Source organism: Actinoplanes rectilineatus, from assembly GCF_000962825.1.
GTDB classification, from domain to species: domain Bacteria; phylum Actinomycetota; class Actinomycetes; order Mycobacteriales; family Micromonosporaceae; genus Actinoplanes; species Actinoplanes rectilineatus.
Map to the genome: position 1 here is coordinate 1 of NZ_JZKF01000058.1, position 57,671 is coordinate 57,671.

At 71.2% G+C, this 57,671-nt stretch carries 47 protein-coding genes; 23 read left to right on the forward strand and 24 right to left on the reverse strand.

What is annotated here, in order from left to right; all coding sequences use genetic code 11:
- Positions 1-190: 190 nt before the first annotated feature.
- On the reverse strand, positions 191-826 hold the full coding sequence (locus WH85_RS32225; protein ID WP_045745844.1) for a hypothetical protein: 636 nt from the start codon (positions 824-826) through the stop codon (positions 191-193).
- Between the two features lie 275 nt (positions 827-1,101).
- On the opposite strand from WH85_RS32225, the gene WH85_RS32230 reads away from it, so the two are divergent.
- Positions 1,102-3,495: a hypothetical protein gene (locus WH85_RS32230; RefSeq protein WP_045745845.1), complete on the forward strand. Its 2,394-nt coding sequence runs from the start codon at positions 1,102-1,104 to the stop codon at positions 3,493-3,495.
- A gap of 1,056 nt (positions 3,496-4,551) precedes the next feature.
- Here the strand turns inward: WH85_RS32230 and WH85_RS32235 are convergent.
- Positions 4,552-5,409, reverse strand: coding sequence for an oxidoreductase (locus tag WH85_RS32235; RefSeq protein ID WP_045745846.1), 858 nt, complete (start codon positions 5,407-5,409; stop codon positions 4,552-4,554).
- A 103-nt stretch (positions 5,410-5,512) separates the two neighbouring features.
- Between WH85_RS32235 and WH85_RS32240 the strand changes: the two genes are divergently transcribed.
- Positions 5,513-6,355, forward strand: coding sequence for a helix-turn-helix domain-containing protein (locus WH85_RS32240; protein ID WP_045745884.1), 843 nt, complete (start codon positions 5,513-5,515; stop codon positions 6,353-6,355).
- Positions 6,356-6,457: 102 nt separating this feature from the next.
- Here WH85_RS32240 and WH85_RS32245 read toward each other — a convergent pair whose 3' ends face one another.
- Positions 6,458-7,351 carry a class I SAM-dependent methyltransferase gene (locus WH85_RS32245; protein ID WP_045745847.1) on the reverse strand — a complete coding sequence of 298 codons (894 nt, stop codon included), beginning with the start codon at positions 7,349-7,351 and terminating at the stop codon, positions 6,458-6,460.
- 47 nt (positions 7,352-7,398) lie between these two features.
- Here WH85_RS32245 and WH85_RS32250 point away from each other — a divergent pair, with 47 nt between their 5' ends.
- On the forward strand, positions 7,399-7,956 hold the full coding sequence (locus WH85_RS32250; RefSeq protein WP_045745848.1) for a helix-turn-helix domain-containing protein: 558 nt from the start codon (positions 7,399-7,401) through the stop codon (positions 7,954-7,956).
- A gap of 123 nt (positions 7,957-8,079) precedes the next feature.
- Here WH85_RS32250 and WH85_RS32255 read toward each other — a convergent pair whose 3' ends face one another.
- From WH85_RS32255 to WH85_RS32270, 4 genes are read right to left on the reverse strand one after another with little or no spacing between them, the layout of a single operon-like run.
- On the reverse strand, positions 8,080-9,096 hold the full coding sequence (locus WH85_RS32255) for a LacI family DNA-binding transcriptional regulator (protein ID WP_045745849.1): 1,017 nt from the start codon (positions 9,094-9,096) through the stop codon (positions 8,080-8,082).
- A 16-nt stretch (positions 9,097-9,112) separates the two neighbouring features.
- Complete coding sequence (gap, locus tag WH85_RS32260) at positions 9,113-10,096, reverse strand: type I glyceraldehyde-3-phosphate dehydrogenase (RefSeq protein WP_045745850.1); 984 nt, start codon at positions 10,094-10,096, stop codon at positions 9,113-9,115.
- A gap of 4 nt (positions 10,097-10,100) precedes the next feature.
- Complete coding sequence (locus WH85_RS32265) at positions 10,101-11,096, reverse strand: GlxA family transcriptional regulator (protein ID WP_157411347.1); 996 nt, start codon at positions 11,094-11,096, stop codon at positions 10,101-10,103.
- A 4-nt stretch (positions 11,097-11,100) separates the two neighbouring features.
- A complete protein-coding gene (locus WH85_RS32270) occupies positions 11,101-11,838 on the reverse strand; it encodes a TetR/AcrR family transcriptional regulator (RefSeq protein ID WP_045745851.1) in 738 nt (245 codons plus the stop codon).
- A 77-nt stretch (positions 11,839-11,915) separates the two neighbouring features.
- Between WH85_RS32270 and WH85_RS32275 the strand changes: the two genes are divergently transcribed.
- Positions 11,916-13,103: a saccharopine dehydrogenase family protein gene (locus WH85_RS32275; protein ID WP_045745886.1), complete on the forward strand. Its 1,188-nt coding sequence runs from the start codon at positions 11,916-11,918 to the stop codon at positions 13,101-13,103.
- A gap of 111 nt (positions 13,104-13,214) precedes the next feature.
- Positions 13,215-14,225: a LacI family DNA-binding transcriptional regulator gene (locus tag WH85_RS32280; protein WP_045745852.1), complete on the forward strand. Its 1,011-nt coding sequence runs from the start codon at positions 13,215-13,217 to the stop codon at positions 14,223-14,225.
- 45 nt (positions 14,226-14,270) lie between these two features.
- Here the strand turns inward: WH85_RS32280 and WH85_RS32285 are convergent, their stop codons facing one another.
- Entirely contained in the window at positions 14,271-15,710 is a 1,440-nt protein-coding gene (locus WH85_RS32285; protein ID WP_083449414.1) for a protein kinase domain-containing protein, read from the reverse strand.
- 277 nt (positions 15,711-15,987) lie between these two features.
- Here WH85_RS32285 and WH85_RS32290 point away from each other — a divergent pair, with 277 nt between their 5' ends.
- On the forward strand, positions 15,988-17,028 hold the full coding sequence (locus tag WH85_RS32290; RefSeq protein WP_045745854.1) for a hypothetical protein: 1,041 nt from the start codon (positions 15,988-15,990) through the stop codon (positions 17,026-17,028).
- A gap of 76 nt (positions 17,029-17,104) precedes the next feature.
- Here WH85_RS32290 and WH85_RS32295 read toward each other — a convergent pair whose 3' ends face one another.
- Positions 17,105-18,130 (reverse strand): hypothetical protein, encoded by a 1,026-nt coding sequence (locus tag WH85_RS32295; protein WP_045745855.1) that lies wholly within the window; start codon positions 18,128-18,130, stop codon positions 17,105-17,107.
- Between the two features lie 106 nt (positions 18,131-18,236).
- Between WH85_RS32295 and WH85_RS32300 the strand changes: the two genes are divergently transcribed.
- Genes WH85_RS32300 through WH85_RS32310 form a run of 3 tightly spaced genes read left to right on the forward strand, consistent with a single transcriptional unit; the run spans position 18,237 to position 21,902 of the window.
- Positions 18,237-20,522, forward strand: coding sequence for a putative bifunctional diguanylate cyclase/phosphodiesterase (locus tag WH85_RS32300; protein WP_045745856.1), 2,286 nt, complete (start codon positions 18,237-18,239; stop codon positions 20,520-20,522).
- A 42-nt stretch (positions 20,523-20,564) separates the two neighbouring features.
- Positions 20,565-21,071 (forward strand): hypothetical protein, encoded by a 507-nt coding sequence (locus WH85_RS32305; protein WP_045745857.1) that lies wholly within the window; start codon positions 20,565-20,567, stop codon positions 21,069-21,071.
- 54 nt (positions 21,072-21,125) lie between these two features.
- Complete coding sequence (locus tag WH85_RS32310) at positions 21,126-21,902, forward strand: hypothetical protein (protein ID WP_045745887.1); 777 nt, start codon at positions 21,126-21,128, stop codon at positions 21,900-21,902.
- 116 nt (positions 21,903-22,018) lie between these two features.
- On the opposite strand, the gene WH85_RS32315 is transcribed toward WH85_RS32310, so the two are convergent.
- Genes WH85_RS32315 through WH85_RS32345 form a run of 7 tightly spaced genes read right to left on the reverse strand, consistent with a single transcriptional unit; the run spans position 22,019 to position 28,782 of the window.
- A complete protein-coding gene (locus WH85_RS32315) occupies positions 22,019-23,152 on the reverse strand; it encodes an ABC transporter substrate-binding protein (RefSeq protein ID WP_045745858.1) in 1,134 nt (377 codons plus the stop codon).
- A gap of 32 nt (positions 23,153-23,184) precedes the next feature.
- Positions 23,185-23,940 carry an ABC transporter permease gene (locus tag WH85_RS32320; RefSeq protein WP_045745859.1) on the reverse strand — a complete coding sequence of 252 codons (756 nt, stop codon included), beginning with the start codon at positions 23,938-23,940 and terminating at the stop codon, positions 23,185-23,187.
- Complete coding sequence (locus WH85_RS32325; protein ID WP_045745860.1) at positions 23,937-24,695, reverse strand: ABC transporter ATP-binding protein; 759 nt, start codon at positions 24,693-24,695, stop codon at positions 23,937-23,939. Before WH85_RS32325 ends, WH85_RS32320 begins: the two co-directional genes overlap by 4 nt.
- Positions 24,692-25,534, reverse strand: a complete 843-nt coding sequence (locus WH85_RS32330; RefSeq protein WP_045745861.1) for an ABC transporter permease — start codon at positions 25,532-25,534, stop codon at positions 24,692-24,694. The genes WH85_RS32325 and WH85_RS32330 overlap by 4 nt, the downstream gene beginning before the upstream one ends.
- Positions 25,531-26,526 (reverse strand): TIGR03842 family LLM class F420-dependent oxidoreductase, encoded by a 996-nt coding sequence (locus WH85_RS32335; RefSeq protein WP_045745862.1) that lies wholly within the window; start codon positions 26,524-26,526, stop codon positions 25,531-25,533. The genes WH85_RS32330 and WH85_RS32335 overlap by 4 nt, the downstream gene beginning before the upstream one ends.
- Positions 26,527-26,539: 13 nt before the next feature.
- On the reverse strand, positions 26,540-27,943 hold the full coding sequence (hydA, locus tag WH85_RS32340; protein WP_045745863.1) for a dihydropyrimidinase: 1,404 nt from the start codon (positions 27,941-27,943) through the stop codon (positions 26,540-26,542).
- Complete coding sequence (locus tag WH85_RS32345; RefSeq protein WP_045745864.1) at positions 27,940-28,782, reverse strand: nitrilase-related carbon-nitrogen hydrolase; 843 nt, start codon at positions 28,780-28,782, stop codon at positions 27,940-27,942. Before WH85_RS32345 ends, hydA begins: the two co-directional genes overlap by 4 nt.
- Before the next feature lie 180 nt (positions 28,783-28,962).
- On the opposite strand from WH85_RS32345, the gene WH85_RS32350 reads away from it, so the two are divergent.
- The 4 genes from WH85_RS32350 (at position 28,963) to WH85_RS32365 (ending at position 33,445) form a co-directional block, all read left to right on the forward strand.
- Positions 28,963-30,339: an aminotransferase class I/II-fold pyridoxal phosphate-dependent enzyme gene (locus tag WH85_RS32350; protein ID WP_045745865.1), complete on the forward strand. Its 1,377-nt coding sequence runs from the start codon at positions 28,963-28,965 to the stop codon at positions 30,337-30,339.
- A 40-nt stretch (positions 30,340-30,379) separates the two neighbouring features.
- Positions 30,380-31,663, forward strand: a complete 1,284-nt coding sequence (locus WH85_RS32355; protein ID WP_045745866.1) for an aspartate aminotransferase family protein — start codon at positions 30,380-30,382, stop codon at positions 31,661-31,663.
- A gap of 226 nt (positions 31,664-31,889) precedes the next feature.
- Positions 31,890-33,125, forward strand: a complete 1,236-nt coding sequence (locus tag WH85_RS32360) for an inorganic phosphate transporter (RefSeq protein ID WP_045745867.1) — start codon at positions 31,890-31,892, stop codon at positions 33,123-33,125.
- A gap of 11 nt (positions 33,126-33,136) precedes the next feature.
- A complete protein-coding gene (locus WH85_RS32365) occupies positions 33,137-33,445 on the forward strand; it encodes a hypothetical protein (RefSeq protein ID WP_045745868.1) in 309 nt (102 codons plus the stop codon).
- A gap of 147 nt (positions 33,446-33,592) precedes the next feature.
- Here the strand turns inward: WH85_RS32365 and WH85_RS32370 are convergent, their stop codons facing one another.
- Both WH85_RS32370 and WH85_RS32375 read right to left on the reverse strand, forming a co-directional pair.
- Entirely contained in the window at positions 33,593-34,762 is a 1,170-nt protein-coding gene (locus tag WH85_RS32370; RefSeq protein ID WP_045745869.1) for a glycerophosphodiester phosphodiesterase, read from the reverse strand.
- Between the two features lie 314 nt (positions 34,763-35,076).
- Positions 35,077-38,037 (reverse strand): glycine--tRNA ligase, encoded by a 2,961-nt coding sequence (locus WH85_RS32375; RefSeq protein ID WP_045745870.1) that lies wholly within the window; start codon positions 38,035-38,037, stop codon positions 35,077-35,079.
- A 341-nt stretch (positions 38,038-38,378) separates the two neighbouring features.
- Here WH85_RS32375 and WH85_RS32380 point away from each other — a divergent pair, with 341 nt between their 5' ends.
- From WH85_RS32380 to WH85_RS32390, 3 genes are all read left to right on the forward strand, one after another.
- Entirely contained in the window at positions 38,379-39,878 is a 1,500-nt protein-coding gene (locus WH85_RS32380; protein ID WP_245674186.1) for a sensor domain-containing diguanylate cyclase, read from the forward strand.
- Positions 39,879-40,001: 123 nt separating this feature from the next.
- Positions 40,002-40,793, forward strand: a complete 792-nt coding sequence (locus WH85_RS32385) for a hypothetical protein (RefSeq protein ID WP_045745872.1) — start codon at positions 40,002-40,004, stop codon at positions 40,791-40,793.
- Positions 40,794-41,046: 253 nt separating this feature from the next.
- The gene (locus WH85_RS32390; protein ID WP_045745873.1) at positions 41,047-42,822 is read left to right on the forward strand and encodes a glycoside hydrolase family 6 protein; all 1,776 of its coding nucleotides are present in this window, start codon (positions 41,047-41,049) and stop codon (positions 42,820-42,822) included.
- A 135-nt stretch (positions 42,823-42,957) separates the two neighbouring features.
- Here WH85_RS32390 and WH85_RS47610 read toward each other — a convergent pair whose 3' ends face one another.
- Entirely contained in the window at positions 42,958-43,722 is a 765-nt protein-coding gene (locus WH85_RS47610; RefSeq protein ID WP_157411348.1) for a DUF3455 domain-containing protein, read from the reverse strand.
- 314 nt (positions 43,723-44,036) lie between these two features.
- Complete coding sequence (locus WH85_RS47615) at positions 44,037-44,858, reverse strand: hypothetical protein (protein WP_052720973.1); 822 nt, start codon at positions 44,856-44,858, stop codon at positions 44,037-44,039.
- 470 nt (positions 44,859-45,328) lie between these two features.
- Between WH85_RS47615 and WH85_RS32405 the strand changes: the two genes are divergently transcribed.
- The 3 genes from WH85_RS32405 to WH85_RS32415 all read left to right on the forward strand — a co-directional run bounded on the left by WH85_RS32405 (position 45,329) and on the right by WH85_RS32415 (position 49,192).
- Positions 45,329-46,972, forward strand: coding sequence for a translation initiation factor III (locus tag WH85_RS32405; RefSeq protein WP_157411349.1), 1,644 nt, complete (start codon positions 45,329-45,331; stop codon positions 46,970-46,972).
- Entirely contained in the window at positions 46,969-48,447 is a 1,479-nt protein-coding gene (locus WH85_RS32410; protein WP_045745875.1) for an NADH-quinone oxidoreductase subunit NuoF family protein, read from the forward strand. Before WH85_RS32405 ends, WH85_RS32410 begins: the two co-directional genes overlap by 4 nt.
- Positions 48,448-48,682: 235 nt before the next feature.
- The gene (locus WH85_RS32415) at positions 48,683-49,192 is read left to right on the forward strand and encodes a TlpA family protein disulfide reductase (RefSeq protein WP_169792512.1); all 510 of its coding nucleotides are present in this window, start codon (positions 48,683-48,685) and stop codon (positions 49,190-49,192) included.
- Here the strand turns inward: WH85_RS32415 and WH85_RS32420 are convergent.
- Positions 49,186-49,434: a PspC domain-containing protein gene (locus tag WH85_RS32420; RefSeq protein ID WP_045745877.1), complete on the reverse strand. Its 249-nt coding sequence runs from the start codon at positions 49,432-49,434 to the stop codon at positions 49,186-49,188. The genes WH85_RS32415 and WH85_RS32420 overlap by 7 nt on opposite strands.
- Positions 49,435-49,644: 210 nt before the next feature.
- On the opposite strand from WH85_RS32420, the gene WH85_RS32425 reads away from it, so the two are divergent.
- Positions 49,645-51,552 (forward strand): serine/threonine protein kinase, encoded by a 1,908-nt coding sequence (locus WH85_RS32425; protein ID WP_045745878.1) that lies wholly within the window; start codon positions 49,645-49,647, stop codon positions 51,550-51,552.
- Positions 51,553-51,738: 186 nt separating this feature from the next.
- Here WH85_RS32425 and WH85_RS32430 read toward each other — a convergent pair whose 3' ends face one another.
- Both WH85_RS32430 and WH85_RS32435 read right to left on the reverse strand, forming a co-directional pair.
- On the reverse strand, positions 51,739-54,201 hold the full coding sequence (locus tag WH85_RS32430; protein ID WP_045745879.1) for a Tex family protein: 2,463 nt from the start codon (positions 54,199-54,201) through the stop codon (positions 51,739-51,741).
- A gap of 101 nt (positions 54,202-54,302) precedes the next feature.
- Positions 54,303-55,256, reverse strand: coding sequence for a LuxR family transcriptional regulator (locus WH85_RS32435; protein ID WP_045745890.1), 954 nt, complete (start codon positions 55,254-55,256; stop codon positions 54,303-54,305).
- Positions 55,257-55,317: 61 nt separating this feature from the next.
- Between WH85_RS32435 and WH85_RS32440 the strand changes: the two genes are divergently transcribed.
- Complete coding sequence (locus WH85_RS32440; protein WP_045745880.1) at positions 55,318-56,037, forward strand: PP2C family protein-serine/threonine phosphatase; 720 nt, start codon at positions 55,318-55,320, stop codon at positions 56,035-56,037.
- Here the strand turns inward: WH85_RS32440 and WH85_RS32445 are convergent.
- The gene (locus WH85_RS32445; RefSeq protein ID WP_045745881.1) at positions 56,009-56,392 is read right to left on the reverse strand and encodes an MmcQ/YjbR family DNA-binding protein; all 384 of its coding nucleotides are present in this window, start codon (positions 56,390-56,392) and stop codon (positions 56,009-56,011) included. The two genes, WH85_RS32440 and WH85_RS32445, sit on opposite strands and share 29 nt — an antisense overlap.
- A gap of 30 nt (positions 56,393-56,422) precedes the next feature.
- On the opposite strand from WH85_RS32445, the gene WH85_RS32450 reads away from it, so the two are divergent.
- Positions 56,423-56,980 (forward strand): GNAT family N-acetyltransferase, encoded by a 558-nt coding sequence (locus WH85_RS32450; protein WP_045745882.1) that lies wholly within the window; start codon positions 56,423-56,425, stop codon positions 56,978-56,980.
- Positions 56,981-57,023: 43 nt separating this feature from the next.
- Positions 57,024-57,611: a DinB family protein gene (locus WH85_RS32455; protein ID WP_045745883.1), complete on the forward strand. Its 588-nt coding sequence runs from the start codon at positions 57,024-57,026 to the stop codon at positions 57,609-57,611.
- Positions 57,612-57,671: the final 60 nt, after the last annotated feature.

Sequence of the window (57,671 nt, forward strand, 5' to 3'; positions counted from 1 at the left end):
CAGAACGCGATCCTCGGCCCGCTGGAGGACAAGCGGTTCGCGACGATCAACCGGATCGAGACGGCGATCGGCCGCAACGCCGACAAGCCCGACCTGAACGCCGAGGGTCTCGCCCCCTGCTCGCTCAACGAGTGATCTCTTCCTACTCCGAAGCGGCCCGGTTGCCTGTGCAGCCGGGCCGCTTCGTTCCCTACTGCTTGTCGCCGAACAGGTCGTCCAGGTCGGACCGTGCCGCGGCCGCCTCCCGCGCGGCGAGGGCGTCCTGCTCCACGATCCGCGCCTCCTCGGCCAGCACCTCGGCCGCGACCGCCGCCACGTGCGCCTCCCGGCGGACGTCCGCGGTCCGGCGTACCGCCTCGTCGTAATCGGCACGAGCCGCCCGCACCGGCTCGTCGTCCACCGCCACGGGGGCCGACGGAGCCCCGGTGTGCTGCCAGATGCCGTTCAACTGCGACACCGAGAGATCACCCCGGCGGTACGCCTCGAGCGCCGCCCGCTGCACCAGACGCTGGGCCTCGTCGCCGGACGCGACGGCCGCCTCCTGACGGGCTCGCAGGTATCGCTGCTCGGCGTCGTCGTGGGTGCTCACGGCGTACTCCGCACGGGTTCTCGCCTCATCGGCGGCGGAAGCCGCCCGCTCCGCCGCGGCACGCACGGCCCGCGCCTCCTCCTCGAGCGGGACCTCTTCGCCGGTGTTCTCCGTGCCGGGGATCTCCGTGCCGGGAGGCGCGGTGTCCACCCGTTGCCGTGCCGCCACGAACGCCAGCCCTCCGAGCACGACGGTGACGATCGCCACCGTCGCCAGGGCCATCCACGTCCAGAGCATGCTGCCGATGCCTCCCGTTTTACCGCGATCGCTGTCATCGATGACCGTAAAGTGACCAATTGATACGCGCTACTCGGGGTGGATCACCGACGGCCCGGACTGTCCGATAGCGTTCGCCCGCGCGTTCGCCTCGACCGGTTCGTAATAACGGCGTGGTAGAAATGCCAACCGCGCCGTCTTGGCTGGCAGCACGACTTGACCCCCACAAGCGTGCCGCGTCGACCGCGACGGCTTCTCGACGAGTTCCTGCCGGCCGCGACGAAAGGCATCCCCGCGTGACCCAGCTCAACGATTTGATCGCGCAGTTCTGGCGCGACTACGCGGCGCTGGTGCTGCTCGGCCTCGGACTCCTCGGCCTGATCCTGCTGATAACCCTCGGCATCTGGGCCAAGCGGACCTCGAAACCGCTGCGCCCGCTCGCCCTGTCCTTCAGCATGAACCTGGCGCTGCTGCTCAACGCCGAGGGCATGTGGGTCATCGCTGTCGACCAGCTGAACCTGCCCAAGGTGTTCGCGGTCCTGGTCTTCGCGGTCTTCGAGATCTGCTTCCTGACCGCCACCTCGCTGGCCGCCGAGCAGTACCGGCGGACCACGGTCTACGCCGAGGACGGCACGGTCGTCACGCCCGGCCACCCCGGGCCGATGCTGTGGATCGCCGCGTTCATCGCCGGGATCTCCGGCGTCATCGTGGCCAGCAACGCGGTCACCGGCACCGAGAAACTGCTGCGCCTCGCGGTCCCGTGCGTCATCTTCCTGATGTGGTGGGCCGCCCTCACCGCGGCCGGCCAGCGGGTCCGTCGTGGCCGGTTCGCCTACAGCCCGCGCCGCCTCGCCGAACGGTGGGGCCTGCTCATCCCGGACAGCGACCCGGACCTGATCAAGATGGCCTCCGAGCGTCAGGTCCGCAGGATGGTGGTCAACTACCACCGGGTGAGTTCGGAGCGCTGGCCGCAGTCGTGGTGGCGCTCCCGCCTGCTGAAGGACGCGCGGACCGCCGGTGAGCCGGTCGTCGCCGACGTGGTGGAGCAGCTCGCGCGGATCCAGCGGGTGATGGACCTGCTGGCTCCCGGGGCGACGCGCTTCGTGGCGCCGGTGGTCGCGCCCGCCGCGACGTCCCCGGTGCTGCCGTCGGCGCCCGCGGATCCGCCGGGTGGGGCCGGGGCTCCGGTCGCTGCCTCGCTGACGGCTCCGGTGGCTGCTTCGGTGCTGCCGTCCCAGCCGCTCAACGGGCACGCGGTCAACGGTTCGGCGAACGGTCGTGCGACTAACGGTGTGTCCGTTAACGGTCATGCCGCTGCCGCGGCTGCCCCGGCTGCCGCGGCTGCCCCGGCTCCTGTCGCCGAGGGCGGTCGTCCGCTCGGATTCATGCCGGGTGCGACCTCTCCCGGCGCTCCTGCCGGTCCCGCCGCCGGTGGGCCCGGTTCGGCGCCGGTCGCCGCTCTGAAACCGGTGCAGTTCGTCCCGCCGGCCGGTGTGGACACCGAGGAACGTCCCGCCGAGGACCGCGCCCCGGCCGTCGTCGTGCCGGCCCAGCGCCGCCCTCTCGAAGACGGTGTCCTCGAGGCCCTGACGAACGTGATGACCGCCCCCAGCCTCGGTGAACGCCTCGCCGCCACCGAGACCTTCGACGAGAACCGGGCGCCGTCCGACGACGCCCAGCCGGCGGCTGTCACTCCCGCCGCTGCCCCGGCCGCCTCCCCGCCGGCGTTCGCTGCCGCCCCGGCGACCGTCTCCGCCGGCTCGCCGGTGACGGCCCCGGTCGCGGCCACCCCGGTCTCCGCCGGAGCCACCTCACCGGTCGGTGCCCTGCCGCCGGCCGCCGGTTCGGTGTTCGCCGGCACGGCCCCGTCGCCGGAGACCCCGGACGCCGGTGCCGCACCGGACGCGGGTCCCGCACCGGACGCCACCCGCCCCGCCTGGGCCGCGACCGGCACCGGCGCGGTGCCCGCCTGGGCCTCCACCGGCACCGGCGCCCGCCCCGCGGTCAGCATCGTCGGCTCCCCGTGGTGGCGCCTCTCGGTCGAACGACTCAACCGCCTGGTCTCCTCCGAGATCAACGCCGAGAACCTGAACGAGATGACGTACACCGCCGTCAACGAGATGGTCCGCAGCATCGCCCCGCGGGTCTCCGAGCTGAGCGAAGGCGTCGTCCGCGCATTCATCAACGACTACATCCGCGAACTGAACGGCGAGCCGGGCGAGGCCGCGTACCCGTGGCGTGACCTGCTCCCCGCCGCCGCCGTGGCGTCCACCGGCTCGTCCGCGTGGATGTCCGCCCTGGAGGAACTGCGCACCGCCCTGGAGGAGGAGCTGGCCGAAGGCGAGCCCCGCGAGGCCCGCGAACTGGCCGAGCTGCTCGCCCCGAGCGTCCCCCGCCTCGACGACGTGACCGTCCAGGCGTTCATCAGCGACTACCTGCTCGCGCTCGGCGGCCAGTCCGCCCCCGGTAGCGCCCAGCCGTGGCACCACCTGCTGCCCCGCCCGCAGAACGGCCGCAACGCCACCGACGACGAGCTGCTCGAGGTGTACGGCGAACAACTCGACGACCACCTGCGGACCACCGGCCGGCTGAGCCGTTACAAGGTGCAGGCCGTGACCGGCATCAAGAGCCGCCTCCAGGCCGACCGCATCAAGGCCGCCGTCGAACAGCGAGCCGCTTCGACCCACTGATCCGTTCGTCCCGCCGGTGAGCGCCGCCCTCCTGGGCCGGCGCTCACTGCCGTCTCCGGGGTCGGCCGAAGTGCCTTGATCGACTCTGTGGCGTTCTCAGCGGGAATGCGGCACGTCCCAGCCAGACACCTTCGACAGTCAAGGTCTGCGTGGTGACTTCGGGCGCGCTGACCAGCGCTGACCACCCGAAAAACACCACACCCCACCACGGGTGTGGTGACAGTGCAGCCCGCCCGTACTCAACACACACCCACGGGTGTGGTGACTTCGGGCGTCCAGCGCGCCCGAAATCACCACGCGGATGGGCTTCGCATCCTGACCACGAAACGTGTCTAGCCCAGCCGGGTCCCGCCCAGCCCAGCCCGGTCTGGCCTGGTCCCGCTCGGGCCTGTTGGGTCCCGATTCATCCTGTCCTGCACCGACCAGCCCGTCCTGATCCGGCCCGGCTTGCCCAAAGGTCACTCGGCTTAGGGTGACCATGATTCGGGCCAGGAGCTCTGTGCCGGCTGCCATCGCACTTGCCGAGCAGCTTCTCCGGTCGCTTCGTGTGTCGCGTAGGTCAGTTCCTTCACTCACGGCCTTCGCGGGGAGTCGCCGTGATCAGAACGAGTTGAGTGGCATGGCGGCCAATTCGGCCGTTGCTCACGGTCCGTCCATGAGATCGAATGCGGCCCTGACCTACGGCCGAGTGACCCGAGCCGTAGCCGGCGGTTGAATTTCGCCCTCCGGACAGCCGTGGTCGACGGCTCAGCCGACGCAGCCGTTGCCCACGGTCAGCCTGCGAGCCGAAAACGACCGTGGTCGACGGTCGGCGGTTCCGAGCCGTCGTTGGCGGGTTCGGGCCGTTGTTGGTGGTTGGTCGGTGTTGTGCCGAGAGCTGTGGGCGACGGTCGTTTGCGGTTCGACTCCGGGTGGCAGCGATGAACGTCGGCGGACCGGCCTGCGGGGTGGTTCCGGGGACGGTTCGGCGGCTGCGGTGCGGTGTGTTGATCAATCGCCCGCTGGGTTCTGCGGTCTCGGGTGCCGGGAAACAGCGAAATGTCGGCGGGCGATTGATCATCTTTGCGGGATTCGCAGGGGGAACGTGGTGTGGGTCAGCTGCTCGGAGAGGGTCCAGAGGCGGCGGGCTAGTTCGGGGTCGCGGGCCGCCGCGGAGCGGCCGGTGATCCGGGGGCGGCCGCGGGCCTGCAGGAAACCGCTCGGCGAGATGTAGCTGTCGCCCGGGATGTCGGCGGTGGCGGCGTGCAGCGTGGTCCGCGCGCCGCCGTCGTCGTTCTGGGACAGCGGGCGCAGCAGGGCGTTCATGATCCGGGTCGCCGCGCTGCCGCCGTGACCGAGCAGGTTCGTGGCGGCCAGGCCGGGGTTGGCGGCGGTCGCGATGACGGTCGAGCCGGCCGCGGTGAGGCGGCGCTGGAGCTCCGCGGTGAAGAGCATGTTGGCGAGCTTCGACTGGGCGTAGCCGGGGAACGGACGGTACGGCCGGCGCTCCCAGTTGGGGTCGTCCAGGTCCAGGGTGCCGGCCTGGTGGCCACCGGCGGCGACGGTGACGACCCGGCCGGTGATCTGCGGCAGCAGCAGGTTGGTGAGGGCGAAGTGCCCCAGGTGGTTGATGCCGAACTGGAGCTCGAAGCCGTCCACGGTCCGGCCCGGCGGCGGCATCATGACACCCGCGTTGTTGATCAGCAGGTCGACGGGGCCGGTGAGGGACGCGGCGAAGTCCCGTACCGAGGCCAGATCGGCGAGGTCGAGCCGGCGGACCTCGGTCCGGCCGGTCATCTGCGCGGCCGCGGCGTGGCCCCGGTCGAGGTCGCGGACCGCGAGGACGACGCGAACGCCCCGCGCGGCGAGGGCCCGGGCGGTGGCCCGGCCGATTCCGCTGTTGGATCCGGTGATGATGGCGGTGCGATTCGTCATGCGTCGACAGTCGGCTGAGCGGCGCCGGACAGCCAGTGCCCGCCGCTACGGTAGGAACGGCGTTACCAGGCTGAACCCGGCTCGCCCGGCGATCATGGTGGGCATGCCGATCACGGAGAACGACCTGGGTGCTCTCCTGCGGGCCTGGCGCGACCGGTGTTCACCCGCGGACGTCGGCCTGGCGGCGTACGGGCGGCGCCGGGCCCGCGGACTGCGGCGCGAGGAACTGGCGGGCCTGGCCGGAGTGAGCGTCGACTACCTGGTGCGCCTCGAACAGGGCCGCTCCCGGCGCCCCAGTGCGCCGATCGTGGCCGCGCTGTCCCGGGCCCTGCAACTCGACGAACAGGAGAACGCCGTCCTGCACCAGGCCGCCGGGCTGCAGGCGCCGTCCGGTCGGGTCGTGCCGGTGCACGTTCCGCCCGGGGTTCAGCGCCTCGTCGCCCGGATGGCCGACTATCCGGTGGCGGTCTACGCGGCAGACTGGACCCTCATCACCTGGAACGCGATGTGGAGCGCCCTGAGCGGCGACCCGGCAGGCCGGCCGGTGTCCGACCGCAACGTGATCCGGGCGACGTTCTGCCCGGCCCCGGAGTGGGCGGCCACGCACGCCCCCGACGAGGGGATCGAACGCGCCCTGGTCGCGGACCTGCGCCAGGCGGTGACGGCCTATCCGGAGGACGACAACCTGCGCACCCTGATCGCGGAGGTGGCCGAGTCCAGCCCGCGGTTCCGGGAGTTGTGGGCCTCGGGCGCGGCGGGACGGCACGTCAGTTCCCGCAAGACGGTACGCCATCGCCTGGTCGGCGAGCTCACGCTGGACTGCGACGTGTTGACCGTCCCCGGCTCCGACCTGCGGATCACCGTGTACACCGCAGCGGCGGGCGGTGCCGACGCCGAGCGCCTGGAGTTCCTGCGGGTCGGCGCCGTCCACGCGGTCACGGACTGAACGATCACGGGTTGAGCTGCCGACCGTGTCTCCCGCGGTCAAGGGGTGAGCGGCCGGCCGTCGTGCGGGACTGTCGGGTGAACGGCCGGCCGTCGTGCAGGGCTAACGGGTGAGCAGCCAGACGTCGCGGGAGCTGGTCAGGGAGAGGTCGGCGCGGTGGCGCAGGGAGAGCGGCTCGTCGCCGTCCAGCAGGGTGTCCAGGGTGGCCCGGTCCTCGGGGGCGAGGGTGTCCACCAGGCCGTGGCGGAACCGGCCCAGGGTGGCGGCGGCGTACCTGCGGGCGGCCGGCGGCAGCGGCGCCGGGATCGACACGTCCAGGGTGCGGTGGGAGTCGACGGTGAAACCGGCCGCGGTCAGGCGGGACGTCCAGTCGGATCTGATGTGCGGTACGTGCTCGGCGCGGGTCTTCTCCATCGCGGCGTGGCAGCGCTCCTCCAGACCGGGCGTGCCGAAGCCCAGATCCTCCGGAAGGAACCGGGGCATGTCGGCCATCTCGACGACGGCCAGGACGCCGCCGGGGCGCAGGGTGGCGTGGATGTCCCGCAGGACACGGTCGGGGTCGGCCATGTGGTGCAGGGACGACGAGGCCCAGATCAGGTCGGCGCTGTCCGGGGCGGCCGGCCAGGCGGCGTCCAGGTCGGCGCGCAGCGGGCGGATGCGGGCGTCCAGGCCGTGCCCGCGGGCGGTGGTGGTCAGATGGCTCAGCATGTCGTCGGAGGTGTCGACGACGGTGGAGACGGCGTCGGGGAAACGGCGGAGAAGGGCGAATGTGCCGGTCCCGGTGCCGCTGCCGATGTCGATGATGTCGCGGACCGGGTGGTCACCGGCCAGGTCGGCGATCCGGGCGGTGAGGGCGGCCAGCTCGTCGCGGGTGATCTCGGCGTCCAGGTCCAGGAGCTCACGGAGGCCCTCGTCGGCGCCATGATCGTGATCCCCGTGGCCGTGGCCGTGGCCGTGGGAACCGTGGGAGTGGGCGGAAGCGGCGTGGTCGTTCATGAGACGACTGTAGGCAGGCTTTGCGCTGAACGCATACAGTATTGCGTATGACGCAAGACGCTGAGGTTGATGCACTGGTCCGGGCCCGGATCCGTGGACTCCGGCTGGCCAAGGGCTGGTCACTGGAGGATCTGGCGTCACGGTGCTATCTGAGCCCGTCGACGCTGAGCCGGATCGAGACCGGGCACCGGCGGATCGGGCTGGACCAGCTGACCGCCATCGCCCGCGCGCTCGGGGCCAGCCTCGACCAGCTCGTCGAGACGGCCGACGACGCCGTGGTGATTCCGGCGCATCACCATCCGGAGCGGGGGATCACCACCTGGGTGCTCAGTCAGGAGCAGGGGCTGACCGTGTCGCGGGTGCGGGTCAGCCGTCCGGCGGCGCGCGGGCCGGAGGCGATGCGGGTGCACCCGGGGCGGGACTGGTTCACCGTGCTGTCCGGGACGATCGAGCTGATCCTCGGCGACCGGTCGATCATCGTGGCGGAGGGGCAGGCCGCCACGTTCTCGACGATGGTGCCGCACTCGTTCGGTTGTGTGGGCGGCCCGGCCGAGGTGATCGCCGTCCTGGACCACGACGGCGAACGGATCCACCTGGACGACTGAAGACCGAAGACGACTGAAGACCGAAGACGACTGAAGACCGAAGACGACTGAAGACAGAGAAAGGGCCGTCGAATGCCTTTTCAGCGCATTGAGGGAGGAGTAGCGCGTACCCCCAAGAAAGGTTTAAAGAGCGGGAGGGGCGCAGCTGGCGCGCCACACCACCGAGGCCTCCGCCGGCTCGGCCCGGTGGCCGGGGTCGTCGCCCAGCGCGAGTGCCATCGCCCGCTCGCCCATCTCGACCAGCGGCAGCCGGACGGTGGTCAGGGCGGGTGTCACGTCCCGCGCGATCGGCATGTCGTCGAAACCGGTCACCGAGACCTGATCGGGAACGCTGATGCCGCGTTCCCGCAGGGTGGCCAGCGCACCCACCGCGAGCGAGTCGTTGAGGGCGACCAGCAGCGTGAGCGTCGGGTCGGCGTCGATGAGCTCGGACGCTGCCCGGGCGCCGCCGTCGCGGGTGAAGTCGGTGTACGCGATGCGCTCCGGCGGCAGCGGCACCCCGAGTTCTTCGGCGGCACGGCAGAAACCGGTCAGGCGGTCCGTCGTCGTGGTGAGTTTGCGGGGCCCGGCGATGACCGCGATCCGGCGGTGGCCCTGCTCGAGGATGCGCCGGCCGAGTTCCTGCATGCCGGCGCCGTTGGCGGGCAGGACGGCGCTGCCCACCAGGCGGTGCCGGCCGATCACCGCGACCCGGCCGCCGGCCTGTTGATAGGCCCCCAACTCGGCGTTGAGGCGTTCGGTGAACGCGTCGTCGTGATATCCGGAGCCGGCCAGGATGAGCGCGTGCACCTGCTGGGCGCGCAGCAGGCCGACGTAGGCGAGTTCCCGTTCCGGCTCCCGGTAGCTGTTGCAGATGACCAGGAGCCGGTCGTGCGCGCCGGCCTGGCGTTGCAGACCTCGGGTGATCTCCGCGAAGTAGGGGTCGGAGACGTCGTGCACGATCACGCCGACCGCTGATTTGCGGGGCCGGGCGACGTTCTGCGCGTGTGCGTTGGGCACGTAGTGCAGTTGGGCGACGGCGGCGAGCACCCGTTCGCGGAGATCCTCGTTGACGCGTTTCGCACTGTCGTTGATCACGCGGGAGACGGTCGCCGGCGACACCCCGGCGAGCCGGGCTACGTCCGCCAAGGTGACCGCCATGCGAGCAGTCTAGATGTCAGTCCCGGCCGATCAACGCCAGCGTGTCGGCGACCCGGTTGGCGAAGCCCCACTCGTTGTCGTACCAGGCCACCACCTTGACCAGACGGTCGTGGGACGCGGTGAGCAGCGAGTCGTAGACCGACGACGCCGGGTTGCCGGTGATGTCCGAGGAGACCAGCGGGTCGGCGGAGAACTCCAGCACGCCGCGTAGCGGTCCGGACGCCGCCGCCTCGAACGCGCTGTTGATCTCCTCGACGGTGACCGGGCGTGTGACGACCGCGTTCAGTTCGACCAGCGAGCCGACCGGGACCGGCACCCGCACCGAGTATCCGCGCAGGCGCCCGTCCAGGCGGGGCAGCACCGCGCCGATCGCCTTGGCCGCGCCGGTCGTGGTGGGCGCGATGTTGACGCCGGCGGCGCGGGCCCGGCGCAGGTCGCGGTGCGGGCCGTCCTGCAGGTTCTGTTCCTGGGTGTACGCGTGGATCGTCGTCATCGAGCCGACCTCGATGCCGGCCAGGTCGTCCAGCACCGATGCCAGGGGCGCGAATGCGTTGGTGGTGCAGGACGCGTTGGAGACGACGTGGTGCGCGGCGGGGTCGTAGTCGCCGTGGTTGACCCCGTACGCGATGGTCACGTCCGCCCCGGTGGCGGGTGCGCTGACCAGCACCTTGCGGGCGCCCGCGGTCAGGTGGACGGCAGCGTTGGCGGTGAACCGGCCGGTCGCCTCGACGGCCACGTCGACGCCGAGGTCCTTCCACGGCAGGCGGGCCGGGTCGGGTTCGGCGGTCACCTCGATCCGCCTGCCGTCGACGATCAGGTGACCGTCGTGGGCCTCGACGGGTTTGCCGAAGCGTCCGAGGGTGCTGTCGTAGCGGAGCAGATGGGCGAGGGTCGGCACGTCGCCCAGGTCGTTGATCGCGACGATGTCGATGTCCCGGCCGTCGAGGGCGCGGAGCAGGTTGCGTCCGATGCGGCCGAATCCGTTGATGGCGATTCTCATGCCCTCAGCCTGCGGCGTGGAACTCCTCCGTGGCAGAGGGCGGAGAGCCAGCCGGCACAAGGTTTCCGCCAAAGGTCCGGCGGTATTCGCTGGGCGAGGTGCCGAGGATCCGCTGGAAGTGCAGGCGCAGGTTGGCGCCGGTGCCGAGGCCGACCCGGGAGGCCACCTGCTCGACCCCGAGATCGGTGCGTTCCAGCAGTTCACGGGCGAGGTCGACGCGGGCCCGCAGGATCCACTGCATCGGGGTGTACCCGGTGTCCTCGACGAACCGGCGTCCGAACGTTCGTGCGGAGACCTTGGCGTGCCGGGCCAGTATCGGGACGCTCAGCGGTTCGTCCAGGTGCCGCAGCGCCCACTCCCGGGTCGCCGCGAACACCTCACCCAGCGGTTCCGGCAGGGTACGCGGCACGAACTGCGACTGCCCGCCGCTGCGGTACGGGGCCGCCACCAGGATCCGGGCGATCGCGTTCGACACCTGCACCCCGTGGTCGCGCCGGATGAGGTGCAGGCACAGGTCGATCCCGGCGGCCATCCCGGCGGAGGTCAGCACCTGCCCCTCGTCGACGAAGAGCACCCCACCGTCCACGGTGACCTTGGGGTATTCGCGGGCCAGGACCGGCGCCATCCGCCAGTGTGTGGTGGCCCGCAGGCCGTCCAGCACGCCGGCCGCGGCCAGCGCGAACGCGCCTTCACAGATGGAGACCATCCGGGCGCCCCGGAACGCGGCGTCCCGGAGCGCGTCGACGATGCGCGGGTCGATCGACCGGTTCCGGAAACGGAACCCGGGGACGATGACGGTGTCCGCGTCCTCCATCGCCTCCAGGCCCCGGTCGACGATGAAGTTCAGCCCGTTGCGGCCCAGCACCGGGCCGGCCCGCACCGCGCAGGGCCGTACCTCGTAGCCGAACGCCTCGGGCGGGCTGAAGCACTGCGCGGTGATACCGACGTCGAGAGGGGATGCGCCGTCCATCACCAGCACGGCGATCTTGTGAACTGTCACCCTCTCACTGTCGCTCGCCGGTGGCACCGGCGGAACTGGCTGTCGCGCCAAGGGCCGCAAGGAAAGCGCCGTCCAGGAGCATGTCCAGTGCGCTCGGGTACGCACTGCGCACCATCTCGTGGGCCAGCCGGGGCGCGGCCTCGGCGATCCGCGGATAGTCCCCGGCCGGCAGGCGGGCGTAGGTCGACTCCCAGATGTCCTCGTCGGCCCGCCGGGCGGACCGGGGCAGGGCCAGCGCGCCGGCGTCCAGGGCCGCGAACGCCAGCGTCTGGTCGATGAAGGCGTGGTAGATCCGGACCGTCGCGGTGAGCGGGAACCCGCCCGCCCGCAGCACCCCGATGATCGCCTCGTCGGCGGCCAGCTCGTGGGCGCGCCCGGTGACCCGGCTGGCGGTCAGCAGCGCGGCCTGCGGATGGGCCACGTAGGCGGCGTGGATGCGCAGCCCGATCGCCCGCAGGTCGGCCCGGCCGTCGCCGGTCGCCGACCAGCCGTCGAGGGCCTGCCCGATCAGGGCGTCGCCGATCGCCAGGGTCAGCTCGTCCATGCCGTGGAAGTAGCGGTAGAGGGCGCTGGGGTCGCAGTCCAGGGCGAGGCCGAGGCGACGGGCCGACAGCCCGGTGCTGCCGTGCTCGCGGAGCAGGCGCAGCGCGGTGTCGATGATCAGCTGTTCGGAGAGGACGGTGCCGCCGCGGGTGGGCCGGCGGCGACGGCGCCGCTGTTCGGGAACGACGGTCTTGGCCATGGGCGCTCCTTATGCCAACACCATTGACCTTAGAACCGGACGGTTGCGATCTTCAAGCGATGACCCCCCGAAAAGGCCTGCGTGTGCTGCTGGTCGGCGCCGGTGGCGTCGGCACCGCGATCAGCCGGATCATGGCCCGGCGGTCGTTCGTCGAGGAGCTGGTGATCGCCGACTACGACGCGTCCCGCGCCCAGGTCCACCTGGACGCCCGGGACGAGGACGCGGTGGCGGAGGCGCTCCGGGTGCACCGGTGCGACGTGCTGCTCAACGCCACCGACCCGCGGTTCGTGATGCCGCTTTTCCATGCCGCGTACCGAGAAAACGCTACATATGTCGACATGGCGATGTCACTCTCCCGCCCCGACCCCGACCACCCGTACACCCGGTGCGGCGTCAAACTCGGCGACGCCCAGTTCGCCCAGGCCGCCGACTGGGCCGCCACCGGACGGCTGGCCCTGGTCGGGATGGGCGTCGAGCCGGGACTCTCCGACGTGTTCGCCCGGCACGCCGCCGACGAACTGTTCGACACCATCGACGAGATCGGCATCCGCGACGGCGGCAACCTGACCGTCGACGGCCTGGCCTTCGCACCGTCCTTCAACATCTGGACCACCATCGAGGAGTGCCTCAACCCGCCGGTGGTCTGGGAGTCCGGCCGCGGCTGGTTCACCACCGCACCGTTCAGCGAACCGGAGGTCTTCGAATTCCCCGAGGGCATCGGGCCGGTCGAGTGCGTCAACGTCGAGCACGAGGAGGTGCTGCTCATCCCGCGCTGGATCGACGCCGGCCGGGTCACCTTCAAGTACGGCCTGGGCGAGACCTTCATCGGCGCGCTGCGCACCCTGCACGACCTCGGCCTGGACCGGACCGGGCTGGTCACCGTGCCCGGCGGCGCCGGCCCGGTGGCGGTCTCCCCGCGGGACGTGGTCGCCGCCTGCCTGCCCGACCCGGCCGGCCTCGGCGCCCGGATGCGGGGCAAGACCTGCGCCGGGACATGGGTACGCGGAACGAAGGACGGCCGCCCCCGGGAGGTGTATCTGTACCACGTGGTGGACAACGAGTGGTCGATGGCCGAATACGGCTGTCAGGCGGTGGTCTGGCAGACCGCGGTGAACCCGGTCGTGGCCCTCGAACTGCTGGCCACCGGGGCTTGGCGGGGTGCCGGGGTGCTGGGTCCGGAGGCCTTCCCGGCACGCCCGTTCCTGGACCTGCTGACGGCGTATGGAACGCCGTGGGGGATGCGCGACAGGGTCGGGGCTCTCTAACTCCGAAGTCGGGGACTACCCTCTTCAGCGGTACCCGATATCGTCCCACACCTTCCGGCCGCCCGCGCGCGGCGGTGGACGCCTGTGGCGACGCGGAAAGGACGGCCAGCGATGCGTGACGAACGGAGCCGATCGGCGGGTCGGCCGACGCTGGAGGAGGTCGCTGCCCGGGCCGGGGTCGGTCGTGGCACGGTGTCCCGCGTCGTCAACGGTTCCGCCCAGGTCAGCCCGAAGGCGCGGACCGCGGTGCAGGATGCGATCGCGGCTCTCGGCTATGTGCCGAACCGGGCCGCCCGTGCCCTGGTGACCCAGCGGACCGACTCGATCGCGCTGGTGGTCTTCGAGTCCGGTGAGCGGTTCTTCGCCGAGCCGTTCTTCGGCCGGCTCGTGCAGTCCGTCTCGTCGGTGCTGGTCGCCCGCAACCTGCAGATGATCCTGATGATCGCGCAGGCCCCCGAGGAGCGCCGCCACCTGGAGGGCTACCTCACCCGCCAGCACGTCGACGGCGCGCTGCTGCTCTCCCTGCACGGTGACGACCCGCTGCCCGCGGTGCTGGAGGAGCGGGGCGTGCCGACGGTGCGGGTGGGCCGTCCGGTGCATCCGGAGCCGGTCAGTTACGTCGACGCGGACAACCGGGGCGGCGCCCGCGCCGCCGTCACCTACCTGCGGGACCAGGGCCGCCGGTGCATCGCGACGATCACCGGCCCGCTGGACATGGCGGCCGGCATCGCCCGCTACGACGGTTACCGCGACGTGGTCGGCGAGGGCCCGGCGGCGCGCGGCGACTTCGGCGAGCTCTCCGGCGCGACCGCGATGGAGTGGCTGCTCACGCACTACCCGCAGATCGACGCGGTGTTCGCCGCCTCGGACCCGATGGCCTCGGGCGCGATGCGCGTGCTGCGCCGGGCCGGCCGCCGGGTGCCGGAGGACGTCGCGGTCATCGGGTTCGACGACTCGGCCATCGCCCGGCACACCGACCCGCCGCTGACCAGCGTCTACCAGCCGGTCGAGCAGATGGGCCAGGAGATGGTCCGGCTGCTGCTCAACAAGCTCGACGGCGACGAGCCCACCGAGCGCGAGACGGTCCTGCCGACCAGGCTCATCCTGCGAGGCTCGGCCTGATTCCCGGGTACGCGGTGAGCCGGTGTCCCGGGTCCGGCCGCGGGGTCAGGTGCCGGACGCCCCGCGCAGGTCGGCGAGCCGGGCCTGCAGGATCGCCGCCTGCTCCTCGGTGATCGCCTCCTCGCCCAGACGCTGGCGCACCTTGCGGCTGAGCACGTCGGCCTGCTCCTGCACGTCGACGTCCTCGCCGACGCTGAGCTGACGCAGCAGGTTCATGAAGTCCAGGGCGACGTCCGGCCGGATCTCGCCGATCTCCTCGCCGCGTTCGACCGCGGCCCGGACCCGGCTCAGCGCCACGTCCACGGTCAGCGGCGTCGCCTGCGTCGCCGGGGCGGTGGGGCTCGATGTGGCGCTGCTGGCGGGCGGCGACGGCGGCTCCGGTGAACTGGTCAGCGGCGCGGCGACGGCCGGCTCGCCGGTCGTCGGGGTGGCGGCCGGGGTCTGCGCGTACCGGTCGTCGCTGCGGGAGTCGCCGATCGCGTTCACCACCGCGGCGAACGCCAGCAGCACCGCGGCCAGCCCGACGCCGAGGCCGATCCGGCGGCGCAGCGCCGAACCGGTGCGGGGCGGCACCGGAAGGACCGGGGCCTGCCCGGTCGGTGGTGGCAGTGGCAGCGCGATGGTCTTGCGGGCCGGGGTGGACGGGATGAGCCGGGACAGTGCCTTGCGCGCCTCGGCGGCGGACGGCCGGCGGTGCGGCTCGTCCTCCAGGCAGTGGTCGATCAGGTGGCGCAGCCGGTCCGGCAGGGTCCCGGGCAGCCGGCTCGGGCCGGTGGCCTGCGCGGCCGCCAGCTCCTCCCAGGTGTCCACGTTGTACGGCGGCTGCCCGGTGACCATCTCGAAGAGGAGAACGCCGAGCCCGTACAGGTCGGTGGCGGGTTCGGCCGGTTTGCCGTCGAGCCGTTCCGGAGCGGCGTACGCCGGGGTGCCGAAGCTGGCGCCGGTCTCGTCGTCGTCCGGCTCGCCGGCGGCCGCGCTGATCCCGAAGTCGAGCAGTTTCACCCCGTCGGCGCAGAGCATGACGTTGCCCGGTTTGATGTCGCGGTGCACGACGCCCGCGGAGTGCGCGTGCGCCAGGGCGGCGGCGACCGCGGCGCCGACCGAGACGGCCTCACCCCACGGCATCGGGCCGTCCAGCAGGCGGGCCGCGACGGTCTCGCCGCCGAGCAGCTCCATCACCACGAACGGCGCGACCGAGCCGTCGGTGCGGACGGCCTCACGGTAGTCGTGCACGGCGGCGATGCCGGGGTGCTGCAGCCGTGCGGCGAGCCGGGCCTCCCGCCACGCCAGGTGGGCCGCGCGGGTGTCGCCCGCCGGGAGCTTCACCGCGACGGGCCGGTCGAGGAGTTCGTCGACGGCTCGCCAGACCTGCGCCATACCGCCTGTCTCGAGCAAGGTGACGAGGCGGTACCGCGAGGCCAGAAGGACACCCGGCGCCGGCCATACATCGTGCATCCCAGGACATTCACTTAGTCCGCCGGGCATGTCAACTCCCCTGGCTGCGACGCGCGTCCCACTTCCGGCCGCGTACCGGGACACGCAGGGCGATGATCCGCCCGCACGCTGCCGTTCTTCGCGGATGGTGCCGTTTCACCGCCTCCGGTGATCCGTTCGCGGGGGCGTGGAAGACCCCGGAAACGAGCTACCGACCGGCAACCGGCGGTGACCACGGGCTGCACCCGCCGGTCCGCAATCTTGTTCTCACCACGCCGGAGCGGCACGAGCCGCGAAGGCAACCGGCAACAACGAGGAGAACCCCCAGATGAACATGCGCCGCCGTACCGCCGCCACCGTCGCCATGGCCGCCGCGTTCACCGTCCCCACTGTCGGTCTCGCCGGTGCCGCGTTCGCGGAAACCGGTTCAAGCGCCAACAACGGTCTTCCCAAACCGGGCGTCAGCGCCAGCGCGGGCCTGTCGGTCGGTGTGACACTCCCCAAGCCCGCCGCGAGCTCGAGCTCCACCGCCAAGCCCCTCCTCCCGATCACCGTCGGCCTGCCGAAGCCGGCCGCCAGCTCCAGCGCCAACCCGGGCCTCTCGGTCGGCGTGACGCTGCCGAGCCTGCCCCGCTCGTCCGCCTCGGCCGGCCCGTCCGCGTCGGCCAGCCGTTCGGCCGGTGTCTCGATCACCCTGCCGTCCCTGCCCAAGCCGTCCAGCAGCTCCAGCACCGGTTCCGGTGGCAACGGCGGCTTCATCACCTACCCGGGTGTCGGGATCGGCATCAACCTGCCTGGTCTCAAGCCCACCACCCTCCCGTCCACCAGCGCCTCCGCCAGCCCGTCCGTCAGCGCCAGCGCCACCGCCAAGCCGATCGTCTCGGTCGGCGTGACCCTGCCCGGCCTGGTCAAGCCGTCCGCGTCCACCTCGCTCGGCGTCTCGATCGGCCTGCCCGGTCTGACCAAGCCCAGCAAGGCCGCCCCGACCCCGACCACCTGCACCACCACTCCGGCCGCCACCCCGACCCCGGCCGCCAGCAGCAGCTCGTCCACCAACTCCTTCGGCATCACCGGCACGATCAAGGCCCTCAACCTGCTCAAGGGCACCGTCGACGTCAACGTCACCACCGGCTCGCTGAAGGGCAAGACCGTCACGGTCGGCGTCCCGCAGCTCGCCACCGTCACCCTGGACGGCCGGAAGGCCGCGCTGAACCTGCTCGGCATCGGTGACGCGGTCACCATCGGCGGCACCGCCAAGAACGGCCTCTACGTCGCCACCAACCTGATCGGCACCGACGCGGACAAGACGGTCTGCACCCCGGCGCCGACCGCCGCCCCCGAGGAGGGTGACCCCAACTACCAGGACTGATCTCACTCAGAGGTTCCGGTGACCGGCCCACCGTGAAGGTGGGCCGGTCACCGATGTCCCACCCGTGCCGTCCCGGTCAGTCGACCGTGGGCGGCTCGGTGCGTGCCGCCTCGGCCAGCGCGGCCGCCGCCGACCGGTACGGGTTGTACGTGTACGACCGGGACAGCGTGCCCGGCACGGTGAAGTAGGCCGCGGACAGCGCCGCCGGATCGGTGGCGATCTCCCCGCGGGCGATCGTGTCGTCACCGTCGTCCCAGCCCCACGGTGCGTTCGCCGAGTCGGTGCCGCAGGACCAGGTGCCCTGGCCGCAGCCGCCGCTGGTGTCGCCGGCGAACGTGCCGAGGGCGGCGAACAGGCTGCCGGTGTTCCGCTGGGCCCACAGTCCGCCGTCGGCGAAGACGTCCACCAGCCGGTATCGCACGTCGCGGTCGTCGGCACCGGACGGTGTCTCGGCCACCGTGGACGGGTAGTAGACGAGACCGTCCCCGTTGATCGTGTACTGCGGGTACGCCTTGAGCCCGTGCCCCTTGGCCTCCTGCGCGGTGACCGGGTGCGTGAACGCGTCGTGCGGCGAGGACTGCATCTGCAGCGTGCCGTCGATCGTCTCGCCGCCGTCGGTCCAGGTGCTGCCGGCCGGTGCGTACGAGAAGAAGTCGCTGTGCGCCACCGTCACCGCCGAGCGCAGGATGCCGTAGTCCGAACCGTCCTTCTCCACCGCGAGCAGCACGCCCTCGCCGTCGTTCTCGTGCTCGCTCTCGAAGAACGGGTGGTCCACCCAGTCCCGCGGGTGGAAGAACAGGTACGTGATGAAGAAGTGCGACGCGGTCTCGGCCACCGAGTAGTACGCGTACGCGGCCGTGTCCGTCCCGGCGTTGTCCCAGTTGTCGCGGCCGTCGAGGTTGCCGTCGAAGTCGTACCTGGTGATCATGTCGGACTTGCCGCCGAGCGCGTGCGCGCCGGTGACGTCGGTGTCCTGGTAGTGGATGGGCGCCCAGCGCAGCGCCAGATCGGCCCGGCTGACCGCCGCCCGGGCCGGCGTCGCCGTCCCGGCCAGCACCAGAACCCCGGCCGCGACCGCGGCTGCACAGCGTCGTCCGTACATCGAAGCTCCCCACCTTTTGGTATGTAGGAGCGTCAATATATGCAAGATCGGTGGACGGCTGGGAAAGATCTCATGTCCGGTACCCGCCCCGCCGATCGTCGGGAGCATGGGGGGATCCGGCACACCACCGCCGTGGCGATACGTCACGGTCAGCGGGCTGCTCGTCGTGCTCGGTGTCCTCTGGTACGCGTGGTGGATCGTGACCGGTATCGGCCCGGCCGCGGTCGGCTACACGCTGATGCCGGCCGGACTGGTGACCGCCGCGGCGGCACTGCGCTCGATGCGCCGGTCGGTCGGCCTGGCCCCGGTCGCCGAACGGTTCTGGGGCTGGCTGGAGGCGGCCTGCTACCCCCTGGCCGCCGGGTACGCCCTGCTCGCCGTCGCCGCCTTCCGGGAGTCCCCGCAGCTGCCCGCGATGCCACCGGTCTCCGCCGTGCTGGTCGGTGGCGGGGTGCTCGCCGCGATGTGGGCCGTCGCCCGGGTGCCGGTCGGCGTGAACAGCCGGGCCGACCGCGGCCGGCAGGGCCTGGACCGGCTGATCGCGTTCCTCGGCTGCGTGACCGTGCTCTGGCACTTCGGCATCGCGCCGATGCTCGACGCCCCCCAGCCGTGGAGCGGGCCGGCGGTGGCCACCCTGATGCTGTCGTTCGGGTTCGCGGCCGGCGCGATCACCAAGGTCTCGTACATCACCGGTGGTCCGGTGGACCGGGCCGCGGTCCGGTTGATCGGCTCGACCGGGCTGGTCGCGGCCGCGGTGGCGGTGTTCGCCGCGGTGCCCGCCTTCGACGGCGTCATCCCGGCACAGGCGATCTGCCTGCCGGTGATGCCGCTGCTGGTCGCGCTGGCCGCCCGCCGTCAGCACGGCTCGGCCGGGGCCCGGCCGCGGCGCGGCAACGTGTGGCTGCCGTACCTCGCGGTGCTCGCCGTCGACCTGCCGCTGATCGAACTGGTGGTCAGCCCGGTCGCCTGGGACCTGCGGGAGGGCGAGACCCGCCTGGTGGTGGCCCTCGCCGTGGTGGTCACCGGGCTGGTCACCGTCCGGCAGTACCTCTCCTTCCGGGAGAACTCCCTGCTGCTCGCCGAGAAACGGGCGTCCGAGGCCCGGCTGCGGCACGAGGCCACCCACGACCCGCTGACCGGCCTGGCCAACCGGGTGCTCTTCCGGGAACTGCTCGACGAGGCGCTGGCCGGGCCGGGCGCCACCGTCCTCATGATCGACATGGACGACTTCAAGAGCGTCAACGATTCGCTCGGGCACGACGCCGGCGACCAACTGCTGATCGCCTTCGCCGAGGTGCTGCGGTCGGCGTCCGGCACCGACGGCACCCCGGCCCGGCTGGCCGGCGACGAGTTCGCCATCCTGATCGACCGCCCGGCCCGCGGCGGTGACGTCGCCGAACGCCTCAAACAGGCCACCACCGTGCCGATCGGGCCGCACCGGCTGCTCGTCCACGTCAGTGCCGGCCTGGCCACCGCGCCCGGCGGTGCCGCGGCCACCCTGCTGCTGCGCGACGCCGACGCGGCCATGTACGTGGCCAAACAGCGCGGCAAGGCCAACTGGGTGCGCTACGAGAGCGGCATGGAACAGTCCGCCCAGGCGCACGTGCAGCTCGGCGGCGACCTGCGTGAGGCGCTGGCCGGCGGGCAGTTGCGGGTGGTGTACCAGCCGGTGGTCCGGCTCGACGACCGGCGGATCGTGGGCGTGGAGGCGCTGGTCCGCTGGGAGCACCCGGTGCAGGGGACGATCTCACCGGCCGAGTTCATCCCGGCCGCCGAGCAGACCGGCCTGATCGTGCCGGTCGGCCGTTTCGTGTTGCGTGAGACCTGCCGGCAGGCCGCCGCCTGGCTCGCCGAGTTCGGGCCGGACGCGCTGACCCGGGTCGCCCCCAACGTCTCGCTGCGCCAACTCCACGACCCGGACTTCGAGGCGGACGTCCGGGCCGCCCTGGAGGACCACGCACTCCCCGCCGACCTGCTGGTGCTGGAACTCACCGAGTCGGCGTCGCTGCGCAGCCCCCGGGTGTCGCGGGTGCTGCACCGGCTGCACGGCACCGGCGTACGGCTGGCCCTGGACGACTTCGGTACCGGTGAGTCGTCGCTGAGCCTGCTGCGGACGTTCCCCGCCGACATCGTCAAACTCGACGAGTCGTTCGTCGACGGCATCGAACGCGACGAGCCGGGCAGCACGGCGGTGGCCCGTGCGGTGTTCCAGCTGGCCGGGGCGTTCGGGCTGGAGACGATCGCGGAGGGCGTGGAGAACGAGGAGCAGGCCGAGCGTCTGCTGCGCCTCGGGTACACCCTGGGCCAGGGCCACCACCTCGGCCGGCCGATGACCGGCGACGAGATCACCACGATCGTCGCGGCCCAGCGCGCCGGGGCGGCCGCGGCCTGATCCGCGGCCGGATGTTCCAGGACCGCCGGTTAGGGTACGGATGTGGACACGGCGGACGACGGCACCAGCACCGCCCGGTCGCTCGCGGACCGCCTGGAGGCTCTCGGTTTCACGGGTCTCAGCGAGGGCGACGCCGCCGCGCGGATCATCGACGAGGTCACCGCCTGGGGCGAGGAGCGCGGCTGGCGGGTCTACCGCCGGGCGCCGAGCGTGTTCCCGCTGCCCCCGCCGCTGCGGGGCAACTCGGTGCTGGACGTGGCGTTCGCCCGCCCGGGTGGTGCCCCGCCGCTCGCGGTCGAGGTCGACCGGCTGGACCGGCAGCGCACGGTCGACAAGCTGCTCGCCGAGGCGGCCGCCGGCCGGGTCGCGATCTGGGTCCGCTGGGGTGCCGGGCCGTTCCGTCCGCCGCCGCTCCCGGTGCACCTGGTGACCAGGGAGGCGGCCCGCCGGAGCGGGCGCTGGAGCACGGCCGCCGACCGGCCCGCCCCGGAGCACTCCGGGGCCGCCCCGACGGCCGCCGAGGTCGAGGAGCTTCCGCTCATTCCCTGATCACCTTCATCGAATCCTCAGCCGGGAAGGCAGCCGCTTTGTCAGGCTGTGGCGGTGACACAGCATCAGCTGAGGCATCCGGCGGCATGGTGGGCGCAGTTCGAGGAGGCCTCGGACCGGTTCGACACGGCGTATCTGACCGAGGGGCTCGGCGACCTGATCATCGCCAAGATCGCGTCACCGTTGCTGAAACGGGAGGCGGAGATCGCCGCCGACGTGGTGGTGCGGCACCTCAACAAGCCGGCCGCCGAGGAACTCGCCGAACGCTCCGAGCGGGCGGTGCAGCGTCTGGTCGACACCGTGCGGCGGCTCGAGGAGCGGTCCGGCGACGGGTTCGGCCTGGTCGAGGCGCAGGCCCTCTGCCACCTGATGGAGGGCCGTTTCGGCGAGGCCGCCGCGGCCGCCGAGGAGTTCGTCAAGACGCCGCAGATCCTGCGGGTGTTCGTCGGGGCGCTGCGGATGGAACGGTTCGACGGCGACGTGGCGGTCCGGATGCTGGCCGCCGGGCACTCGCCGGGTGCCGCCCTCAACTCCGGTTCGGTGATCGGCAGGTACAACTGGTGGCCCAAGTGGCTGTTGAAGATCGTCACCGAGCGGGCGCTGGCCGGGCACCTGGACGAGGAGACCGTGACGGCTCTGGACCGGTGCGCGTACGCCGAGCTCACCCCGGCCCAGTCCCGGATCGCCCGCCGTCTGCTGGAGGGCGAGGAGGCGCTGGTCGACGCGTCCGCGGTGCGGCTGGAGGGGATGGGTGAGGCCGAGGCGGCGGCGAAACTGCGCGAGGGCGACCTGACCGCTGTCGCCCTCGCCTGCCGCCTGATCCTGGTTTGACCCGCACAGGGGTGTGTTGTTTTCGGGCGCGCTACGCGCCCGAAAACTCAACACACCCCAAGCGCTGTGTTGAGTCCGGGCGCCGTAGGCGCCCGGACTCAACACACGAAAGAGCGTTACGCGCCGCCCTCGGTGAGGGTCACCGGGGCGGGCTGGAAGGACGCGCCGGTGACGTCCACACCGGCTGCCTTCGCCGCGTCGAGCGCCTGGTTGATGTAGTCGTTGGTGTACGCGAGACCCTCCGGTGCCTTGGTCAGCACGGTGTCGCCGGTCTGGTTCCTGGTGGTCATCGAGAGGTCGACGGTCTGCTTCCAGGCGGTCTCGTCGATCACGCCGATGCCGCCGGTGGACGGCCAGATCAGCTTGTTCGTCTCGGTCATCTGCCACAGCTGGTGGCTGGTGCCGAGCTTGGAGCCCTTGGCCACAACCATGTCGCGGCACTTCTCGGCGTTGTCCCGGCAGAACGCCCACCCCTGGATGGTGGCGGTCAGGAACCGTACCGTCTGGGCCTGGTAGTTCGGGTCGCTGAGCTTCTCGGTGTTCGCCCACACGGCGTCCTGCAGCATCGACGACCCCTCGGTCTTCCAGTCGATGATCGCGAAGTCGTCGGCGGTGTAGAGCTGCCCGGTCGCCGGGTTCTTGGCCTCCAGCAACTGGGCGTACTCGTTGTAGCTCATCGCCTGGGCGGCGTCGATCTCCTTCTTGAGCAGCGCCTGCATGTCGAACTGCTGCTGCACCAGGGTGACGTCCTTGCCGGGGTCGATGCCGGCCTTGGTCATGCCGGCGAACAGCTCGAACTCGTTGCCGAAGCCCCAGTTGCCGACCTTCTTGCCCTTGAGGTCGGCGGCGCTGGTGATGCCGCTGTCCTTCCACGCCACCTGGTACGTGCCGGACCGGGCGAAGATCTGGCCGACGTCGGTGATCCCGGCGCCCTGTTCGCGGGAGGCGAGGGCCTTGGGCACCCAGGCGACCGCGTAGTCCGCCTTTCCCTGGGCGAGCACGGTCTGCGGCACGATGTCGACGCCGCCTTCGAGCAGTTCGACGTCGAGGCCCTGGGCCCGGTAGAAGCCCTGGTCGACGGCGGCGATGTAACCGGCGAACTGGGCCTGGAAGAACCACTGCAGCTGGAGCTTGATCGGGGTGAGGCCGCCGCTGGGCGCGGTGGTCACCGCGGAGTCGGCGGTGCCGCAGCCGGCGAGAAGAAGGGCGGAAGCGGTGACAATAGAGGCAAATATCCGGTTTCGTCGCACAGGATCCTCCACAACGCGGAAATCGGGGGAACTCAGGAGATCAGTCGCGTCCGCCACGGCATGGCGAGCCGTTCCAGCAGCAGCGTGACCAGATAGAAGGAGAGTCCGAGCAGGCAGGCGCCGGCCACGAAGGCCCAGGCACGGGGATAGGCGGTGAACGCCGCAGCGGAGGTGATCCGCGCGCCGAGCCCGTCCTGCAGCCCGCCGAAGTACTCGGCGACGACCGCGGCGATCACGGCCAGCGACGACGCCTGCCGCAGACCGGTGAAGAGGTGGGGGAGCGCGCCGGGCAGCCGGACCTTGCGGGCGAACGTCCAGCCGCCGGCCGCGTACGTGCGCATCAGCTCCTGATGCACCGGGTCCACCTCGCGCAACCCGCGCAGCAGGTTGAGGAAGACCGGGAAGAACACCACGATGCCGGTGACCAGGCGGCGGGGCACGCTGCTGGTCGACTCGAACATGTTGTTGAGGATCGGGGCCAGCGCGATGATCGGCAGGGCGTTGAGCACCGCCGCGAACGGGACCGACACCTCGCCGAGCAGGCGGAACCGGCTGGCGGCGAGGGCGGCCAGGATCGCCAGCAGGGTGCCGCCGATCAGCCCGGTCAGGGCGTTGGCGCCGCTGGCCAGGGCCGCGTCGACGATGTTGCCGCGTTGCTCGAGGATCTGCGCCCCGATCGCCGACGGCGCGGGCAGGATGAACGGGGCGACCCGCCCCAGGGTCACGGTGAGTTCCCAGAGGACCAGGGCGAGGACGCCGACGACCACCGGCGGGACGACGCGCCTCATCCGCGCAGCGCCTTGCGTACCTCAGTGATCTTGTCGAAGTAGGCCGGCGCCTGACGTCCCGCCTCGTCCCGCGAGGGCAGTTTCACGTCGATCGCCGCGGTGATCCGTCCCGGTCGCGCCGACATCACCACCACCCGGTCGGAGAGGAACACCGCCTCGGAGATCGAGTGGGTGACGAAGACCGTGCTGGTGCCGGTCGCGGCACAGACCGCGAGCAGCTCGGCCTGCAGGCGTTCGCGGGTCATCTCGTCGAGCGCCCCGAACGGCTCGTCCATCAGCAGCAGCGGCGGCTGCACGGCCAGCGCGCGGGCGATGGCCACCCGCTGCTGCATGCCGCCGGAGAGCTGACCCGGGTAGTGGCCGGCGAACTCGCTCAGCCCGACCAGTTCCAGCATCTCCTCGGCCTTGGCCCGGCGTTCGGCCCGGCCCGCGCCGCGCAGCTCCAGCGGGAGCTCCACGTTGCGCCGCACGGTCCGCCACTCGAAGAGGCCGGCCTGCTGGAAGGCGATGCCGTAGGCCTGGTCGCGGCGGGCCTGCGCGGCGGTCGTACCGGCCACCGTGACCGTGCCGGTGGTCGGCGCGATCAGGTCGGCGATCAGGCGCAGCAGCGTGCTCTTGCCGCATCCGGACGGCCCGATCAGCGAGACGAACTCGCCGTCGGCGACCGTCAGATCGACATCGGAGAGGGCGAGCACCTCGTCGGGCCGGCCCGGGTTGAAGACCTTGGTGACGCCGGAGATCGCGACGGCGGTCATAGCGTGGCCACCTCCACGTGGCGACGGTGCCGCATCAGCGGCAGTTCGAGAAGACTGACGGCGCCGGCCACGAGCAGGCCGAGCAGCGCCGCGCCGAGCATCGCGGTGTAGACCTTGGCCGGGTCCGAGGTGGCCTCCCGGGCGTACTCGATGAGCAGCCGGCCGATGCCGCCGCGCGTACCCGTGGAGATCTCCCCGACGACGGCACCCACCACCGCCGCGGCCCCGGCCAGGCGCAACGCCGGGAAGAGATAGGGCAGCGCCGCGGGGAGACGCAGCGTCACCAGGGTGCGCCACCAGCCGGCGGCGTAGCTGCGCATCAGTTCCACGCCGGCGGCCGACGGCGACTGCAGACCGCGCAGCATGCCCACCGCGACCGGGAAGAAGGCCAGGTAGGCGGCGATCACCGCCACCGTCGCCCAGGGCGGCATCAGGACGCCGCCCCACCCGGCGATGAGCGGTGCGAGCGCCACGAGCGGCACGGTCTGGGAGATGATCACGTACGGGAGAAGCCCGCGCTCCACCACCCGGAACCGTTGCATCGCGACGGCCAGAGCCAGCCCGATCAACGCCCCGGCGACGAAACCGGCGGTGGTGATCCCCAGGGTGAACAGGCACGCGTCGACCACGACCCGCCACACCGGGCGGCCGCCGGTCAGCTCGGGGGCACCGAGCCGCTCGGCGATCGTCCACAGGTGCGGCATCGAGAGGTCGTCGGCGCGCGGGAGCACCCGCACGCCGAACAGCACCGTCCCGTCGGGGTTCCCGACGGCCTTGTACCCCTCCCAGGCCGCGGCCCCGGTCAGCAGCCCGGCCAGGACGGCGAGGAACCGTCTCATGCGAAGGCCGGGATGATCTGCTCGCCGTAGGCGTCCAGGGTGGACTCCTTCGCGTCGTGCTGCAGGTAGACCGCGAACTGGTCGACTCCCAGCTCCCGGAGTTCCTGCAGCCGTTTGACGTGGTTCTCCACCGGCCCCAGCACGCAGAACCGGTCGACGATCTCGTCGGGCACGAAACCGGTGTGGCTGTTGCCGGCCCGCCCGTGCTCGGCGTAGTCGTATCCCTCGCGGGCCTTGATGTAGTCGGTCAGCGCCTGCGGCACCGCGCCGTCGCCGCCGTACCGGGCGACGATGTCCGCCACGTGGTTGCCGACCATGCCGCCGAACCAGCGGGTCTGGTCCCGCTGATGCGCCAGGTCGTCGCCGACGTAGGCGGGTGCGGCCACGCAGAACTTGATGGCGTCCGGGTCCCTTTTATTCTTGACCGCGGCTTTTCTGACGGCGCCGATCATCCACTCGGCGATGTCCGGGTCGGCGAGCTGCAGGATGTACCCGTCGCCGACCTCACCGGTCAGCGCCAGAGCCTTGGGCCCGTACGCGGCGACCCACACCTCCAGCCGGCTGTCCGCCGCCCAGGCGAATCGGATCTCGTTGCCGCGTACGTTCGCGGCGGCACCGTTGCCCAGCGCCTTGATCACCTGCACGCTCTCGCGCAGCTGACCGAGGGTCTGCGGGGTGAGCCCGAGGACCCGCAGCGCCGAGTCGCCCCGGCCGATGCCGCAGACGGTCCGGTTGCCGTACATCTCGTTGAGCGTCGCGAACGTCGACGCGGTGACCGTCCAGTCCCGGGTGCCCGGGTTGGTCACCATCGGGCCGACCACGATCCGTTCGGTCGCGGCCAGGATCGCCGAGTAGACGACGTACGGCTCCTGCCAGAGCACGTGCGAGTCGAACGTCCAGAAGTGACTGAATCCGGCCGTCTCGGCCCGGCGCGCCCAGTCGACGAGGGCGAGCGCGGGCGGATCGTTCTGCATGACCACGCCGATGTCCATGGGCTCTCCCCTTTCAGAGCAGGTAGTCGCTGAGGCCGCGCTTGACGTACCGGCCCCGGCCGGCCCGGCCGGTGTACTCGCCGCCGGACGCGATCACCTCGCCCCGGGACAGGACCGTGTCGACCTTGCCGTCGATCTCCCAGCCCTCCCAGGCGGAGTGGTCCATGTTCATGTGGTGCGTCGCGGCGCTGATCCGGGTGCGCCCGTCCGGGTCGTAGAGCACGATGTCGGCGTCCGAGCCGGGGGCGATGATCCCCTTCTGCGGGAACAGGCCGAACATCCGTGCCGGCGTGGTCGCGATCGTCTCCACCCAGCGGCTCAGCGACAGCTTCCCGTCGACCACACCCTGGTAGAGCAGGTCCACCCGGTGTTCGACGCTGCCGATCCCGTTCGGGATCTTGGAGAAGTCGCCCAGGCCGAGCTCCTTCTGATCCTTGAAGCAGAACGGGCAGTGGTCGGTGGAGACCACCGACAGGTCGTTGGTCCGCAGTCCCTGCCACAGGTCGGCCCGGTGGCTCTCGTGCTTGCTGCGCAGCGGCGTCGAGCACACCCACTTGGCGCCCTCGAAGCCCGGCGCCCCCAGCTGGTCCTCCAGCGTCAGGTACAGATATTGCGGGCAGGTCTCGGCGAACACGTTGCGCCCCAGGTCGCGGGCCGCCTTCACCTGCTCGAGAGCCTTGGAGGCGCTCAGGTGCACGATGTAGAGCGGGCAGTCCGCGGCGACCGACGCCAGCCAGATCGACCGGCTGGTGGCCTCCGCCTCCAGCTCCTGCGGCCGGGTCAGGCCGTGGTGCAGCGGGCTGGTCTCGCCGCGTTCCAGGGCCTGCTTGACCAGCACGTCGATGGCCGGGCCGTTCTCCGCGTGCATCATGATCATGGCGCCGTTGTCCCGGGCCTTCTGCATGGCGCGCAGGATCTGGCCGTCGTCGGAGTAGAACACCCCGGGGTACGCCATGAACAGTTTGAAGCTGCTGATCCCCTCGGTGGCGACCAGGTAGTCCATCGCCTTGAGCGACTCGTCGTCCACCCCGCCGAGGATCATGTGGAACGCGTAGTCGATGTGGCAGTTGCCCTCGGCCTTGCCGTGCCAGGCGGCCAGACCGTCCTGGACCACCTCGCCGGTCCGCTGCACCGCGAAGTCGATGATCGTGGTGGTGCCGCCGATCGCCGCCGCCCGGGTGCCGGTGTCGAAGGTGTCGCTGGCGTGCGTGCCGCCGAACGGCAGCTCCATGTGGGTGTGCGCGTCGACGGCACCCGGGATGACGAGCTTCCCGGTGGCGTCGATGGTGTCGTCGACGGACGGGGCCTGTCCGGGTGCGTACAACGCGGCGATCTTCTCGCCGTCGATCAGCACGTCGGCGAGGATGGCGCCGGTCGGGCCGACGACCGTCCCGCCCTTGATCAGCTTGACGGTCACGGCGCCACCAGCCCGTCGTAGCTGTCCGGCCGCCGGTCGCGGTAGAACTGCCAGCGGTCCCGGACCGTGCCCAGCAGGCCCAGGTCCAGGTCGCGGATGATCAGTTCCGGCTGGTGGGTGTCGCCGACCTCGCCGACGAACTTACCCTCCGGGTCCACGAAGTACGTCTGGCCGTAGAAGTCGTTGTCACCGAGATCCTCGACGCCGACCCGGTTGATCGCGCCGATGAAGTACTCGTTGGCGACCGCGCTGGCCGGCTGCTCCAGCTGCCACAGATAGCTGGACAGGCCCCGGCTGGTGGCCGACGGGTTGAAGACGATCTGCGCGCCGTTCAGGCCGAGAGCCCGCCAACCCTCCGGGAAGTGCCGGTCGTAACAGATGTAGACGCCGACCCGGCCGACCGCGGTGTCGAAAACGGGATAACCGAGGTTTCCCGGACGGAAGTAGAACTTCTCCCAGAAACCCTTCACCTGCGGGATGTGGTTCTTGCGGTATTTACCGAGATATCTGCCGTCCGCGTCGACCACGGCGGCGGTGTTGTAGAGGACGCCGGGCTGCTCCTGCTCGTACATCGGCAGGACCATGACCATTCCCAGTTCGGCGGCGAGCGCCTGGAACCGCTCGGTGGTCGGGCCGGGGATCGATTCCGCGTACTCGTAGTACGCCGCGTCCTGGACCTGGCAGAAGTACGGTCCGTAGAAGAGTTCCTGGAAGCAGATCACCTTCGCGCCCTGGGCGGCGGCATCCCGGGCGTAGGCCTCGTGCGCCTTGATCATCGATTCCTTGTCGCCCGTCCAGGTGGTCTGGACGAGGGCGGCTCGGACGACTCCGGTCGTCATGACGGCCCCTCTCTATTTGATCTTCAGGCGAGTGCTCGGCACCTGTGATCGTCTGTTTACTCCCCGATTTGACCCCTGCGCTAGGGCTTGCTTGTGAGCGCCGGATGCCGTAGGACACTAACGACACACATTGGAGCGGACAATTGCCCGAACGTTACGGAATGTTTCGGAGAGAATAATTTGCTGACGCTGATCACGGGGGCGGTTCAGGATCGGAGCGCCCGGGGGATCGCCGCGGCCGTCAGCCGTCTGATCACCGCCGGACGGCTCACGGCGGGCGCCCGCCTGCCCACCGTCCGCGAGGTCGCCGGCAAGCTCGGCGTCAGCCCGACCACGGTCAGCGAGGCCTGGCGCAACCTGATCCAGGCCGGCGCCATCCAGACCCGCGGACGCTCCGGCACCTTCGTCGCCGGTCCGCTGCCGGCCCGCGAACGCCTGCGGTACACCCAGCTCAGCGGCGCCGGGATGCACATGCCCCGCGACCTGTCCACCGGCGTGCCCGACCCGGCGCTGCTGCCCGACCTCAGCGAGTCGTTGCGCCGCATCGGCGACGGCCGGTGGGCCGGCAGCTACCTGGACGCCCCGGTGCTGCCCGCACTGGAGACCGTGCTGCGCGAGCGGTGGCCGTACCGTCCGGAGAGACTGACCGTGGTGGACGGTGCGATGGACGCGCTGGACCGGATCGTGGCGGCCGTGCTGCGCTACGGCGACCACGTGCTCGTCGAGAACCCGGCCTTCCCGCCCTTGCTCGACCTGCTGCAGGCGGTCGGCGCCACCGTCGTCGGCGTGCCGATGGACTCCCGCGGCATCGAGCCCGGGGCGCTGCGCGACGCTCTCCGGCAGTACCGGGCCACCGCCCTCTTCCTGCAGCCACGGGCACACAACCCGACCGGGGCCAGCATGGACGCCGCCCGGGCCGCCGAACTCGCCGACGTGCTGCTGGAGGCGCCGCACCTGCTGGTGGTCGAGGACGACCACGCCGGGGACATCGCCACCGCGCCGCCGGTCAGCCTCGGGCGCTACCTGGCCGACCGCACCGTGCACGTCGCCAGCTTCTCCAAGAGCCACGGACCGGACCTGCGGCTCGCGGCGGTCGGCGGGCCGGCCCACGTGCTCGACGCGGTCGCCGACCGGCGACTCCTCGGGCCGGGGTGGTCCAGTCGGCTGCTGCAGGGCGTACTCCTGGATCTGCTGACCGACCCGAGCGTGGCCGCCCAGGTCTCCACCGCCAAGGAGGTCTATGCCGCGCGCCGCGCGGCCCTCCTCGCGGCGCTGAGCGAACGCGGGGTGCGGGCCACCGCCGGCGACGGCATCAACATGTGGGTGGCGGTGCCCGACCAGCAGAACGCGATGGTGGCCCTGGCCGCCCGCGGCGTCGCGGCCGCCCCCGGCGCCCCGTTCTGCGTCACCCCGCTCGGTGAGGACCACATCCGCGTCACCGTCGGCCTGGTCGACGACGGCTACGACGACCTGGCCGACGTGCTCGCGTCGGCCGCGTTCCGGACCAGCCGCGGCAGCGGCCGGCGCGACCCGGGCCATCCGCACGGCTGGCGCTGACTTCTTGGATCAACCGCAGGAACAACAGTGGAGGTACCCGATGAGTCTTCTGGATCGGCATCGCGCGGTGATGCCGCAATGGATGCCCGTCTACTACGGCGACGACGCCCTGGAGATCGTCTCCGGCTCCGGCCGCCGTGTCGTCGACGCCACCGGCCGCAGTTACCTGGACTTCTTCGGCGGCGTGCTGACCACGATGATCGGCTACGACATCGCCGAGATCAGCGACGCGGTCCGCCGGCAGGTCGACACCGGGGTCGCGCACACCTCGACCCTCTATCTCATCAAGCAGCAGGTCGAACTGGCCGAGAAGATCGCCCGGCTGTCCGGCATCCCGGACGCCCGGGTCTTCTTCACCAACTCCGGCTCCGAGGCCAACGAGTCGGCCCTGCTGTTCGCCGCCAACGTGCGCCGTTCCAACCAGATCCTGGCGATCAAGAACAGCTACCACGGGCGGACCTTCGCCACGATGGCCGTCACCGGGCACCGGAGCTGGTCGTCCAGCTCCCTCAGCCCTCTGACCGTCAACTGGCTGTCCTCCGCCGACCGGCTCCGCGGCCGGATGGCCGGGCTCGACGACGGCGACCTGATCGACGCGGCCGTCGACGACCTGCGCGAGGTCCTGGCCACCGTCACCGCCGGCGACGTGGCCGCCCTCATCGCCGAACCCATCCAGGGCGTCGGCGGCTTCGTCCACGGGCCGGACGGGCTCCTCGGCGCCTACCGCAAGGTCCTCGACGAGCACGGCATCCTGCTCATCGCCGACGAGGTGCAGACCGGCTGGGGGCGCACCGGCGACCACTTCTGGGGATACCAGGCCCACGACGTCACCCCCGACCTGATCACCTTCGCCAAGGGCATCGGCAACGGGTACGCCCTGGGCGGCGTCGTCGGCCGCGCCGAGGTGATGAACGCGGTCCCGGCGATCAGCTTCTCCACCTTCGGCGGCAACCCGGTCAGCGCGGCCGCCGGCAATGCCGTCCTCGATTACCTCCTCGACCACGACCTGCAGGGCAACGCCCGCCGGGTGGGGGAGATCCTGCTCGGCGGCCTGCGCGGGGTGGACAGCCCGATCGTCGGCGAGGTCCGCGGCCGCGGCCTGATGATCGGCATCGAGTTCGTCCGCCCCGGCACCCGCGAGCCCGACCCGGCCGTCACCGTCCAGGTGTTCGACAGGTGCCGCGAGGGCGGCCTGCTGGTCGGCAAGGGCGGCCTGTACGGCAACGTGCTGCGCCTGGGCCCGGCCCTGACCCTGACCGAGGACGAGGCCCGCGAGGGCCTGGCCGTCCTCACCGAGGCGATCGCCGCCGCGTCCGCGGCCTGATTTTCAAGGCAGGTGCCCGATGAGCAAAATCGGGCACCTGTGAGCCGCCTATGGACCGGATATCCCTAAGAAAGTGTTCATCCTCACGCCGTTGACATCACCTGTCGTGATCGATTGATCACTATGAGTTCAACTTTAGGAAACTTGAGGTTAACGCGGGCCGAATCTTGTACACGCTGCGTTCCGCCTCTGGCTGTGTGAGGGTTGCTCGGGTCACGATCACCGCGTGACTGAAACATCCGTGATCTTGGCGCTGGTGGTCGTGACGGCCCTGGCCTTCGATTTCACCAACGGGTTCCACGACACCGCGAATGCGATGGCCACGTCCATCGCGACGAAGGCGCTGCGGCCGAAGACCGCCGTCGCCCTCTCCGGCATCCTGAACCTGGTGGGCGCCTTCCTCTCGGTCGAGGTCGCGCTGACCGTCACCAACGCCGTCGTCAAGATTCAGGACAAGACCGGCGCCCCCAAGGCTGAGCTGCTCGCGGACGGCGGCAACGCCCTCCTGCTGATCATCCTGGCCGGTCTGGTGGGCGGCATCGTCTGGAATCTGCTCACCTGGCTCCTCGGCCTCCCGTCGAGCTCCTCGCATGCTCTGTTCGGCGGCCTGGTCGGCGCCACCGTCGCGGGCCTCGGATGGGCCGGCGTCAACTGGAACGGTGACGGGTCGAAGCTCGACGGCGTGGTCGGCAAGGTCATGCTGCCGGCGCTGATCTCCCCACTGATCGCCGGTCTGGTGGCGGCCGTCGGCACCTGGGTGATCTTCAAGATCACCGCCGGTGTGGCGGAGCGTTTCACCCGGAACGGCTTCCGCTGGGGGCAGATCGGCAGCGCCTCGCTCGTCTCCCTCGCGCACGGCACCAACGACGCGCAGAAGACGATGGGCGTGATCACGCTCGCGCTGATCGCCAGCGGACACTGGAGTGACCTGGAGAACATCCCGTTCTGGGTCAAGATCTCCGCCGCGCTGGCCATCGCGCTCGGCACCTACCTGGGCGGCTGGCGGATCATCCGGACCCTCGGCAAGGGCCTGACCGACATCAACCCGCCGCAGGGCACCGCCGCCCAGTCCGGCGCGGCCGCGGTCATCCTGGCCTCCAGCCACCTCGGCTTCGCGCTCTCCACCACGCACGTCGCCACCGGTTCGGTGCTCGGGTCCGGCATCGGCCGTCCCGGCGCGAAGGTCCGCTGGGCCGTCGCCGCCCGCATGGTCGCCGCCTGGATGATCACCTTCCCGGCCGCAGCCCTGATCGGTGGGGCGATGTGGTGGGTCGGCGACACCGTCGGCGGGACCGCCGGCGCGCTCGTCGTCTTCGTCCTGCTCTGCATCGCCTCGGTCGCGATGTACCTGCGCTCCCGTACCGGCCGCGTCGACCACGACAACGTGAACGACGACTGGGACGGCGAGACGACCGTGACCACGACCCCGGCCGGCCCGATTCCGGCCGTCGCGGCGAACTGAGAGGCGACGTCATGCACAACCTGGGATTCGCCCTCGACGGCGCCTGGCAGGTCCTGCTCGCCGGTCTGGCCCTCGGTGCCGGCCTGCCGATCCTCTTCGCCCTCGGCATCCGGTCGCTGGCCTGGGGTGCGGGTGAGGCCGCGGTCGGCGTCAACGGGGTCACCGCCGGCCGCCGCCGCCCGATCGGCACGGCTGCCGGTTACGCCCTCTTCGGGATCGTCGTGCTGGGCGTGCTGCTCGGCCTGGCGTTCATCGTCTCCACCGGCTTCGGCTACAAGCTCAGCTTCGAGCACATCTACCCGACGTTCATCGCCAAATAACCCCATTTTTTAGGGTACGAGCCACAACTCCCTCAAAAACTACGACTTCTTGGAGCAGGCGGCGACGGCCGGCGTACCGCGCTTGCGCGCCCGGAGGATGTGCCTCCGGGCGCGACTTCGTGCGTATCGGTGATCCCCGCCAGGTGGTCAGGCGGCGACCGTCGCCCGTGCCACCACACCGATGTCCGGGTTGTCGGTGAACAGCCCGTCGATCCCGGTCCGCAGGAACGTCACCTGCTCGTCGATCGCCTTGCCGTACGCGGTCGGATCCGCCCCCACCCGCAGCTCCGCCGGCAGGAACGAGTTCTCCGCCCGGAACGTGTACGGAACGACCTTGATCCCGGCCGCGTGCGCGTTCGCCACCAGGGCCGTCGGCGTGCCCAGCGTCCCGTCCGCGTTCCGCGGGATGATCTGGTTCTTCTCCGGCCCGAGGAAGTCCACGTACTCGGCGAGTTCGGACAGCCCCTTCGGCGTCAGGTAGTCGGCGTAGCTGCGCGGATCGTGGTACGGCGTCCCCGACGCGCTGGTCAGGAACACCAGCGGCACCTGGAGCCGGTGTTCGCCGGCCAGGTCCCGCAGGTTCGCCGACTCGAACGACTGCACCACGATCTTCGCGCCCCGCTTGTCCAGGCCGTTGCGCCGTAGCACCGTGACCAGTGGCTTCTCCAGTCCGAGGCCGAGGGCCGCGAAGTACGTCGGGTGCTTGGTCTCCGGGATCACCCCGACGTCGCGGCCCAGTTCCCGGGTGAGCCGCTTGCGCAGGTCCAGCACCTCCTGGAAGGTCGGCACCTGGTATCGGCCGTCGTACAGGGTGTTGCGCTGCCGGATCGACGGGATCCGCTCGGTGGCCCGCAGCGTCTTCAGCTCGGCGAGGGTGAAGTCGTGCGTGAACCATCCGGTGACGCTCACCCCGTCAAGCGTGACGGTCCGTTTCCGATCAGCGAACTCCGGCCGCGACCCCACGTCGGTGGTGCCGCCGATCTCCGGTTCGTGCCGGCACACCAGCACCCCGTCCGACGTGATCACCAGGTCGGGTTCCATGTAGTCGGCACCCAGCCGCGCCGCCAGCTCGTAGCTGGCCAGCGTGTGTTCCGGACGGTATCCCGAGGCACCCCGGTGCCCGACGATCAGCGGCGTGCCCGGCCGCCCGCCGCCTCCCGAGCCGGTGCCGGTGAACCCGGCCGCGGTCCCCGTGTCGATCGTGTGCGCCCCGGTCACGGCATCCCCGGCCAGCGCGGGTGACGCGATACCCCCGGCCAGCACCGGCGTGGCCGCGGCCACCGCTCCGATACGCAGCACCTGACGGCGATCAGCCACGTCTCCTCCACCACCTGTTGGACCGGCGCTCCTCGCCGGCCGTCGAGGTGAGTCGACGTGATCCAGTGATCGTCCAGGCGACGTTTCCCTGACGTGTCCGCGAACGCCCGCCCAACGTCGACCGCCGTCACCCGTCCGAGTCGTTCCACTCCCACCCACCCCGGTACGCGCCCACCGCCGTGGGCCCGGCGGCGTCCTCGGGTGTCTCAACGCCCGGGCGCGTCCCGGGGCGATCCGGAGTCGCCCTATCGTGCGGAAAGCACCGGCCCGGCCGATCGCGGGTGCGACCGTGCCGGGCCGGGGCCTCGCATCCGTCAGAACCGCAGGTGCGCCCAGTCGAGCAGGCCGTCGCCGAGGTCCCGCACCGTCGCCAGCAGGCCCAGCCGGGCCGCCCGCACGGTCGGGTCCTCCGCCATCACGAACACCTCGTCGAAGAAGGTCCCCAGCGGCGTCACCAGCGGCTGGGTCACCGCCACGAAGGACGCGACGTCGGTGATCCCGGAGACCTCGATCTTGTCGACCGCGGCGTGCAGCGCCAGCTCGGCCGGCTCGGACAGCACCGCGGCGTCGTACCCTGCCGGGGTGCCGGCCGGAACGATCCGCCGGGCCCGCTGCACCGCGCCCGCCACCGCGATGAACCCGGGGTCGGACACCGCCGGGGCCAGCTGACCGAGCAGCATGTCGGCCTGCGACGGCCGGGCGGCGTGCGGCAGCACCGCGCGGACCCGGTCCACCGGCTGACCCTCCTCGGTCAGGGCCTGCTCGAGACGCTTCGCGAAGAACTCGGCGATCTCGGTGAGCAGCGGTGCCGGCACCTCCACCGGCTGCGCCTCGGCGGCCAGCTTCAGGCCCTCCACCAGGTCCAGCCCGGCCAGCGCCGGCACGCCGCGCTGCACCGCGAAGAGCCCCAGCACCGCCCGCCGCACCGCGAACGGGTCACTCGACCCGGTCGGCAGCCCGACGGTCGCGGCCAGCCCGGCCACCAGGTCCAGCCGGTCGGCGATCGAGAGCAGCGCCCCCGGCACGGTCAGCGGCAGCGAGTCGCCGGTGTTGCGGGGCAGTTCGGTGTCGAGCACCGCCTGCGCCACCACCCGGTCCTCACCGGCGTGCAGCGCGTAATCGCGGCCCATCACCCCGGCCAGGCTGGTCATCTCGGTGACCAGCTGGGAACCCAGGTCGAACTTGATCAGCTCGGCGGCCCGGGACAGCGCCCCCGACTCGAGGCCGAGCATCGCCGCCAGGCGCAGGGCCAGGGCCGCGATCCGGTCGGCCCGGTCGGCCATCGATCCCAGCCTGTCGGTGAAGGTGAGCCGGGCCAGCTTCGCCCGCATGTCGGCGATCGGCGTCGCCAGGTCCGCGCGGTAGAAGAAGGCCGCGTCCTCGTACCTCGCGCGCAGCACCGCCTCGTTGCCGCCGCGCACCAGCTCGACGTCGACCGGGCCGTTCGCCACGGTCACGAACATCGGCAGCAGCGTGCCGTCCGCCGACCGGACCGGCAGGTACCGCTGGTGCTTTCGCATCACCGTGGTCAGCACCGGGTCGGGCAGTTCCAGGTACTTCTCGTCGAACGTGCCGAGCAGCGGCAGCGGCTGCTCCACCAGGTCGGTGATCTGGTCGATCAGGGACGACTCGCCCTTGACGTCGATCGTCCCGTCCGGGTAGACGAGGTCCTGCGCGCCGATGACGATCAGCTCACGGCGGTCCTCGTGGTCGGCGACGATCCCGTTGACGCCGAGCGTCTCCAGGAACGACTCGGCCGACTCGATCGCGACGACCGGGGTGGCCGCGGTGCGCAGCAGCCGGGTCTCGCGGCCGGCGGACAGCGTGGAGACGGCCACCGGGACGACGTCGTCACCCCAGAGCGCGACCAGCCAGCGGACCGGCCGGCTGAAGGTCAGCTTCGGGTCGTTCCACCGCATGTTCTTGGCGGCCCGCAGACCGGTGACGACCTGCGCCAGCACACCGGCCAGCACGGTGGGTGCCGCGCGGCCCGCCTCGTGCTTCGTGACGACCACGTGGGGTACGCCGTTCAGCTCGACGGTCTCGACGTCGGCCACGGTCACGCCCTGGCCGCGTACGAAACCCTCGAGTGCCTTCGTGGGGGTGCCGTCCGCCCCGTACGCCGCCTGGGCCTTGGGCCCGCGCACCACCCGCTCGTGATCGTCCTCGCGGGCCCCGACCGCCTGCACGACGGCGATGAGCCGGCGCGGCGTCCCGAAGACCCGGATGTCCCCGTGCGCCAGACGGGTGCCCGCCAGCCCCTCGGTCATCAGGCGCATCACCTGTTCGCGGGCGGACCGCAGCTCGCTCGGCGGCAGCTCCTCGGTGCCGATCTCGAAGACCAGCGTCCGTGCGCCGGTGCCGGTCTGCACGGCCGCGGCGGCCCGGGCGGCGTCCAGCGGCTCGGTCAGGCCGAGCGGGTGCTCGAGTTCGGCGCGGCGGCCCACCCACAGCTTGGCGACCTCGCCGGCCAGGCGTCGCATCCGGGCGAACTCGGCGGCCCGCTCGGCGGTGGAGACCGCGCCGCGGGAGTCCAGCACGTTGAACGCCTGCGAGCACTTGAGCACGTAGCTGTGCGCGGGCACCGGCAGCCCGGCGTCGATCATGCGCTGGGCCTCGCCGGCGTAGATCTCCAGCAGCCGCCGGTTGGCCTCGATGTCGGCGTCGTCGAGGTAGTAGCGCGACATCTCGTACTCGGACTGGGCGAAGACCTCGCCGTAGCTGACGCCCGGGGCGTACGCGATCTCCTTGAAGTGGGTCTTCTCCTGGAGCGCCATGATGATCCGCTCGATGCCGTACGTGATCTCCACGCTGACCGGGTCGAGGTTCAGGCCGCCGGCCTGCTGGAAGTAGGTGAACTGGGTGATCTCCAGCCCGTCGAGCCAGACCTCCCAGCCCAGTCCCCAGGCGCCGAGCGCGGGGGAGGCCCAGTTGTCCTCGACGAACCGGACGTCGTGGGCGGCCACGTCGATACCGAGCGCCGCGAGGCTGCCCAGGTAGAGCTCCTGCGGGTTCCCCGGGTCGGGCTTGAGGATCACCTGGAGCTGGGTGTGGGTCTGAAGGCGATTCGGATTCTCGCCGTATCGGGAATCGTCGGGACGGACCGACGGCTCCACGTAAACTACCTTCCAGGGCTCCGGTCCGAGAACGCGCAGGAAGGTCGCCGGATTCAAGGTGCCGGCGCCGACCTCGGTGTTCATCGGTTGAACGGTCAGGCAGCCCTGTTCCGTCCAATACTTGGTCAACCGGGCCAGTGCATCCTGCATGGTGAGCATGGGACCGAAGTCTAGGTGCGCCCCCACCGGGCGCTGGGTCGAGGCGTGCGATCCGGTCGCGCATTTCATACCGTACGCGCAGCCGGCCGACTCCTCGGGCGCCGCACCGCGTCCTGGCCGTGGCGATCAGCCACGACCGGTCCGGTGGCGCCATCCGTCCACCGTCCGAACGGTCACCGACCGTCCCGGACATCCGTCCTCATGCACGGGAGTCCGTTCCCGGACCACCCGGCCGCTCCTGATTTGTGACGAGTCCCAAGTGCCAGCGATTCAAGTAGGCGGCCTCGGTGCCGACCTCTAGGGCCATGAGTGTGGGCAGCGAGATGCACACAGCCGGACCTGTGGTGGATGCCATCGGGGAGTCGGCGCTGGTCGTGGACCGGCAGGCACTGCTTCTGGCCGAACTGGTGGCGTTCATGACCAAGGACACCCCTTCGGTCCAGAACGTCCTGGACCTGACCGCCCCGCACCTGGTGGAGATCGCCGGGCTGACCGCGGCGACGGTCTTCGAGCTGGACTCGGAGACCGGCATGATGACGCCGGGTGCCCAGCACGGCGAGCCGGGGCGGCGCGACCAGATGGTCGCGGGCAAGGTGTTCCGGACGCCGGCCGGTGGCAAGCCGGTGGTCAGCGGCGAACAGATGGCGGCCCGGCTGCGCATCGGCGGGCAGACCGTCGGCGTGCTGCTGCTGACCGGCACCAACCTGGCCGAGCTGATGCAGGACACCATCTCGACGATGGCCCTGCACTTCGCCACCACGTTGCAGGGGCTGGCCGCCGAGAAGCAGCGGCAGTTCGTCGCGCTCACCACGGACACCATCCGTGAGCTGTTCGAGCAGGGCATGTCGGCCGGCAGTGTGGAGTCCGCGGCCGAGTTGCTGGCCCGGTCCTGTGCCACGGCGTTCCGTGCCGAGGTGGCCGGTATGCACCTGATCGACAACGAAGGCAAGATCCGGTACGTGCACGGCGTCGGCATGGAGGACGCCCAGCGGGACCTGCTGCGGGCCACCATGGTCGGCAAGTCGGCCACCGACTCGCCGATCTGGCAGGCCGCCGCCGAGACCGGCGAACCGGTCATGGTCGGCGACATCACCGTGGCGAAGACGAAGGACGAGGGGTTCGCCCAGCTCATCGGGGTCCGCTCGTTCATCGCGATGCCGCTGATGTCGGGCAGCGGACCGGTCGGCATGGTGATGTGCGGCGACTCCAGCGGCACCCGGGAGTGGAGTTCCCGTGACCGGATCCTGGCCCAGCAGCTGGCCGCCGAGGGCGCGATGATCCTGGACAGCGCCCGGATGCGGCAGAACGCCCAGCTGCACGTCGACGAGCTGACCCGGCACGCGTTCCACGACTCGCTGACCGGTCTGCCCAACCGCAAGTTCCTGCTGGACCGGGCCGAGCAGGCGGTCGACATCGCGGCCGCCACCGGCACCCGGCTGGCCCTGCTGCTGCTCGACCTCAACGGTTTCAAGCAGGTCAACGACACCGTCGGGCACCACGCCGGCGACGTGCTGCTGCAGTTGGTGGCCAAGCGCCTGCAGCAGGTGGTCCGGCGCCCGGACATGGTGTCGCGTCTCGGCGGTGACGAGTTCGCGGTGCTGGTCACCGGCAACCCGGACGAGAAGGCCTCGGTGGCGGTCGGCGAGCGGATCTGCGACGTGCTGCGCGACCCGTTCGACATCGAGGGACAGACCGTCAAGATCGGGGCCAGCATCGGTGTCGCGCTCTTCCCGGACCACGGGATCGAGTTCGGTTCGATCATGAAGGACGCGGACGCCTCGATGTACGAGGCGAAGCGCGGCGGTGGCGGTGTCTGCCTGACCGGCGGAGGCCCCTCCTGATCCGTCCTTTCCCGGTGCGGCGCCGGACGCGCCGTCGTCCTTGCGGTCTCCCTACCGATCTGTCCTGAATGCTAGCTTTCGGGTGATTAGCCCGAAAGTCGGGCGACCGGAAGGACGATCGCGGTGCGCCGAATCAGCCTGCTCGCAGCCACGACCACCCTGATCGCTCTGCTTCCCGGGCCCGCCGCCGGCGCCGGGCGGTTGGACGATGCCGGCCCGTCGGCGGTCCTGCCGGAGCCGGCCGGGGAGGCGCGGGTCACGATGATGTTCGACGTGGCGCCCGGCGAGGTGTCGCGCGGCTCCCGCGTCGTCCTGCGCGGCCGGGCCGGAAACGGCGACGAGGGCAACGCCGGCCTGGTCGACCTGTACTTTCGCCGCTCCGCAGCCGAGCCGTGGGCCAGGGCCGGCACCACGACCGCCTCCGGGGCCGGGCACTTCAGCGCCACGCTGACCGCCTCCGAGTCCGGCGACTACCAGGCCGTCTACCGGGGCAACAAGACCCGCGGGGCGGCCGTCGCCAGTGACTACCTGGCCGTCTTCACCACCCGGCTGGTGACCCGGATGCTGTTCACCTGGTCCGGCACCCGTCTCCAGTGCCGTCCCGCCTGCACGGCCACCGGTCCGGCGCAGGCGCTCGGGCCCGGCCCGGTCAAGGTGGTCTTCCGCCGGTCCTGCCGGCAGCCCGGGTCCGGCGGCAGTATCGGGTTCGCCGTGGACCCGGCGGCCGCGCGTATCCCCGGCGACCCGGCCTGGCGCGACTTCCCGGACGGCGCCGGCCCGACCGAGTTCGATCTGACGCCGGCCGCCTCGTCCGGTCGGTTCCGCCTGACCTGGCTGAGCACCCCCGGTGCGGACACGACCTGTGACCTCTCCTTCAGCGCCGCCCAGCGGTCCACCGAGAAGCTCTACCTCTGAAGCGACGGCCCTCGCCGCGCGTGAGTACCCGACCATGTGAGGTCCGGTCCGCCGAGAGGCTCTACCTCGGAAGCGATGGCCCCCCGGGGCTGCGGAAAGGGGCATGAACCCGGGATTGCCCTTGTGTTTCGGGATCATTGCGCTGGGAGCGCTCCCATGTAATGCTGTCGATGTCGGCCAACGATATCCACCAATACGTTGGCCGCCGTTCCCCGGCGCCCTCCGCGCCGCACCCCCGTCTCGAGGAGCCCCGATGAGACCCATCCCCACCCGCGCCCGGGCCGTCACGGCCGCCGTCGCCGTGGGCGTCGTCGCCGCCTCCGGCGCCGTCGCCGTGGCGACCAGCGCCAGTGCCGCGGCCGGCTGCCGTGTCGACTACTCGGTCAACCAGTGGAGCAGCGGCTTCACCGGCAACGTCACGGTCACCAACCTCGGCGATGCGATCTCCAACGGCTGGAACCTGACCTGGACCTGGGCCGGCAACCAGTCGATCACCCAGGCGTGGAGCGCCACTGTCACCCAGTCCGGCCAGAACGTCACCGCCACCAACGCGTCCTGGGCCGCCTCGCTGCCGACCAGCGGCACGGCGAACTTCGGCTTCAACGCCAACTACTCCGGGACGAACACCGCGCCGGCCACCTTCTCGCTCAACGGCACGGCCTGCACCGGAAGCGTCCCGAGCGGCAGCCCGTCGACCAGCCCGAGCACGTCGACGAACCCCAGCCCCAGCACGTCGACCAACCCCAGCCCCAGCACCAGCACCAACCCGACCGCCAAGGTCGACAACCCGTACGCCGGCGCCCGCGGTTACAACAACCCGGAGTGGAAGGCGAAGGCCGAATCGGTCTCCGGCGGCAGCCGGGTCTCCAGCAACCCGACCGCGGTGTGGATCGACCGGATCGCCGCGATCAACGGCACCCCGGACAGCACCTCGAACGGCGCGATGGGCGTCCGTGACCACCTGGACGCCGCCCTCGCCCAGGGTGCCGGTTACATCCAGTTCGTCATCTACAACCTGCCCGGCCGGGACTGCGCCGCCCTCGCCTCGAACGGTGAGCTGGGCCCGACCGAACTGCCGCGCTACAAGAGCGAGTACATCGACCCGATCGCCGCGATCCAGGCCGACCCGAAGTACGCGAGCCTGCGGATCGTCAACATCGTCGAGATCGACTCGCTGCCGAACCTGGTCACCAACACGTCCGGGAACGCCGGCGGCACCGCGATGTGCGACACCATGAAGGCCAACGGCGGCTACGTGCAGGGCGTCGGCTACGCGCTGCAGAAGCTGGGCGCGATCGGCAACGTCTACAACTACGTCGACGCCGCCCACCACGGCTGGATCGGCTGGGACTCGAACTTCGGGCCGACCGCCGACATCATGCTGCAGGCCGCCCAGGCCTCCGGCAGCGTCAACAACGTGCACGGCTTCATCACCAACACGGCGAACTACTCCGCGCTGCGGGAGCCGTACTTCACGGTGACCACGAACGTCAACGGCACCTCGGTGCGCCAGTCCAAGTGGGTCGACTGGAACCAGTACGTCGACGAGCTCTCGTTCGCCCAGGCGTTCCGCACCAAGCTGGTGTCGATCGGCTTCAACTCCAGCATCGGCATGCTGATCGACACGTCCCGCAACGGCTGGGGCGGATCGGCCCGGCCCACCGCGGCGAGCACCTCGACGAACGTCGACACCTTCGTCAACGAGTCCCGGGTCGACCGCCGCATCCACGCCGGCAACTGGTGCAACCAGTCCGGTGCGGGCCTCGGCGAGCGTCCCACCGCGGCTCCGGCCTCCGGCATCGACGCCTACGTCTGGGTCAAGCCGCCGGGTGAGTCGGACGGCTCGAGCACCGAGATCCCGAACAACGAGGGCAAGGGCTTCGACCGGATGTGCGACCCGACCTACACCGGCAACGCCCGTAACGGCAACAACCTGACCGGTGCGCTCTCCGGCGCCCCGATCTCGGGAGCCTGGTTCCCGGCGCAGTTCGCCCAGCTGATGGCGAACGCGTACCCGGCACTCTCCTGATCCCTTCCACCATCAGGAGGGGCCGGCCGGCGCCGATCAGGCGCCGGCCGGTTCAGGTCTGTCCGTTCCTCTTTCAAGAACAACCCCTTCGCCGGGTACGCACTGAGCATGCTCGCGACCCGGCGGAGGGGGGACTCACTTCTGCGTGACGTTCTCCGCGGCCTGCTCTGTGACCTGCTCCGTGACGTGCTCCGCGGCCTGTTCCGTGACGTGCTCCGCGGCCTGTTCCGTGACGTTCTCCGCGGCCTGTTCCGTGACCTTCTCCGCGGCCTGTTCCGCGACGTTCTCCGTGACCTTCTCCGCCACGAAGAGGCGGTAGACCGCCCGGTAACTCACCGCGGTCGTCCCGCTGCCCTGGCAGCTGCCCGCCGGCGCCACTCCGCCGACGGTGTCCAGCCGCTGGATCCAGGTGACCCGCCCGAAGAGCCCGCCACCCCGGGTCTTCGCCGCGGGAACCAGCAACTGCGGGATGCTGTCCGGTTTGTCGGACGGCGCCTTCGCTGCCTTCGCCGCATCGCCCTCGACGAGCGAGCCGTCCTGGTCCGACTGCCAGCTCGGCCCGCGGAAGTGCAGGGCCGTCACCTTCTTGACCGGGTGCAGCGTGACGCCGGTGAGCGACGCGGCCGGTTCGAGCAGCGTCCAGGCGCTGCTGCGGCACTCGTAGACCTGGACGCCGCGGGCCTTCAGGACCGCGTGCAGTGTGTTGCCGGCCGGTGGCACGAGGTTGTCCGGCACCCGGGGCCGGCCGCCCAGGAAGCTGTCCGCCTGGGTGGTCGCCGGGCGGGACGCGTCGATGGTCTCGCCGCGGGTGCCGGCGAACGACACCCCGGCCGGTACGGCCACCGCGAGGGCGGCCAGGGCGCCGAATGCGCTGATCATGTGCATGGAGCGTGCGGGCACGATGTCCTCCCCGATGGACGGCTACGCCGGGCCATCACGCTAATGGCCCGGCTGTCGCCACCGAGTCGGCGAACCGACAAATCACCCGTATGAAGACGTCCCCACGGCTGGACCGTGCCGCAACCCAGTCGTCACCGACGATCGGGTGCTGGGCACGTCTCGTGGCCAGGGCGCGAAGCCCAGTCCGCGTGATGACTCCAGCCGCACTGCGCACCCGAAGTCACCACGCCGGTTGTGGGTGTGGTGATTTGGGGCGTCCAGCGCGCCCGAAGTCACCACGCGGATGGGCTTCGCACCCTGACGGCGAAACGTGGCTAGTGCCGTGGGGGCATCGGATAGAACCCGGTCGGCAGCGCCTGGGTGTCGCGCCGGATCTGCTGGGCCCGGGACCGCAACCGGACGAGCAGGACCACGCCGAGGACGACGAACACGCCGCCGACGATCAGTCCCGGCCCGAGCAGGGCCGAGTCCTCGGAGACCAGGGATGCGTTGCCGGCGTCGTCGTCCCCGGCCGCGGCGGCCGGCGGCTCGGTGGCCTCGACGGTGTCGTCCGGGTCGACCGTCTCGAAGTCCGTGGGCTCGGACGACTCGCTGGGCGACGGCGACGGCGACGCCTTCTCGTCGTCTTCGTCCTCGTCCTCCTCCTCGCCGCCCTCGATCTCGGCGCTCGTGCCGGAGGTGGAGAGCAGAGTCCCGTTCTCGTCGAACGCCTGCGCCTCGAACCGGACGTCCCCGTCGTCCGGGCCGCGGAACGCGAACTGCCAGGTGCCGGTCACGGTACGGCCCCGGCACGAGGTGCCCGGGTCGACCTGCACGTCGGTGATCGTCGTGGTGTCCCCGTCGGTCCGGGTCTCCGTGTCGAACTGCTGGTCCTGCTCGATCCGGGCGAACCGGATCTGGCCGGGTTCCACCTCGGTGCGGACCACCATCACCCAGCGGACCTTGCGGCAGCGCCGGTTCTCCGAGGTGACCACGGCGGTCACGGTCTTCGCCGAGGCTCCGGCGCCGAACGTGTCCGGCGCGGTCACGCGGACACTGAATCCCCTCTCGTCGGCCGCCGCCGGTGCCGCCCATGCGGTGCCGATCGTGGTGGCGGTGAGTCCGGCTCCGACCAGAGCGGTGAGCCGATGACGCACGGCGTCCCCCTTTCCTAACGGGCGTGCCCGTCGATGCGCCTGCACTACTTAGTTCGCTCATTTGCCACGTTCGGTTCAGTGGGTGGCCCGCGTCACTGTGGCGGGGACCTTATTTCTTCCTTAAGGCGGTAACCGAACCGGCGTTTCAGCAGCTCAGTGGCTATGTTCGGAAAGTAGCCGCCTGGTTACGCAAAAAGTTTCGACGGTGTTCATCCGAACCCAGGCCCGGCACGTAATCCGGGGTGGACACGGCCGGGGCATCGCAGGGGATTGCCGCCTCGGACCGGTCCGGCAGAGCTTGAGCGCGGGGCGTTCCCCACAACGCCTGCGTCCCACCGCCCACGGGACGTGGCCGCACCAAGGAAAACGAGGAGTCAATGGCCCGGTCGAAGAACAACCAGCGTGCAGCAGTCGCCCGTCCGGCGGTCGATGTCGGATCCACCGGCACGCGTCCGGCGTCGAAGTCTGCGGTGTTAGTACTCGCCTTGTGCGTCATCGCCGCCCTGTGGGCGGTCTCGATGATGACGGCGCCCGGCCGCATCGGGTACTACTTCTTCTTCATCTACTCGAGCTTCTACATGGGCGTCATCGCTCTTGTCGGACTGTCGATCACGATCATGGTGGGCCTGGTCTCCACCGACCGGCTGGTGCTCACCATCCGGCAGCGGGTGCTGCTCCAGTCCACCCACCGCACCACGGGCCTGATCGCGGTCTCCGCGCTCGGCGTACACGTCTGGACGAAGTTCGCCGAGGGCCTCATCGGCGTGCTCGACATCTTCATCCCGTTCCTCAACGCGAACTCCGCGGTCGGCTTCGGCGTCATCTCCGGATGGGTGATGGTGCTGGTCATGTGGACCGGTATCGCCCGATCCCGGTTCATCGGCCGCGGCAAGCCGTGGATGTGGCGGGGAATCCACTCGATCTCGTACCTGATCTGGCCCACCGCCCTGTTCCACGGTCTTGCGGCCGGCCGTGCCGCGGCCACCTGGGTCATCGTCTCCTACATCGTCTGCGTGCTCGGCGTTCTGCTCGGTCTCGGTGTCCGGCTCTCGGTCAGCTTCAACCGCCGCAAGGACTTCGCGTCCCCGGCCGGCGCCTCCATCGCCGGCGGCAGCGGCAACGAGCCCGGCAAGCTGGTGCCCACCGCCTCGCCGATCGCGTCCGGCATGCGCCGCCCCGGCCGCGCCGGTCAGACCGGCACCGACCTGCTCGCCCCGGCGGGTGGCGGTGCCCTGGGCGGGGTCACCCAGCAGTGGGCCCAGCCGCCGGTGGCGCCGCCCGCGCCGCCTGCCGCCCCGCCCGCGCCGCCGGCCCCGCCGGTCGCCGAGCCGGCCCGCGCCGCGGCCCCGGCGGAGGAGGACTACCCGCCTCGCCGCCAGCAGCCCGAACTCGAGGCCGCGCCGCCGCGCCGCCGTGACGACGACGACCGGTACGAGACCTCGACCCGGATGTCGCGCCGCGACGTGGAGGACGAGCGCCGCCGCTTCGAGGACGAACCGCGCGGTCGCGGTGGCCGTGCCGAGATCTACGACGACGAGCCCCGCTCCCGCCGGCGCTTCGAGGACGACGAGCCCGCCCCGCGCGGCCGCCGTGGCGTCGAGGACACCGGCCGGATGCGCCGCCCGGAACTCGAGGAGACGAGCAGCCGCATGCGCCGTTCCGACCTGGAGGAGACCGGTACCCGGATGCGCCGCCCGGAGCCCGAGGAGACGAGCAGCCGCATGCGCCGCTCGGATCTGGAGGAGACCGGCACGCGGATGCGCCGGTACGACGACGAGGACACCGGTTCCTGGAACCGTCGTCGTGCGGCCGCCGAGCCCGACGAGCGTCCCCGCGGACGCCGCCGCGCCGACGACGAGTACGAGGAGATCCCCCGCCAGCGGTCCGCCCGCTACGAGGACGACGAACCCCGTGCCGCCCGGTCCGCCCGGTACGACGACGAGCCGCCGCGCCGGCCCAGCCGCAGCGAGTTCGTCGACTTCACCGAGGACACCGCGGCACTGGTCGACAGCGGTACCCGCCGGGGCCGCCGCGCCGAGCCGGACGACCGCGGTGCCCGCCGCGGCCGTGACGACGACGACGCGTACTTCTCCCAGTTGCGTGGTGAACGGTGAGTACCCAGCAGGTCCCTCCGGTCACCGCGATCGGTACCCCCCGCATCACCGCGGGCTTCGACGAATACGGACGTCTCGACCTGGTCGCCCACCAGGAGGTGCACGGCGGTTTCGCCGCGCTCTCCTCGGGTGAGCTGGTCGGTCTGGCCGACCGGATCGAACTGCGCGGCCGTGGCGGCGCGGGCTTCCCGTTCGCCCGCAAGGTGCGCGCGGTGATCGACTCGTGCAAGCGGCAGGAACTGCCGCCGGTGATCGTGGTCAACGCGACCGAGGGTGAGCCGCCGTCCTGGAAGGACAAGGCGGTACTGACCCGCGGCCCGCACCTGATCCTGGACGGTGCGGCCCTGGCCGCCGCCGCCCTGGACGCCGAGGAGATCGTCATCGGCATCGCCGACGACGGTGTCGGCCAGAGCTCGCTCACCGCCGCGCTCGCCGAGCGCAAGATGCCGTGCCCGACCCGGATCGTCACGGTCCCGCACCGGTTCATCTCCGGTGAGGGTGGCGCCCTGGTCCGCGGCATCAACGGCGAGGCGCACATCCCGCCCGGCCGTAAGGTCCGGTCCAGCGACAACGGCGTGATGGGCCTGCCCACCCTGCTGTCGAACGCGGAGACCTACTCGCAGCTGGCGATCGCGGCCCGGATCGGGCCGTGGGAGTACAACTCGGTGGGCATCCCCGAGGAGCCCGGCACGGTCATGCTGACCGTCGGCGGCGCCTCCAGCTCGCCGGCCGTGGTCGAGGCCCCCAGCGGCACGTCGCTGATGGAGGTCCTCGAGATGTGCGGCGCGGACATCGGTCCGGGCCTGCTGGTCGGGGGTTACCACGGCAAGTGGGTCACCGCCGAGCAGGCGAAGACGATCATGATTTCGCGCAAGGGGTTCGCCAAGGTCGGCGGCACCCTGGGCGCCGGCATGCTGATCCCGATCGGCTCGAAGACGTGCCCGATCGGCGAGGTCGCCCAGGTCGTGCAGTACCTCGCCGGTGAGTCGGCCGGTCAGTGCGGCCCGTGCCGCATCGGCCTGCCCGACCTGGCCCGCGCGGTGACCCTGGTGGCCCTCGGCGGCAACGCGGTCAAGGAGGTCCGGCAGGCGGCCGGCCTGGTCAAGGGCCGCGGTGCGTGCTCCCACCCGGACGGCACCGGCCGGTTCGCGCTCTCCGCCCTCGAGGTCTTCAAGAAGGACGTCGAGGCGCACGCCAACGGCGAAGGCTGCGGCAAGTCGGTCCGTGGTGTGCTGCCGCTGCCGTACACGGCGGAGACCGGCGCCCGGAAACTGGCGCTGGACTGGTCCCGCTGCGACGGCCACGGCCTCTGCTCGGCGGTCGCCCCGGAGATCATCCGGCTGGACCACAACGGCTTCCCGGCGTTCCCGCAGACGCCGCTGCCGCCGTGGCTCGAGGAGGGCGCCCGCAAGGCGGTCAACGTCTGCCCGGCGCTGGCGCTGCGGCTGACCGAGCCGACCAAGGGCGGCCACTGACGTTCGCGTGGTGATTTCCGGCGCCGACGGCGCCGGAAATCACCACGCCGCCAGGTTTGTGTGGTGAGTTCGGGCGTCCACGGCGCCTGAAGTCACCACGCCGGCTGGTCTGTGTGGTGAGTTCGGGCGTTCGGCACGGGTTCAGGAGAAACGACGGAGCGGCCGCGATAACGGGTGAGGAGCGGGTATGAGCCGGGGGTCACGGACGGGACGTTCTTCACGCGTACCCCGGCTCATGAGCGCGCTGCTCGTGGCCCTGCTCGCGGCAGGAGGCTGTGCGAGTTCGCAGGCCGCGACCAGCGACCCGGAACCGGCGACCGGCGCGACCTCGGCCGGCACCCCGCTCGCGCTGGCCTTCACCGGCTCGACGCTCGACGGCGGCTCCTACGACGCGTCCGCGCTGGCGGGCCGCCCGGCCCTGCTGTGGTTCTGGGCGCCCTGGTGCTCGACCTGCGCCGTGGAGGCCCAGTCGGTCACCGACCTTCACGACGAGTACGGCGACCGGCTGGGTGTGCTCGGCATCGGCGGTCTCGGGACCACCGACGCCATGCGCGAGTTCGTGGACGACTTCCAGGTCGGATCGGTACAGCACCTCACCGACCCGGCCGGGGTGATCTGGCAGCAGTTCGGCATCGCCCAGCAGAGCTGGTACGTGATGATCGACGCGGCCGGAACCGTGGTGTTCCGCGGTTACCTGGACGATCTCCAGCTGACCGGGAAGGTCCGCGAGCTGACCGCTCAGTAACCGGCCGGCGGGTTCTGCGCCGGGTAGTACGGCTGCTCGGACGGCATCAGGATCCACAGGATCGGGTAGATCAGGATCTGGCTGCCCGGGATGACGAACAGGATCAGCACGAAGAGCAGCCGTGCGATCCACGGGTCGAGCCCGAACCGCCGGCCCAGGCCCGCACACACACCACCCAGCATCCGGCCCTCCCGCGGCCGGACCAGACCCTGGCGGGCGAGACTGTCGTGCACGGTCTTCATGGCTTCTCTCTTTCGACTTCAACGCTGTCTGTTGTCTCCATCCTGACGCGGCGGGGCCACCGCGACCATCGGGTTGCGCCCCCATCCGACCCCGAGATCCCGGGTCGGGGATCACCACTAGCGCGCCGCCTGCGCGGGTAACGACCGCGCCCGATAAGGTTCCCTCCGGCGAGGGATCATGGGCGCTGCGCCGGCCCGGGGGGAAACATCATGGTCGATGGCACGTTGCCGGGTCAGCGGACGCAACCACTGCGTACGCGGGACCCGCGCGCCCTCGGCGACTACGAACTGATCGGCCGTCTCGGCGAGGGCGGCATGGGCACGGTCTACCTGGGCCGGACCGCGGGCGGCGTGCTCGTCGCGGTCAAGATGGTCCGGGCCGACCTGGCCCACGACGACGAGTTCCGGCGGCGTTTCCGCAGCGAGGTCAACCGGGCCCGGCAGGTGCCGCCGTTCTGCACCGCCGAGGTGCTCGACGCCGACCCCGACCACGAGAGCCCGTACCTGGTGGTCGAGTTCGTGGACGGGCCGACCCTGGCCGGCGTGGTGGAGAAGAACGGCCCGCTGACCACTGCCAACCTGCACGGCGTGGCGATCGGCGTGGCGACCGCGCTCACCGCCATCCACGGCGCCGGCGTGATCCACCGCGACCTCAAGCCGCGCAACGTGCTGCTCGCCCCGGGCAGCCCCAAGGTGATCGACTTCGGGATCGCCCGCGCCATGCACGCGACCAGCGGCAGCAACACCCGGCCCGACCAGATGGTCGGCACGGTGGCGTACATGGCGCCGGAACGCTTCGGCGCCGAGGACGTGCCGATCACCCCGGCCGCCGACGTGTTCGCCTGGGGGAGTGTGGTGGCGTACGCGGGCACCGGCTCGACACCGTTCCACGCCGACTCGCCGCCCGCCCTGGCCGCCCGGATCCTCACCCAGGAACCCCGCCTCGACGGGCTCAGCGGCACGCTGCGCGAACTGGTCGGCCACGCCCTGGAGAAGGACCCGGCCAACCGGCCCAGCGCCCGGGAACTGCTCGACCTGCTGATCTCCGGGGAACGCCCGGCGGCCACCGCGGCGGCCTTCGCCGACCAGCCCGACCTGCGGGCGGCGGCGGTCGAGGCGCAGGCGGTCACCGGCCACGCACCGGTGCCGGTCCCCGGGGACACCACCGGCACCCCGGCCGGTCCGGCGGATCCGGTGGGTTCGGTGGGTCCGGTGGGTTCGGCGGGTCCGGCCGTCGCCGGTGACGTGCCGCGGCAGCGGACCGGGCCAGCCGGCACCGGGGACACGCCGGTGCTGGACATTCCGCCCGGACTGATCGGGTACGACGAGAACGCCATCGTCACCGTGCCCATCTCGGACGCGCCGGCCCCGTACCTGATGACCCCGGCGATCACGTTCCCACCGCCGTCACCACCCCGGCCGCCGCGCAACTGGGCGCTGCCCCTGGCCGTGATCGTCACCGCCCTCGCCCTGGTGGCCGGCGCCTTCCTGGTCGTCCTCTCGACCACCGCCGACGAGGAGGAACCGGCCACCGAGACGACCCCGACGGCCGTCGCGACCGGGCCGGTCCTCACCGACCCGCTGCGCCAGCGCCTGCTCTGGCAGCCCAGCGAATCGGTCACCGAGGGCGGGAGCTGCTCCTTCGACGACGGGCTGGTGATCCGGCGCAAGACCGAGGGCACCTTCCGCTGCAAGGGGCCGCTGGACCTGATGCCGGACGACCTGAGCGCCGCGGTGGACATCCGGCTGACGACCGAGAACAGCTGCGCGGCGATGTGGTTCCGCTACCAGGACTCGCGGGGCTACCAGGTGCGCTTCTGCCAGCGCAACATCTACGTGGGCATCCACGAGGCGGAGGGTTCGGTCCCGATCCTGCGGACGTTCCCGATCGCGGACGACCCGATCCGGCTGGGCGACACCGTGACGCGGATGGGGTTCCGGGTGGTCGGCGACTCGGTCGAACTGTTCCGCGACGACGACCAGGTCGGCACGGTCACGCTGACCGACCCGAGTCTGCAGTCCGGCCAGTTGCGGCTCGGCGTGGTCAGCGAACGGGACGCGCCGAAGAAGGGGCCCTACGAGGTCGTGTTCAGCGATCTGACCGTCTCGCCGTCCTGACCGTCTCGCCGTCCTGACCGTCTCGCCGTCCTGACCGTCTCGCCGTCCTGACCCGCACGTTGCTCCACGGGGCCCCGGGCTGCCTGGGTAGGTCCGGGGACGGCCTTGGTGCGGTGGGGGCAGGTGTGGGCGTACGAGAAAGACGAAGGCCCGGATGCACGCACCCGGACCTTCGCTGTGGTTCTGTCAGTCGCGGGTCAGGCCCGCGCGGCGCAGAGCGTCGGCCATCGCGCTGTTGCCGAAACCGCCCTGACCGCCGCCGCCACCGCCGCGCTGGCCGCCCTGCTGGCGGGGCTGACGCTGGCCGCCCTGACCGCCGCCGCCTCCGCGCTGACCCCCGCCGCGCTGGCCCCCGCCGCCTTGACCGCCGCCCTGACCGCCTTGGCCCCGCTGACCGCCCTGGCCGCCTTGGGCGCGCTGACCGCCCTGACCCGCGCCCTGACCCGCGCCTTGGCCGGACCGGTCGTCGCGGCGGCCGCGCTGGGGCTCGTCGGAGAGGCGCATGGTGAGCGAGATCCGCTTGCGGGCCTCGTCGACCTCCAGGACGCGGACCTTGACCACGTCGCCGGACTTGACGACCTCGCGCGGGTCCTGGACGAACTTCTCGGACAGCGCCGAGACGTGCACCAGGCCGTCCTGGTGGACGCCGATGTCGACGAACGCGCCGAAGGCCGCCACGTTCGTCACCTGACCCTCGAGGATCATGCCGGGCTTGAGGTCGGCGATCTTCTCGACGCCCTCGGCGAAGGTGGCCGTGGTGAAGGCGGGACGCGGGTCGCGACCGGGCTTCTCCAGCTCCTTGAGGATGTCGGTGATCGTCGGCAGGCCGACCGTGTCGGTGACGAACTTGTCCGGGCGGATGCCACGCAGCAGCGACCCGTTGCCGATCAACGTCTTGACGTCCGATCCGGCGTCCGCGGCGATCGTGCGGACCAGCGCGTACGACTCCGGGTGCACGCTGGAGAAGTCCAGCGGGTCCTCGCCGTCCGAGATGCGCAGGAAGCCCGCGCACTGCTCGAACGCCTTCGGGCCGAGCCGGGCCACCTTCTTGATCTGCTGACGATTCTTGAACGGGCCGTTCTGGTCCCGGTGCAGCACGATGTTCTCGGCCAGCCCGGCGGTGATGCCGGAGACCCGGGTGAGCAGCGGCGCGGAGGCGGTGTTGACGTCCACGCCGACACCGTTCACACAGTCCTCGACGACCGCGTCCAGCGAACGGGCCAGCTTCACCTCGGAGAGGTCGTGCTGGTACTGCCCGACGCCGATCGACTTCGGGTCGATCTTGACGAGTTCGGCGAGCGGGTCCTGCAGGCGGCGGGCGATGGAGACCGCGCCGCGCAGCGAGACGTCCATGCCGGGCAGTTCCTGCGAGGCGTACGCGGACGCGGAGTAGACCGACGCGCCCGCCTCGGAGACCACCACCTTGGTCAGTTTCGCCTGCGGGTGCCGCTTGATCAGCTCGGTGGCCAGCTTGTCGGTCTCCCGCGACGCGGTGCCGTTGCCGATCGCGATCAGCTCGACGTCGTGCTTGGAGGCCAGCGCCGCGAGCCGGTGGATCGACTCGTCCCACTTGTTCTGCGGCACATGCGGGTAGATCACGTCGGTCGCGACGACCTTGCCGGTGGCGTCGACGACGGCCACCTTCACGCCGGTGCGGAAGCCCGGGTCCAGACCCATCGTGGCGCGGGTGCCGGCCGGGGCGGCGAGCAGCAGGTCACGCAGGTTGGCGGCGAACACCCGGACGGCCTCGTCCTCGGCCGACTCGCGCAGCCGGACCCGCAGGTCGGCGCCGAGGTGGATGAGCACCCGGGTCCGCCACGCCCAGCGGACCGTGTCGACGAGCCACTTGTCGCCGGCCCGGCCCTGGTTGCTGATGCCGTTGCGCCCGGCGATGCGGCCCTCGAAGTAGCCCTCGTCCTCCTCCGGGTGCGGCTCCATGGTGAGCTCGAGGACGTCCTCCTTCTCGCCGCGCAGCATCGCCAGGATGCGGTGCGAGGGGAGCTTCGCGTACGGCTCGGCGAAGTCGAAGTAGTCGGCGAACTTGGCGCCGTCGTTCTGCTTGCCGTCGCGGACCTTGGCCACCAGGCGGCCCCGGGTCCACATCTGCTCGCGGAGTTCACCGATCAGGTCGGCGTCCTCGGCGAACCGCTCCACCAGGATGGCCCGCGCGCCGTCGAGGGCGGCCGTCGCGTCCGCCACGCCCTTCTCGGCGTCCACGAAGCCGTCAGCGGCCGTACGCGGGTCGACGGTGGGGTCACCCAGCAGAGTGTCCGCCAGCGGCTCCAGGCCCGCCTCACGGGCGATCTGCGCCTTGGTACGCCGTTTCGGCTTGAACGGCAGGTAGATGTCCTCCAGCCGGGCCTTCGTGTCGGCCTCGAGGATCTGCTGCTCCAGGGCGTCGTCGAGCTTGCCCTGGGAGCGGATCGACTCCAGCACCGCGGCCCGCCGGTCCTCCAGCTCCCGCAGGTAACCCAGGCGTTCCTCGAGGGTGCGCAGCTGCGCGTCGTCGAGGGTGCCGGTCACCTCCTTGCGGTAGCGGGCGATGAACGGCACGGTGGCCCCGCCGTCGAGCAGCTCGACCGCGGCGGTGACCTGCCCTTCCCGTACCCCGAGCTCTGAGGCGATGCGCTGATGGATAGCTGTCGTCACGACGACGATTGTTACCGAGGCCGCCGTACGTTGTCGCGCCGCCCCGCTCGATCGTTCACCGTCACGACACCTGCGCGGACGACGTGCGGCCGGTCCGCTGCTCAGACCGGCTGCGATGTGGTAGACCCCAGCCCGCCGCGCAACGCCCACAACGCGGCCTCGGTCCGCGACGCCGCGCCCGTCTTGCGCAACAGGTTCGAGACGTGCACCGTCACGGTCCGCACCGAGATGCCCAGCGCCCCGGCGATCTGCTTGTTGGACATGCCCTCGGCGAGCAGACCGAGCACCTCCCGCTCCCGGGCGGTCAGCTCACAACGCCGGTCGGTGGGCACCGGCGGGTCGACCGCGAGCAGCTCGGTCAGCCGGTACGGGTTGCCCTCGGTGCGTGCCCACACCGACGCCACCATGCCGGGGTCGGGGGCGGTGCCGTAGACGTGCTCGAGCACCTCGCCCACCTCGGCCGGCCGCAGCGCGCCCAGATGCCGGCGGACCGTCCCGGGACGTCCGGCCAGCCGGGCCAGCGTCCGCGCGGTGATCTGCGGCGACACCGAGGCCTCCGCGGGCTGACTGGTCACCAGCAGCAGCACCGGCAGGTCGGCGAAGGCCAGCTCGGCCACCAGGTTGAGGCTGGCCGGATCGAGGGCGTGCAGATCCTCCACCACCAGCACGGTCGGCCGCCCGTCGACCAGCCGGCGGACCGTGGTGACGGCCAGACGCAGCAGGGCGTCCGGGGCGTACCGCTCGCGAGGGACGTCCGGATCCTGCTTGAACCAGGCGAGTGCGTCGGAAGGTACCCCGATGTCGCGAATGTCACGTCCGGCGAGAACGGCGGCCAACCAGTCGTACGGGGCCGGCGAATGCACCCGGGCCGCCCCGGCGAGCACCGGCATCGACGTCCCGCCGTGCAACAGAGCCGACACCAACGTGCTCTTGCCCGTGCCGCCCTCGCCCGTGACCAGGGCGGTCACCGGGCCTTTCCCGGCGCGCACGAGACCACCCGCCCGCCGCAGATCCTCCAGCGCGGGGGCGCGACCGATCATCGGCACCGCCATCATCAGCACACACTACGTAGGAGGTACTAGAGACAACGGAATTGGGCTTTGGCACTCTTGCTACATGACGCTTGCTGTCCGGGCGGTCGCCGCCACCGATCAGGGCCTCGTCCGGTCCAACAACGAAGACTCGGTCTTCGTCGGAAATAGACTCTTCATCGTGGCGGACGGCATGGGCGGTCTCCCCGCCGGTGAGCTGGCGAGCGACATACTGGTGCAGACGTTGAGTTCCGTCGACACGGCCCCCGACAACGGCGAGCCGCTGCAGGACCTGATCGAGGCCCTGCAGACCGCCAACCAGCGCATCGAGGCCGCCGTCGCCGACGACGCCGACCGCGACGGCATGGGCACCACGGTGACCGCGCTGATGCTCTCCGGCGACCGGCTGGCCGCGCTCAACGTCGGCGACTCCCGCTGCTACCTGCTGCGCGACGACGAGTTCTCCCAGCTCACCCGGGACGACACCTACGTGCAGGCGCTCGTCGACCAAGGGGTCCTCACCCGCGACGACGCCCGCCGCCACCCGCAACGGGCCCTGGTCACCCAGGCGGTCCAGGGCGGCCCCTTCCGCCCGGCCGGACGGATGATCCCGGCCCAGGTGGGCGACCGTTACCTGCTCTGCAGCGACGGCCTGTCCGACTACGTCGAGGACGCGGTGATCGCCCAGACGCTGCGGGACGTGCCCGATCGCAAGACCTGCGCCGCCGAACTCGTCAACCGCACCCTGGAGAACGGCGCCCCCGACAACGTCACGGTCATCGTGGCCGACGTCGTGGAGAGCTGAGCCGGGCCACCAGCGTCTTCGAGGCGACCGTCCGGAAAGCGTCCTCGCACAACTCGGCCACCTCGGACCAGTCCGGATCACGGTCCAACCGGACACCCAGCCAACCGCGGTGGCCGACGTAGGACGGGCGGAAGAACCGTGCCGGATCGGCCGCCAGCAACTCACCCTGCGCGCCGGGCGGAGCGGCACACCACAACTGCGCGAAAGCGGCGTCGTGGTGCCCGTCCGGCCACAGGTAGGCGATCGCCTTCCGGCCCCGGACGAAGAACGCGGGCGTATCGTGACTGGGCCGCTCGGTCACCTCCGGCAGCGCGAGGCAGATCACGCGAACCCGCTGCTCGATCGTCGGTTCCATGGGCCGATTCTGCGCCGGTATCCTCGGCGGGTGCTCCTGGGGACCGAAAGACTCGTGCTGCGCCGATTCCGGGCATCCGACGCGACCGCCCTCGCGGCCTACCGTTCCGACCCGGACGTGGCGCGCTATCAGACCTGGGAAGCGCCGTTCCCGCCGTCGAAAGCGGAAACCGCGGTGCGCAATTTCGCGGCCAGTTCACCCGATCGTGCGGGCTATTTCCAGTACGCGGTCGAACACGTCGCCGACGAGGTGCTGATCGGGGACGTCTACGTGCGCCTCCACGACAACCTGAAACAGGCCGAGATAGGGTTCACGATGGCTCCGGCGTACCAGGGGAAAGGCCTGGCGACGGAAGCGGTCCGGGCCGTCCTGGGCCGTCTCTTCCGCGTGCAGGGCCTGCACAAGGTGACCGGCGAATGCGACGCCCGCAACGAACGGTCGGCGGCGTTGCTGCAGCGTGTCGGCTTCCGCCGGGAAGGCCTGCTGCGCCAGCAGACCTTCCTCAAAGGCGAGTGGACCGACGATCTGATCTTCGGCCTCCTGGCGGAGGAATTCCTTGCGGGGTACGCGCCGAAGCGCCCACGATGACGATGCCCCCTGCGACGATCGCGGGTCCGGCATAGTGTCGACCATGGCTGAACCGATCGATCCGAAAACCGCGCTCCGCACCTACCTCCACGAGACGCGCGAGGCCCTGATCTGGAAACTGGACGGGCTGGGGGAACGGGACCTCCGGATGCCCCGCACACCGACCGGAACGAACCTTCTGGGCCTGCTCAAACACAGCCTGAACGTGGAGGCCGGTTACTTCGGCGAGACGTTCGGACGCGAATTCCCCGACGCGGCAGAACTGGTCCCGTTCACGAAATACCAGGAAGACCCGCAAGCCGACTGGTACGCCCGCGACGACGAATCCGCGCCCGGAATCCGCGACCTGTACCGTCGGGTGGCCGCGTTCGCCGACCAGACGATCGACGAGTTGCCGCTGGACGCGCCCGGCCGGGTGCCGTGGTGGGGGCCGTCGGGCCGCCCGGTGACCCTGCACCAGATCATCATCCACGTGATCACCGACCTGTCCCGCCACGCGGGCCAAGCCGACATCCTCCGCGAGTCGATCGACGGGGCGGCCGGGATGCTCCCCGACAGCTCGAACATGCCCGACTACGACTGGTCCGCCTACGTGGCCACCCTGACAACCTTGGCAAACCGCCACCCTTAACCGTTCGTGCTGTGCCGTTCGTGTTGTGCCGTTCGTGTTGTGCCGTTCGTGCTGTGCCGT

Bases quoted from the DNA above. Each gene is read 5' to 3' on its own strand.
- WH85_RS32355 (WP_045745866.1), top strand. From the start codon at position 30,380: ATGAGTCTTCTGGATCGGCATCGCGCGGTGATGCCGCAATGGATGCCC.
- WH85_RS32445 (WP_045745881.1), bottom strand. From the start codon at position 56,392: ATGGAACCGACGATCGAGCAGCGGGTTCGCGTGATCTGCCTCGCGCTG.
- WH85_RS32320 (WP_045745859.1), bottom strand. From the start codon at position 23,940: ATGAGGCGCGTCGTCCCGCCGGTGGTCGTCGGCGTCCTCGCCCTGGTC.
- WH85_RS32300 (WP_045745856.1), top strand. From the start codon at position 18,237: ATGGGGGGATCCGGCACACCACCGCCGTGGCGATACGTCACGGTCAGC.
- WH85_RS32270 (WP_045745851.1), bottom strand. From the start codon at position 11,838: ATGGCCAAGACCGTCGTTCCCGAACAGCGGCGCCGTCGCCGCCGGCCC.
- gap (WP_045745850.1), bottom strand. From the start codon at position 10,096: ATGAGAATCGCCATCAACGGATTCGGCCGCATCGGACGCAACCTGCTC.
- WH85_RS32335 (WP_045745862.1), bottom strand. From the start codon at position 26,526: ATGGACATCGGCGTGGTCATGCAGAACGATCCGCCCGCGCTCGCCCTC.
- WH85_RS32290 (WP_045745854.1), top strand. From the start codon at position 15,988: ATGAACATGCGCCGCCGTACCGCCGCCACCGTCGCCATGGCCGCCGCG.
- WH85_RS32285 (WP_083449414.1), bottom strand. From the start codon at position 15,710: ATGCCCGGCGGACTAAGTGAATGTCCTGGGATGCACGATGTATGGCCG.
- WH85_RS32235 (WP_045745846.1), bottom strand. From the start codon at position 5,409: ATGACGAATCGCACCGCCATCATCACCGGATCCAACAGCGGAATCGGC.
- WH85_RS32415 (WP_169792512.1), top strand. From the start codon at position 48,683: ATGAGCGCGCTGCTCGTGGCCCTGCTCGCGGCAGGAGGCTGTGCGAGT.
- WH85_RS32420 (WP_045745877.1), bottom strand. From the start codon at position 49,434: ATGAAGACCGTGCACGACAGTCTCGCCCGCCAGGGTCTGGTCCGGCCG.
- WH85_RS32240 (WP_045745884.1), top strand. From the start codon at position 5,513: ATGCCGATCACGGAGAACGACCTGGGTGCTCTCCTGCGGGCCTGGCGC.
- WH85_RS32280 (WP_045745852.1), top strand. From the start codon at position 13,215: ATGCGTGACGAACGGAGCCGATCGGCGGGTCGGCCGACGCTGGAGGAG.
- WH85_RS32390 (WP_045745873.1), top strand. From the start codon at position 41,047: ATGAGACCCATCCCCACCCGCGCCCGGGCCGTCACGGCCGCCGTCGCC.
- WH85_RS32435 (WP_045745890.1), bottom strand. From the start codon at position 55,256: ATGATGGCGGTGCCGATGATCGGTCGCGCCCCCGCGCTGGAGGATCTG.
- WH85_RS32255 (WP_045745849.1), bottom strand. From the start codon at position 9,096: ATGGCGGTCACCTTGGCGGACGTAGCCCGGCTCGCCGGGGTGTCGCCG.
- WH85_RS32365 (WP_045745868.1), top strand. From the start codon at position 33,137: ATGCACAACCTGGGATTCGCCCTCGACGGCGCCTGGCAGGTCCTGCTC.
- WH85_RS32330 (WP_045745861.1), bottom strand. From the start codon at position 25,534: ATGAGACGGTTCCTCGCCGTCCTGGCCGGGCTGCTGACCGGGGCCGCG.
- WH85_RS32375 (WP_045745870.1), bottom strand. From the start codon at position 38,037: ATGCTCACCATGCAGGATGCACTGGCCCGGTTGACCAAGTATTGGACG.
- WH85_RS32345 (WP_045745864.1), bottom strand. From the start codon at position 28,782: ATGACGACCGGAGTCGTCCGAGCCGCCCTCGTCCAGACCACCTGGACG.
- WH85_RS32245 (WP_045745847.1), bottom strand. From the start codon at position 7,351: ATGAACGACCACGCCGCTTCCGCCCACTCCCACGGTTCCCACGGCCAC.
- WH85_RS32295 (WP_045745855.1), bottom strand. From the start codon at position 18,130: ATGTACGGACGACGCTGTGCAGCCGCGGTCGCGGCCGGGGTTCTGGTG.
- WH85_RS32440 (WP_045745880.1), top strand. From the start codon at position 55,318: ATGACGCTTGCTGTCCGGGCGGTCGCCGCCACCGATCAGGGCCTCGTC.
- WH85_RS32250 (WP_045745848.1), top strand. From the start codon at position 7,399: ATGACGCAAGACGCTGAGGTTGATGCACTGGTCCGGGCCCGGATCCGT.
- WH85_RS32225 (WP_045745844.1), bottom strand. From the start codon at position 826: ATGCTCTGGACGTGGATGGCCCTGGCGACGGTGGCGATCGTCACCGTC.
- WH85_RS32425 (WP_045745878.1), top strand. From the start codon at position 49,645: ATGGTCGATGGCACGTTGCCGGGTCAGCGGACGCAACCACTGCGTACG.
- WH85_RS32325 (WP_045745860.1), bottom strand. From the start codon at position 24,695: ATGACCGCCGTCGCGATCTCCGGCGTCACCAAGGTCTTCAACCCGGGC.
- WH85_RS32455 (WP_045745883.1), top strand. From the start codon at position 57,024: ATGGCTGAACCGATCGATCCGAAAACCGCGCTCCGCACCTACCTCCAC.